Here is a 56,573-nt window from a genome sequence, read left to right as displayed (position 1 = left end):
GGTACCCGCCGTGGGCAGCCCGACCGTGATTGGCGCGGAGGATTGGCGCGGAGGACGACGGAGGAGGACCGCATGGGCACCGACGACAAGATCGACGCCAAGGCCGACGAGCTCAAGGGCAAGGTCAAGGAGACCGCCGGGCGCGCGACCGACGACGAGGACCTGCAGGCCGAGGGCGAAGGCGACCAGGTCAAGGGCAACCTCAAGCAGGCTGGCGAGAAGGTCAAGGACATCTTCAAGTAGTCAGCCCGCGCCTCGGCGCCCGCCCGGTCCACCGGGTGGGCGCCGAGGGCGGCCCGCGCCGTCCCCGACGTGTCGTGGCGGTCAGACCCTGGCTGGTGTGCGCGCCCGGCGCACGGCGGTCCCCAACCGCCGCACCAGTTCGTCGCACTCCCGCTCGGATATGACCAGTGGCGGCATCAGGACGACGGTGTTGTCCGTCGAGGTGATGAGCAGCCCCTCGGCCGCGCACTCCTGGTGCACCCGAGCCATCGCGGAAGCGGACAGCGGCTCGCCCGCGTCGTCGCGCAACTCGACGCCGATCATCAGGCCGACCCCTCTGACGTCGTGCACGGGTAGTTCGGCCAGCCGGTCCTGCAACCGGCTCCCGCGCTCGCGCACGGTCGCGAACAGCGTGCCGTCGGCCAGCACGTCCAGCACCGCCACGCCCGCGGCCATCGCCACCGGGTGCGCGTCGGCGGTCGAGCCGTGGGGGAACGCGAAGTCCGGCCGCGACAAGGCGGTGTCGAAGACCTCGTCCGTGGTCACCAGCGCGGCCAGCGGCACGTAGCCCGCGGTGATCCCCTTGCCCAGCACCAGCATGTCCGGCTCGACACCCTCCCACGCCATCCGGGACAGCGCGCCGGTGCGGCCGAAGCCGGTGGTCACCTCGTCGGCGATCAGGTGGATGCCGTGCCGGTCGCACAGCTGCCGCACCCGCGCCAGCGCACCGGAAGGGGCGGGCACCACACCGGTGCCCAGCACCGGCTCCAGGATGATCGCGCTGACCTTATCCGGGCCCAGTCCGTCCACGGCGGCCCCCAGCGCGTCCAGGTCCCACGCGGGCACGTGGTGGACGCCGGGCGGCAGGGGGCTCTGCAGCGCGTGCAGCTGCCTCTCCCCGCTGAGCGCGCTGGCCATCCCACCGGTGCCGTGGTAGCTCTTGCGGAACCCGATCACGGCCGTGCGGTCGTTCTCCCGCCGCACCTTGCGCAGGAAGCGGGACAGGAGGACCGCCGCGGTGGTCATCTGCGAGCCGGTGCTGCCGAACCGCACGTGCGACAGGCCGCCGGGCAGCGCGGACACCAGTCTCCTGGCGTACTCCAGCGAGATCGCGGGCGGCTGCCGGTAGCGGATCACCTGCCCCACCGGCAGCGCGCGCAGCTGGGTGGTCATCGCGCCCACGACGGACCGCGCGCTGTAGCCGAGCGTGGTGTTCCACAGCGCGGCCCTGGCGTCGAGGAACCGGCTGCCCGAGGCGTCCCACACCCAGCAGCCGTCGCCGCGGGTGAGCGCGCTGCCACCGATGGTGCCGTCGCGCACTTGCTCGGGGGTGATGGAGTTGTACCAGAGAGCGTCGTCGGGGTTTCTGAGCATGGGCGGTCTCCGTCTTCTTCTCCCGAGAACTGCTTGCGGTTCCAGCGAAGTGCACCGAAGCGGGGTGCTCAAGGTGGCGACAGGTTGTGGTCAGGTCCGGTCGCGGGCAACAAGTGCGCGCGCGGCGGTACCGCGGTGGGCGATCCGGACGCCGAGCAGCACCAGCGCGCAACCCGCCCACTGCCACGCCGTCGGGTGCCCGTCCAGCACGACCGCGGCCAGCAGCACCGCCGCCACCGGCTGGAGCAGCAGGGTCAGCGACGTGACCGCAGGCGGCAGGCGGGGCATGGACCGCGAGATCAGCAGCCAGCCCACGACCTGCCCGGTCACCGCGACCGCCGCCAGCCAGCCGTGCGCGGACCAGCGCGGTGCGAAGTCCATCTGGCGCACCAGCACGCCCGTCAACGCCGTGCAGACCGCCGCGGCCCCCGCGGCGACCGCCAACGGGGTCGCCGACAGCGCGGGGTCGCCGCTGACCTCCCCGAGCGCCAGCAGGAAGCCCGCGTAGGCCGCCGCGGCGGCCAGCGCCCACAGCACCCCCGCGACCGAGACCCGACCCCCGCCACCGGACACCAGCGCCACCCCCAGCAGCACCACCAGCACCACCTGGAGGTTGACCAGCACCGTGGAGACATCCGCGCCCAGAGCGGCTATCGCGAAGTGCCAGCACACCAGGTCGACGGCGAAGAGCACACCGGCCAGCACCGCCAGGCGCGTCCGGAGCAGAGGCCACCCGCGGCGCTCGGTCCAGGCCAGCGCCGCCAGGAACGGCAGCGCGTAAGCGCAGCGGAAGACGGCCGCGGTGATCGGACCGGCGCCGCTGAGCTCGACCAGCGCCGTGGAGGAGGCGATGCAGGCCGCGCCCGCCGCCGCGGCCGAGGGCGCGCCGAACCGGGCGTTCGGCTCGCTCACCGGCTGCGGGCCAGCCGCTTGCGGTCCACCTTCCCGTTGCCGTTCAACGGCAGCTCGCTGATCCAGCGGTACTCGCGGGGCACCATGTAGCGCGGCAGCCGAGCGCCGACCAGTTCGGCCAGCTGGCCGGGGGGTACCCGCTGCCCGGTGTAGACCGCGCGCAGGTCGCTGTCGCCGTCGAAGACCACCACCGCGTCCTCGACGACGGGGTGCTCGCGCAGCAGCGCTTCGATCTCGCCCAGCTCCACCCGGTAGCCGTGGATCTTGACCTGGCTGTCCAGCCTGCCCATGTGCAGCAGGCCGTGCTCGTCGTCCGCGCGCACCCGGTCGCCGGTGCGGTACCAGTGCTCGGTGGTCACCGCTCGCCCGCCCTCGTGGACCCTGGCCACCGCACCGGGTTCCCAGGCCAGGAAGCGCCCCGCGTTGTCAGCGGGGTCCAGGTAGCCCGCGAATCGCTGCGGACCGCGCACGCACAGCTCGCCCTCGTTCGCGGGCCTGCCGTCCTCGCCGAGCACCACGTGCTCCAGGTGGGGGTACGCCCACCCGATCGGGACGGTCTGGTTGGCAGTGCTGGGCCAGTGGTCGGCGTTCTCGGGCAGTCGGTAGCCGGTGCACGTGATGGTCAGCTCGGTGGGGCCGTAGATGTTCTCCACCGCGCTGCCGGGCGCGGCGGCCCGCCAGGCCCGCGCCTGCTGGAGGGTCAGCTGCTCGCCTGCGAACAGGCTCAGCCGCAGGCTCGGCATGGCCCCCTCGGGCAGCCTGCGCATCCGCCGGGCCAGCGAGATCACCGACGGCACCGAGAACCAGTGCGTGATCCCGCGCGCGCTGACGAAGCCCACCGGGTCGAACACCTCCTCCCGACTGGGCACCACCAGCGTCGCGCCGGAGCTCCAGGCCAGGAACATGTCGAACACCGACGGGTCGAAGGTGAGGTCGAAGGTCTGCGACAGCAGGCAGCCCGGTCCCAGCCGGTAGCGCGCCAGGTTGTGCTCCAGGTAGGCCGACAGGTTGCGGTTGGTGATGGGTACGCCCTTCGGCGCACCGGTCGAGCCCGAGGTGAACAGCACGTAGGCGGTGTCGTCGGGCAGGCCCGCGTACGGCGGCACCGGTCCCGGCTGGACTGCCTCGCCCTGGCGCAGCACGGTCCACGGGCCCGGCGGCGGTTGGGCGCCGTCCTGGACCACGACCACGTCCAGCCTCGCCAGGCGGGACGTGGTGGCGTTGCGGGAGTCCGGGAAGGCCGGGTTCAACGGCACGACCGTCGCGCCCAGCCGCAGCGCGGCCAGGTAGCCCAAGTAGGCCAGCGGCTGCCGGGCGGCCAGCAGGCCGACGGTGCGCGGCGGGCGGCCGTGCGCGCCGACCAGTTCCGCGGCCGTGCGCTCCACCGCCCGGCGCAGCCGCGCGTAGGTGAAGGCGGTTCCGCCCACGACCAGGGCGGTCCGCTCGGGGTGCCGCCGCGCGGCGGCGTCGACCAGTTCGAATGGCGTCATCTCCGCATCCCTTCTTCCGCTGGTGGTCCGAACGCGCACGACACCGGGGCGGCCCACCGGTCCGGCCAGCTCACCCAGCGCAGCCCGCGCCACCGCCCGCGGTGCTGCCCCGGCGCCACGGGCACCGTCCACGGTCGTCCGGCCAGTCCCAGGCCCAGCGCCTTGACGCAGGCCTCCTGCACCGTCCAGATCCGGGTGAACTCGCGCGCCCGCCGGTCGGCGGGCAGCCGGTCCAGCACCGCCACCGCGTCGGGGGCGCAGCACCGCCGCAGCACCGCGCGGTCGACCGGCGCGGGGCGTTCGACGTCCACACCGACCGGGCACCCCAGTCCGATGGCGGCGGCGACCAGGCCGCTGGAGTGCGAGACGGAGATGCCCACTTCGGGTCGGTCCGGCAGGTGCGGACGCCCGGACGGCTCGACGGCGATGGCGTCGTCGCCCCGACCGGTGTGCCTGCGCAGCAGCCCGCGCAGCAGGGCGCGACCGGCCAGGTGCTCACGCGCCCGCCACGGCGGCATCCCCTCCGCGGAGTCCAGACCGGACGGCGGGAGGTCGTCCAGCCGGCCGACCGCCACCCGCGTCCACCCGGTCACGGCAGCGGCTCCAGGAGTTGACGGGTGTGGGCGGCGATACCGCCGAGCATGGTGTCCGTGGTGCCTCCCGCCACGCCCCACATCGCCGCGGCGGCGCGCAGCTCGTGCAGCCCACCGGTGCCGAACGCCTCGGCCCCCCGCAGGGCGGCGCACTCGGCCAGCACCTCGTCCACCGCCTCGGCCGCCGACGCCTTCACCACCATGGCGTGCGCGGCGTCCTCGGCTGTCCGGCACAGCGCGTCCAGCCTTCGCTGCACCAGCACGCAGCGCGCGAACCGCCGACGGACGACCTCGTCGTCCCACAGCGGCGCTCCGCCTCGCCGCGCCCCGGCCAGGTGGCGGTAGGTCTCGACGAGCACGCGGCGCAGCAGCGCCGCCGCCCACGCCCCGCCCACCAGGCGTTCGGCGATCATGCCGTGCGCGAACCGGGCCAGGCCCTGGCCAGGGCGGCCGACCAGGTGGGCCGCGTCCAACCGGACCTGGTCCAACCGCACGGAACCGATGCCCGAGCCGTCGAACAGCCGAGTGGTCGCGGCCTCGGTGGAGACGCCGGGGGCGTTCGCGGGCACCAGCACCGTGGTGAAGCTGGTGAAGTGCTCGCCCGGCCGGTGCCGGGCGAGCACCAGGAAGTGGTCGGCGCGGGTGGCGTTGGTGATCCACCGCTTGCCCCCGTCCACCACCACCCGGTCGCCGTCGATCCGCACCGAGGTGCCCAGCGCGGTGAGGTCGGACCCCGCGGCGGCGTCGTCGGTGGCGGCCAGCGCGACCACCGCCTCGCCGCGCAGCGCGGATTCGGCAACCGCGCGCGCCACCTCGCCGCTGCCCGCATCCAGCAGGGCGGGCAGCGCGGAGGAGATCTGCACGCACACGCCGAGCGCCACGCCCAGCGAGCACCGCGCGTCGACCTCCAGCATGAGCTCGCGCGCCCGCGTCAGGTCGACCCGCACGCGGCTGCCGCTGTCCCGGTACAGCTCGCGCAGCGCGCCGCGCTCACCGAGGGCGCGCCAGATCCCCTCAGCGCAGGTGCCGGGCAAAGCGCACCTCCTGGTCCATCAGCACCAGGGCGCCGTCGGCCGCGCGCAGCCGGTCGTTGCTGTAGTTCAGCGGTGCGGACCGCAGGTCGCGCAGCGCGCGTTCCAGCGCCAGCGGCGAGTTCCTCAGGTAACCGTGCCGCATGCCCACCAGCTCGACCAGGTCCTCGACCGCGGCGACGCACTGCTCCGACGCGGTCAGCTTGACCGCGTTGAGCAGCAGCTGCACGGGGTGCGACGCCGGGTCGGCGCCGCTCGCCAGCACCGAGACGGCGTGCTGGATCAGCGAGTGCACGCCGTCCAGCCGCTCGCGGACCCGTGAGAGCCGGTGCAGCAGCAGGTCCGAGCCCAGGTCCCGGCGCTTGCGCTCAGCGGGTTCGCGCAGCATCCGCACCGTGCGCGCCAGCGCGCCCGAGGCCGCGCCCAGCCAGCACGCCGCCCACCCCAGGTGCGCGTACGGCGCGAAGCACAGCACCGCCATCTCCGGGAACTTCCCGTGTTCGCCCACCACCTGGTCGGCGGGCACATCACCGGTGATGCGCATCGGCACGCTGTGCGTGGCGCGCATCCCCAGCGGGTTCCAGCCGCCCTCGGCGGTCAGCTCGACCTGGTCGCGATCGGCGTAGACCAGGGAGACCTGGCCGGGGGACACCGCGCCGGGCCGTCGCATGGTGATCAGGAACCCGTCCGCGTGCAGGCCACCGGTCACGACGGGGGCGAACCGGTCGACGTGCAGCACGTCCCGGTCGGCGCTCAGCTCCGCGCCGGAGGACAGCAGGTGCCCGCCCGTGCCCGCCTCGGTGGTCACCGACGCCAGGTAGACCTCGCCGCGGGCGACGCCTGGCAGGACGTTCCGCGCCAGTCCGGGGCCCGCGAACCGGGCCAGCGTCGCCACCTGCTGGCAGTGCATGGTGAAGATCATCCCGACGGACGTGCAGTCGCGGGACAGCGCGGAGCTGACCCGCACCACGTCGGCGGTCGTGCCCCCCGCCCCGCCGTGCTCGACCGGAACCGCGAGGCCCAGCAGTCCGGTCTCCCGCATCGCGGTCAGCGCCTCCACCGGGAAGCGGGCCAGCTCGTCGGTCTCGGCCGCGTGCCGCGCGGCGACTTCCCGCACCACGGCGACCTGGTGGTCCACGTCGTGCGGCGTTGTCAGGGTCATGACAGATCACCCGCCATCGCGAAGGGTTGGGGGAGTGCGGCGGCCAGCCGCTCGCGCCGCACCGCCAAGCGGGTGCTCTCCAGCACCCGGCCGCCGTCCACGACGACCTCGGCGGGCATGGGGTGGCCCAGGAACAGCGCCAGGCTGGCGGACAGGCCGTAGGCGCCCACGTTGGGCACCACGGCGACCTCACCGGGGCGGAAGTCGGGCACCGCTGCCGACCGGGTCCAGCTGTCCAGCGGCGTGCACAGCGGTCCGACGGCCAGCGCGCCGTCCTCGCCCGCCGCCGCCCCGGTGACACCCGGTCGGTTCGGGTCGACCAGGTCCGGTGAGATGACCGGGACCCGGCGCAGGCCCGACATGCCGCCCAGGTGGTTGATGCCGGACTCGAACACGACGATCCGCTTGCCGTGCGACCACTTGACCTCCAGCGCCCTGGTCACCAACCTGCCGCAGGTGGAGGTGAGGTAGCGGCCGGACTCGAAGACCACCTCGGGCGCACCGCCGCGCCAGCCGGGGAAGTCCCGGTCCAGCAGCGCCGCCACCCGCGCGGCCAGGGTGGGGAACCGGGGCAGCTCGCCCGCGTGCGCGTACGGCGCGCCGAACCCGCCGCCGAGGTCGAGTGTGCGGAAGGACGTGCCCAACCGGTCGCGCAGCCGCGCGGCCACCCCGATCGCGATGGTGAACTGCTCAACCAGGTGGTCCTCGTCGGTCATGTTGGTGGCCATGTAGAGGTGCAGCCCCACCAGGTCCAGGTTCGCGCGGCCGGTGAACGCCCGCGGCCTGCCCGCCACCCAGTCGACGTCCGCGCCGAACTGCGAGGGCACCCCCGTCATCGCCAGGCCCACGCCCGGCACCGGCTCGTTGGCGTTGACCCGGAGCAGGTACCGCAACCGCACGCCGTGCTCGCCCGCGATCCCGTCGAGCTGGTCCAGCGAGCGGGGCGAGTCCGCGGAGAACTCGCGCACCCCCAGGGCCACGGCGCGACGCACGTCCTCGTCGCGCTTGGCGGGGCCGGTGTAGAGCACCTCCGCGGCGGGGAAGCCCGCGTCCAGCGCGGCGCGCAGCTCGCCGGGCGAGCTGACCTCGGCCCGGCAGCCCCGGTCTCGCAGGCAGCCCAGCAGCGCGGGGTGCGGGTTGGCCTTGAGCGAGTAGTACAACCCGCTGGGGCGAGGCAGCGCGCGGCGCAGCAGTTCGTGCGACCGGCGCACCTCGGCCAGGTCGTACACGTAGGCGGGGGTGTCGAGCGCGGCCAGGTCGATCTCAGGCATCGGTGCTCTCCCTCAGCAGCGCCAGCAGCGCCTTCTTGTCGGTCTTGCCGTTGGCGTTCACCGGCAGCGCGTCGAGCACCAGGCACCGCGCGGGCACCTTGAAGTCCTCCAGCCGCGCCGCCAGCAGGCGCAGCACCTGACCCGGCTCCACCGTCGCGGCGACGACCAGGACCGCGTGGTCCCGCTCCGGTGCGGGCGGCAGCACGGCCGCGGCGTCCACGCCGTCCAACCCGCGCGCCGCCGCCTCCACCTCCACCGCGCTGACCCGGAAGCCCTGCTGCTTGTAGACGTCGTCGCGCCTGCCCAGGAAGTGCAGGTGGCCGTCCTCGTCCAGCCAGCCGTAGTCACCGCTGCGCAGCTCCGGGAACAGGCCGTCCACCAGCGGAAAGCGCTGCGCGCTCAGCTCAGGCCTGCGCCAGTAGCCCGCCATCACGTGCGGGCCGCGCACGGTGAGCTCGCCCGGCTCACCGTCGGGCAGGCGGTTGCCTCGCTCGTCGACGGTGAAGACCTCGGTGCCCGGCAGCGGTCTGCCGACCGCGTCGGGGCGCGCCAAGTCCTCGTCCGGGTCCATGATGGACACCCGCTTGCACTCGGTGAGGCCGAACATCAACTGCACCCGCAGGCGCGGAAGCAGTGCGCGCAGGCCTCGCAGCACGTCACGCGACACCGCGGCCCCGGTGTTGGTCATCAGCCGCAGCGGGGCGGTCCGCGAGGGATCGCGCCGCAGCAGCCGCAGCAGCGCCGCCGCGACCGGCGGCACCGCGGGCAGCACGGTGGCCCGCACCCGCGCCAGGTTCGAGACCAGGCTGGGACCTGCCTCCGCGGCGTCGCCGACCACCACGTGCGATCCGCCGAGGACGCCGAGGAACAGTTGGTAGAGGCCGTAGTCGAAGGACAGCGGCAGCGGGCAGTAGACCACGTCGTCCGGCTGGTAGCGCAGCCGCGAGTGGATCGCCTCGGCGGCGAACACGACCTGGGCGTGGGTCGACACGACCGCCTTGGGCAGCGCGGTGGTGCCGGAGGTGTAGATCAGCAGCACCGGGTCCACCGCGAGCGGGGGCACGCCACCGGCCCGCTCGCCCGTCTCGACGCCGGACCGATCGGTCAGCTCCTCCAGCGACACGACCGCGATGCCGCGCTCCCGCGCCGTCCTCCCGGCTTCGGGGTCGGCGGTGACCAGCAGACCGGGACCGCAGTCGTCCAGGATGTGCTCGAGCGCGTGGCCGCGCACCTGCTCGTGAATCACCGCCAGGGCCACGCCGACGCGCGAAGCCCCGAAGACCAGGGCGGCCAACCGCGGGTCGTTCGGCGTGCGGACGACCACGCGGTCGCCCCGCCGCAGGCCGCACCTGACCAGCTCGGCCGCCACGCCCAGGCTGAGCGAGCGCACCTGCCGGTAGTCCAGTTCCAGGCCCTTGCCGCTGAACGCGGGCGCCGCACCGCGCCGTTCGACGGCTTCGTCGAGCAGTTCGTGCACCAACCGCGCCACCGCTCACACCCCTTTCGCCGCGGTGCGCACGAACAGCGCGCACAGCGCGTCCAGGCGGTGCAGGTTGTCCGGGGTGAGCTCGGCGGCGTCGACCTCCACGCCGAGCTCCTCCTCGGTCCGCTCCACGATGGTGACCACCCGGAACGAGCTGAAGGTGGGCAGGTCGGACAGGTTGCCGGTGGCGGCCAGCGTGGCGGCGTCGACCGCCAGCACGGATGCCGCCGTGTCCCTCACGAGCTCTTCGACGCGGTGCTGGTCCACTGTGCCTCCCAAAGCGATCCGGTGGTGTCGGTGCGCAGCAGTTCGGCCAGTCGGTCGTGCAGACCCGGTGGGGCCTGCCTGCCGCGCTGGAGCCTGCGCAGCGCGATGTAGGCGCGTTCGGCCAAGTCGGACCAGCGGCGGGCGTGTTCGGCGGCCCGCGCCGCGCCCTCGGGCCGGTGATCGTCCAGCCACCGCGCGTGCAAGGCGTGCGACCTGGCCAGCAGCCACGTCTCCAGGGCCAGCGCGGTCACCGCCGCGAGCTGGTCGGGGTGGTGGCGGTAGGCCAGGGTGTAGCTCTCGACCGCGGCCCTGGTCTCGGCCGAGCGGAAGTGCTCGGCGTTGGCCGCGAGGACCCGGTCGGGCGAGGGACCGGACGGCTCCCGCGGCCACGTGCGGAAGACCCGCACGGCCAAGCCGCGCAGCGCGTCCACGGGCAGGGGCAGCCGGACCGGTCGGGCAGCGCCCCACGGGGTGTCGTTGTGGTAGGCGTCCAGCACTACCGGAACACCGTTGTCGACGTGCACGAGGAAGCTGTGCTCCATGTGCTGGCGCTGGTAGTAGGGAACCCACGGCAGTTCATGCGCGTCGGCCAGGACGTAGAGGACTCCGCGTGGGTCGTCGGTCAGGTCGGTGTCGCCGGGGAGCTCCTCCGCGGCCACGCCGAGGTGGGTGCGCGCCGCGTCGAGCCGGTGGGACGTCGTGGGTTCAACGGTCGGCAGGCCGTCCACGCGGCGCGGCCGGAAGCGCAGCGGACCGCCCAGCGCGCGATGCGCGCCCGGCCCGTGGTGCAGGTCGGCCAGCACGGCCAGGTTGACCAGTACGCAGTCGAACAGCTCGGCGGCAACGCCCGCCATGGCCCTCTCCGGCGTCACGGCGCGTCCACGAGCGCGTCGGACTCCACCCTCGGCAGACAGGCGGTCGCGGCGCGCAGGTCCTCGTCCGCGGGGCTCTCGTCCGCCAGCTCACCCGCCAGGTGCTGCTCGTAGGCCCCCAGGTCCAGGTACCCGTGCCCGCTCAGGCACACCAGCACGCCCGCGCGGGACCCGTCGCGGGCCGCCCGCGCGGCGGCCGCGAGCGCGTGCCCGGACTCCGGTGCGGGCAGGGTGGACTCGGTGGCCGCGAACAGCCGTGCCGCCTCCATCGCCGCGCGCTGGTCCACGGCGACGGCGTCGATCTGGCCGTGGTGCCGCATGGCGCTGATCAGCTTGGCCGCGCCGTGGAAGCGCAGACCCGCCGAGTGCCCGTCGGGAATCGAGTACGAGCTGCCCACGGTGTACATGGCCTCCATCGGGCCGGTGCCGGTGGCGTCGGTGTGGTCGTAGGCGTAGACGCCTCTGCTCAACTTCGGACAGCTGCTGGACTCCGCCGCCAGCAGGCGCGTGGACGCGCGTGCGCCGACTGCCTGCTCGGCGAAGAAGGGCAGCGCGATGCCGCCGAAGTTCGACCCGGCTCCCACGCAGCCCACCACGGTGTCCACTTCGGACCGCAGCTGCGTCATCGCCTCCTGACCGATCACGGTCTGGTGCAGCAGGCTGTAGGTCTCCCCGCTGCCGATGGCGAACGCGCGGCCCTCCGCGCGCCCGGCGTACTCCACAGCCTCGCCGATCGCCAGCGACAGCCCGTTGCCGCGCCGCACGTGCCTGCCCACCTCGGTGAGGTCGCTGGGGCTGCCGTGCACCCGTGCGCCCAGCACTCGCATCAGCGAGCCGCGGTAGGGCTTGCGGCGCAGGCTCTCCCCGACCATGAACACGGTGCAGCGCATGCCGAACACCCGGCAGGCGGCGGCCAGCGCGGTGCCCCACTGGCCCGCACCGGTGCCGGTCACCAGTTCCCGGACTCCCGCCAGCCGGTAGTAGTGGGCCTGCGCCAAGGCGGTGTTGAGCTTGTGGCTGCCGGAGATGTTGCCGCCCTCGTACTTGACGTGGATCGGAGCTCTGGCTCCGACGGCGCGCTCGAACGCGCGGGCACGCCACAGCGGTGTGGGTCGGTAGCGGGCGTACTGCTCGCGGACCCGCTCCGGTATCGGCCAGTGCTCGACGCCGCTGACGCTCTGCCGCACCAGCTCCAGCGGCAGGTTGACCCCGACCCCGGTGTCCGCGCCATGGCCGCGTTCGGGCAGGTGGTCCGCGGGCAGTCGGTAGCCCAGGTGCGGCAGCGCGTTGCGCCACGTGACCGGCATCTCGGTGGTCATCCGGTCGCCTCCTCGGTGCCGGTGGCGCCCGACGCGCACGCCGAGCCGACCAGGTCGACGAGGTCGCCGACGGTTTCGAAGCGGCGGCCCACGAACAGGTCGTCCGGCAGCCGCACGTCCAGCTCGTCCTCCAGGTGCACCAACATCCCGACGAAGCCGAAGGAGTTGATCCGCAGCGTGCCGCCGTTGAGCGGTTCGTCCTCCCCGATGTCCTCGGCGGACAGCGGGGAGCGGGACTCGCGCAGGACCAGTCGCCGCACCACCGCGCTCACCGCCTCCCGCGTGCTCCGCCCCACCTGCCGCGAGATCTTCACCGGCCCGCGCTGCTCGGCATCGACGGCGGCGGGCTTCCCGGCCCGGTGGTCCTCGCGCGTGGCGCCGTTGCCGTGCACCACCCAGCTGTGCGTCAGCAGGGCGTCGAGGGTGACGGGTCCGCGCACGTGGAGGCGGCCGGTGCTGATCGACAGCTCCGGCCCCAGCCCCATGGTGGGACCGTCGTCCAGCCGCAGTGATCCGTTGACCACCAGGCAGGCGGCGTCGACCCGCGCGCAGAACCGCTCCGCCACCGCGGTGTCCGCGGTGATGACCCCCTCGGTGTGCCCGGTGCCGTAGCGCCGGATGTGGCGCACGGCCTGGTCCAAGCCGTCCACCGGGCGCAGGGCCAGCGTGCGGTCCAGGAACTCGCGGCCGTTGTCGCCGTCGTCGGCCACGTCGATGTCCACGCCCGAGGCCACTGGCGCGAACCGCCGGACCTGGTCGGGCGGCAGGCGCAGCGCGAAGCGGGGGGTGCCCGGCTCGGCAGCCCGGCGCAGCAGCGCCGCCACCAGTTCACCGGCCACTTCGCCGTCGACCAGCACCGTCTCCACCGCGGTGCAGCCTGCGGGCTGGGGCAGCTTGCTGTCCAGCACCAGTTCCGCGGCCAGCTCCACATCGGCCGCGCGGTGCACGTAGAGGTGGTTGACCCCACCGCCGCTGGCGATCACCGGGATGCGTGAGTGCTCGGCGCAGTAGTCGATCAGCGTCGGGCTGCCGCGCGGGATCAGCGCGTCGATCCGGTCGTGCCGCTTGAGCAGTTCCCGCAGCAGCGACCGGTCGGGGTCGTCGAGCACGTGGGCCAATCCGGGGGGAAGTCCAGCGTCGCTCAACGCGCTCGCCACCGTCCCGGCCATGACGCCGTTGGTGCGGGCCAACTCCTTGCCGCCGCGCAGCAGGACGGCGTTGCCCGCGCTGATCGCCAGCAGGGCCGCTTCGACGGTCACCGTGGGACGTGCTTCGTAGACGGCCAGCAGCACACCCAGCGGTTTGGGCAGCCTGCGCGTCACCACACCGGATGCGCCGCGCAGCTCAGGGCCGGGGGCCAGCGCCGAGGGCAGGTGGGCCGCCACCTGCCGGGCCAGCTCGCCCAGCCAGCTCAAGTCTTCGGGGTCCAGGCGCATCCGGCCCAGCAGCGCCTCGGGGTGTCCCCGCTGCCGCGCGACGGTCAAGTCGGATTCGTTGGCGCGCAACACCTCGTCCCAGTCCCGGCACAACCGCTCATGCAGCAGCCGGGGTAGCGCGAGGTAAGCGGCATCGCCGGGGGCGGGGGCGTCGGCCAGTGCTCGGTGCGCCGAGTCCAGCATCTGTTCGATCACGGACCGGTCCTCTTCTCTGGCGCCCGCGTCGGCGCCGAAAGTCGTCCCCACGACCAAAGCGCAGCGCCGCTCGTGCGCTCAACGAGGCGGCACGTTGCTGCCACCGGAGGGCACTGGCAGGAACTGCCGGTCCGGTTGGCGCTCGGCGCGACCGAACCGCACGGTGGGGGAGCGCTGCGCCGAGCAGGGCTCGCGACGGGAGGACTGGAGCGCCGATGAACAGCCACCGCGAACAGCTCACCGCACCGCGGATCGACCAGGAGAGGCTGCGCGAAGTGCTCGGCCACTTCGCCACCGGGGTCGCCGTGGTGACCTCCGTGAGCCCCTCGGGCGATCTGGGCATGACGGTCAACTCCTTCACCAGCGTTTCCCTGTCCCCGCCACTGGTGCTGGTCTGCGCGCGCCACGAGTCCCGGACCGGTCGGGGCATCGAGGAATCCGGGGCGTTCGCGGTCAACGTCCTGTGCCGGGACCAGGAGGAGCTGTCCCGTCGGTTCTGCGGCCCCGCGGAGCACCGATTCGACGGCGTGCCGGTGCGCGCCGGGCGCTCCGGCGCGCCCGTCCTGCGCTCCGCGCTGGCCTACTTGGACTGCTGCCTGGAGGAGGCGGTGGAGGCAGGCGACCACCGCATCCTGATCGGACGTGTACTGGAAGCGGGTTCCAGGGGCGACGAGGAACCGCTGGTCTTCTTCCGCGGCGCCTACTGGTGAGCACCGGTGTTTCGACCCTCCAGCGCGAGGTACCCCACCGGACCGGGGAGGTGCGTGATGACGGAGCGGGCCGCCGAGCGTGAACCGCTGGGCCGGGTGGTGCGTCCCGTGGTGCCCCTGGCCGTCGCCGACTTCGCGGACGGGATGGCCTTCGGTGCACTGGCCGTGTCGATCGGCCTCGGGGTGCTGGCCCCGGTGGTCATGTCGCTGCTGGTGTTCTCCGGCAGCGCCCAGTACGGCGCGATCGCGGTGCTCGGCCACGACGGCTCGCTGTGGGCCGTGGTCGGCACCGCCGCCGCGCTCAACGCCCGCTACCTGCTGATGGGCACCACCATCGCGCCCGCGCTGACCGGATCGCCCTGGTCCAGGGTCGGTCGCGCGCTGCTGATCACCGACGGGTCGTGGGCCGTCGCGCACCGAGGTGGTGGTCGCTACGACATGCGGGTGCTCACCGTCGCGGGGCTGCTGTGCCTGTGCGGCTGGACGGCGGGCACCGCGCTGGGGGCCGTGCTGGGTGGCGCGATCGGCGACCCCGCGCGCTTCGGTCTCGACGCGGCGTACCCGGTGTTCTTCCTCGGCCTGCTGCGGTCCCAGCTGACCAGCGGACGGGCGTGGTCGCTGGCCGCGGTGGGAGTGGCGGCCGTGGCCGGACTGGCCCCCTTCACACCACCGGGCATCCCCGTGCTGCTCGCGGGCGCGGCCGGGGCGGTGGCGGGCGCGGTCCTGGGGGCGCGGCGGTGACCGGGGTGTGGTGGGTGGTCGCGGCGCTGGCGCTGACCTCGGTCGCCCTCCGCGTCGTGCTGCCGCTGGTCCTCGGTGGTCGCGAACTGCCGGGATGGCTGGGAGCGGCGCTGTTGAACGCCGGTCCGGCGCTGCTGGCCGGTCTGGTCGTCATGCTGCTGTGGCCCAGCGGTCCGCAGGTAAGCGCGTTCCGCACGCTGACCGCGCTGGCGGGTGTCAGCGTCGGCGTGGTGCTGCTGGCCGCCAAGCGCTCCATCCTCACCGCCATGGCAGGGGCCGCGCTGGTGAGCGCCCTGCTGCGGTTGCTGCTGTCCTGACGTCCCCCGACCCGACGACGCGGTCGAGCTCCGGCGCTGCCCCCGATCGGCTCAGCATGAGTTTTTCGGGCTTTTCCGCCGGGTAAACAGTACTTGATCTCACGTTTGGATAACTTTTCCACGTCTGGGGGAAACGATGTCGCTGGAAAGCGTCGGCCTGACCGAGCTGGACATGCGGGTGTACCGGTGCGTGTCCCACCACCCCGGCTGTTCGCTCGGCGGACTGGTGGTGTCCGCCGGTCTCCCCCGACCCGCCGTCGAGGCCAGCCGTGACCGGCTGGTCGAGATGGGTCTGCTGGTCACCGGCGAGCAGGAGGGCATGCAGGTCAACCCGGTCGGTCCGGAGCTGGTGGTGGAACGGCTGCGCGCCGACATCGACGTCGAGTACAACCAGCGCCGCAAGCAGGCCGCCGGGTTGCACGGCGAGCTGAGCCGGATCGTCGGTGAAGGGCTGTTGTCCGGTGTGGACGGCACGAGTTCCCCGGTGGAGGTGCTCACCAACTCGGGGGCCACCCACGTCCAGCTGCTCGCGCTCATCGGGCACACCCGGCACGAGCTGCTGAGGATGTGCGCGACGTCCGGCGACGCCGACGCGCTGCACTCCGCCGGACGCGAGCTCAAAGGGGTTCGCCCAGGCGTGGACGTCCGGCTGATCTGCCCCTCCTCGTCCCTGCTCACCAGCCAGGCCCGCTCGCTGGACGGCCTGGACAGCAATGCCATGCGCGTGGTGAGCAGCCCACCCGTTGGGTTGCACGTGTTCGACCGCCGCGTGGCGTTAGTGGAGGGCGACTCAGCCGACACGTGGTTCGTGGTGCACGGACACGCGCTGGTGCGAGTGTTCTACGCGCTGTTCGACACGTGGTGGAGCCTGGGCCGCGCGGCACCGGCCGGGAGCGAACCCGGCGGAGTGGACGGGGTGCGCCCCACGGGCGAGGACCTGGTGCTCCTGCAACACCTCAGCGATGGCGCCAAGGACGAGAACGTGGCCAGGCAGCTCGGCTTGTCGGTGCGCACGGTGCGGCGCAAGATCTCCCACCTGCTGGAGCGGCTGGACGCCACCAGCAGGTTCCAGGCCGGTGTGCTGGCCGCCCGGCGCGGCTGGATCTGAGCACCGGCAACGCGCGGCCCACTTCGTGCCGGCTGCCTGCCCTGACCACTACGTGCCGCCGCGTTGAGCGCGGCGCCGCGGTGGACTTGGCTGAGGGGAGCCGACACAGTGAAGGAGGCAGATCCGTGCCGACACCCGCGTTCGACTCGATCCTGTTGCGACACCTGAGGTTCGCCCCGGACGGCCAGCCGCTGGAACCGGACGCCTCGCTGCGCGAGCTGGGGCTGGACTCCATGCGGTCCGTGGAACTGCTGTTCGACCTGGAGGACCACTACCAGGTCACGCTCGACGAGGAAGCGCTCAACGCCGCGACGTTCGCCACGCCGCGCTCGCTGTACGACGCGGTGCTGCGCGCGGGCGGCTCCGAGTCCGGCGCGCTGGCCTCTTGAGCTGTCCGGTGGCCGTCCACGTGGGACGCGGTGGTGGTGGGCCGGTGCTGGCGGTGCTGTGCACGGCGCAGTTCCTGGTCGTCGCCAACATCACCCTGGTCACCATCCTGCTCCCCGCCCTCCAGCGGGACCTGGGTTTCGCGGGCGGCGGTGTGCAGTGGGTGGTCAGCACCTACACCCTGACCTTCGGCTGCAGCCTGGTGATCGCGGGCAGGCTGGCCGACCTGTTCGGTCACCGCCGCGTCCTGGGCGCGGGGCTGTGCTTGTTCGCGCTGGGCTCGCTGGGATGCGGGCTGGCGGGGCATCCCGCGGTGCTGCTGGTTTCGCGTGGTGCGCAGGGCTTGGGCGCCGCGGCGGTCGCCGCCGCCGCGCTGGCTCTGCTGATCCGCCAGTTCACCCGTGATCGCCCGCGAGCGCTGGCCTGGTGGTCGGCTTCCCAGGCGCTCGGCGGCGCCTCGGGCTGGTTGCTGGGTGGCGTGCTCAGCGAGGTCGTGGGGTGGCGGGGGGTGTTCCTGGGCAATGCCGCCCTCGCGCTGCTGTGCGCGGTGCTGAGCCCGCTGCTGATGCCTGTGGGCAGCAGGAGCGCGCGCCGGGTCGACGTGGCGGGCGGCGCGCTGATCACCCTGGCGATGTTCCTGCTGGTGCTGGGCCTGACCGAGGCGGCGGACCCGCGCACCGGTCCCGCGCTGCTGGCCGGGGGCGCGCTGGCACTGGTCGGGTTCGCGCTGGTGGAGCGGCGCGCCACCGACCCGGTGGTGCCGCTGGTCGCGCTGAGGTCCCGCTCGCTGGTGACCGGGACCGCGGTGATCGCGCTGATCAACGCCATCACCACGCCCGTGCTGACGTTGTGCGCGTTGCACTTGCAAGGCGCCAGGGGCGTCGGCGCGGCGTGGTCGGGTGCGCTGTTCGTGCCGTTCAACCTCGCGGTGATCGCCGGTTCGGTGCTGGCCGCCCGGCGCGTCGGCGGGCGGCGCGGCGTCCGCTTGGCGGTGATGGCCGCCGCGGTGGGAGCCATCGCGGCGGGTGCGGGCGTTCTGGTGCTGCTGCCCTCCACCGGAGCGTTCGTGGTGCCCGTCCTGGTCGGGTTCGCCCTGCTGGGCCTGGGTGGTGGGAGCGCGTCGGTGGCGGCCAACGCCGAGGGCACCGCGGGGATCGCACCGGGAACGGCCGACGAGCGCGGGGGAGTGGCAGGCGGATTGCTCAACACCGCGACCGAGTTGGGCGTGGCGTTGGGGATGGCGGTGTTCGTCACGGTCGGCACCGGCCAAGGCGGCTTGCGCGCCGCGCTGACCGCCGCCGCCGGGACGGGGCTGCTGATCGCGCTGGGGCTGCTGGCCCTGGCACGACGCCAGGTTCCCGCCGCGATGGCGGTTGACAGCTAGCGGCCGGGCGGCGGAGCACCCCCGGCCGGTGCGCTTGTGCCGGAGTACCACCCTCATACGGGCTTTGGAGGTTCGATGTGCACGGTCGGGTTGATGTGCGCCGACAGCCGGATGGCGTCGGCTCTCCGCTCCGCGCTGGAGGGGTTGCCGGGGACGCGGGTGCGTCTCCTGCCGCCGGAGCGGTCCGCTCCCCCACCGGAGCGGCTGGACGTGCTGCTCACCGATGACGTCACCGACGTGGCGCCACCCCCGGCCACGCTGGTGCTCGTGGTCTCGACCCGCGACGCGGGTCCGGTGTTCGCGGCGGACATGGTGCTGGCGGCGATCACCGCCATCGCACGGCTGCGCGGGCGTGAGCCGGGGACCTCGTTGTCCCAGCGGGAGCGGCAGGTGCTGCGGTTCATCGCGGACGGCCTGACCCAGGACCAGACCGCGCGCAAGCTGGGGATCAGCCCGCACACGGTGGACACCTACGTCAAGCGGGTGCGCGGCAAGCTGGGCCTGGGCAACAAAGCCGACCTGGTCCGCGCGGCGATGACGCTGCCAAGCGCACCGGAGACGCTGTGCGCCCGGTAGCCGTGCGGCCCGATGGAGCGCTGCTGTCCTGCTACACCGCGGCAGTGGCCGAAGCGCTGTGGCGGCGGGGCGGGGACTGGGCCGCCGCGATCGGGCTCGGATCGGTGCTGGCGATTCGGCCGGAGGGGGAGTTGTTCGCCTTCCGGCACCACAGCACGTCGTTGCGCCCGCTGCTCGCGCCCGACCTGCACCGCACCGGGGCGGACGACGCGAGCGGACTGCTGACCGGGTTGTCGCGCGCCTACGAGCGGCACGGGTGGGTCATCGCTATCGCCGATGTCCACAACCTCCCGTGGAGCACGGGCCGGGGCCGCCGCCACGCGCCGCACTGGTGCGTCGTGGACGGCCGCGACGAAGGCCGCTGGCACATCACCGACCGCTTCACCATGCGCGACGCGGGAGGCGAACAACCCCCCTGGGAGGGCTGGATCTCCGACGAGCACCTGCCCGCGGTGCTGGCGACCGCGCCCGGCAGCCCCGAACAGCGGTTGCGCGACCGCTTCCCCTTCGGGGACGAAGAGCCGGAACCGGTGCGCTCCCGATACCAGTGGTTCGCCACAGGTGGGCACGCGGACCTGCGGCCCCGTGGTGAGTGGCTGTGCGGCGCGGCCGCCCTGCGGCGCTTGGCCGGGCACTACGCCGAGCGCGGGGCCGACCCGGCGGCCTACCGGCAGACCGAGGACCTCTGGGTGACGGCGCGGCACCGGCGGCTGCGACAGGTGGTGCTGCAGCGCGACGGTTCCCCGGAAGCGGGCAAGGCGCGTGAGCTGGCCGACACGTGGGAGCGGGTGCCGATGATGCTGCACTACGCCGAGGAGTCGGCGCGGCGCGGCAGGCCGAAGCTCACCGCGCTGCGCACCGCGCTGGAAGCGGTGACGCGGGAGGAATCACGACTGGAGGGTGATCTCGGTGGACGTTCTGGATGACGCGGGTCGGGCCGTGGTGGCGGTGCTGGTCGCCGAGGCCGCTCACCCGGTGGAGGTGGCGGTCCGGGCGGGCACCCCGCTCGCGGGCGGTGGGCTGGAGCTGACCTCGCTGGAGCTGATGCGGGCGCTGTTCAAGCTGGAGGAGGCGCTCGACGTCGAGCTGGACGAGGCCATCTCGGACTCCGAGCTGCGCACCGTCGGCGACGTCGTGGAAGCCGTCCGGCGCAGCCAGGGCGGTTGAGCCGGAGCCCGGTCCGGTGCCCCTGGCACGCCACCTCCAGGGGCACCGGCAGCCGGACGCCTACCCGCGGTGGCCCGCGAGATCCCCGAGCGGGCGGTCCACGTGCTCCGCTGCTTCACCCAGCAACCACAGCACGTCATCGGTCAGCGCGACCGCCGCCGGGAACCCCGCACGAGGGCCGCCGAAGAACGTCCGCACCAGCGTCCGGTCGTCGCCGAAGTCGAACCGGACCGTGGTGCACGTCAGGTCGACGCCGGGACGGAACGTCCCCAGTTCGCGGGTCCGGTGGGTCACCTCGTCGCCCGCCGACCCCGCCACCGTGCCGGGCAACCGCCCGTCGCCCCTGGTCACGTGCAGTTGCAGGTAGTCCACCCGGTCCTGGCACAGCGAGTCACCGAACGCGGGCACGTCCCCGGCCAGTTCCGGCACGCCGAGGTGGGAGTGCCGGAAAGCCCGGACGCAGGACTGCCACACCTGCCTGCCGTAAGAGCGCAGCGTCCGGGCCGGGTCGACACGGCACACCAGGGGCCGCTCGTTGATCAGGTATCCCACGACGTCCTCGGCGCCCGCGTCGCGCCGGGTGGACACCGGTGTCTGGATGGCGAACCGCTCCTGCCCGGTGCGCCGCCAGACCGCCAAGGACACCAGCGCGGCCACGGCGCTGAACGCGGAGACGTTGAGCAGACCGGACAGCTCGCGCACCGCCGCGGCCAAGGCCGGACCGGGGTGGGTCGAATCCCGCTGCGCGCGGACCTGCTCCTCGCCGTCGCCGTGCGGCATCAAGCCCCGCAACGGAGGCACGTCGGCGAAAGCCCTGGCCCAGATCGACTTCTCGCGCTCCGCGCGGGCCTGCCCGTCACGGGCGCGTGACCGGCAGAACTCCGGATAGCCGACCACCTCCGGTGCGGGACGTCCGGACCAGGCGCCCGTCAGCTCGCGGGTGATGACGCCCATCGAGTGGTGGTCGGTCACCAGGTGGTCGGCCAGCACCAGCAGCGACTGCCCGCGGCCGTCGCGGAAGAGCTCGAAGCGGGCGCGCCGGGACTCGTGCGGGCCGGACAGCTCGGCGTGGTACAGCTCGGTGAGCCGCCGCTCCAGCGCTGGTGCGACTTCCGGCACGTCCGACACCACGAGCTCCTGCGCGGCGTCGCCCAGCCACTGCGCGCGCGGTGGACGGCCGACCAGGCCCGCGCGCAGCGCCGAACGCCGGGCCAGCAGGTCTTCCACGGTCGAGCGCACCCGGTCGGGACCCACCTGCGCGGGCACTTGCACATCGGTGGCCAGGTTGTGCGCCACACCGGGGCCGAGCAGGTGCTGGAAGAAGAACAAGCTGTGCTGCTCGGGGAGCAGGGGGAAGGGTTGCACCGCGAACCTCCTCGACGGGTGTCATCGGTTCCCCGGTGCGTACACCGCCGCGTTGTGGCGGAAACCCGTTGCGAGGTCCCGTGATTGCGCTACTGGCGCGCGGAGGTGGGAGGGGATCACGGTTGGTCCACACAACCCAACGCTGATCGGAGGGGCCGTGACGGCAGAGAGAGTGCTGGTCACCGGGGGGCGGGGTTACCTCGGCTCGGTGCTGACCCGTGAGCTGGTGCGGCGCGGCAGGCAGGTGGTCGTCCTGGACAACGGCGCCGTCGCCGGCCCGGCGTCCGAAGTGGACGGCGTGTCCCGCGTCGACGCCGACGTGCGGGTACCCGCCGACTGGGAGCACGTGCTGGCGGGAGTCGACGCGGTGGTGCACCTGGCCGCCATCGTCGGCGACCCCGCCTGCGGCGTGGATCCGGACGACGCGTGGGACGTCAACTACGTCGGCACCGTGCGCGTCGCCGAAGCCTGCCGTCGCAACGGGGTGCACCGCTTGGTGTTCGCCTCCACGTGCAGCAACTACGGGGCCTGCCGCGAGGAGGCCGACGTCTGGTCGCCGTTGAACCCGCAGTCGGTCTACGCGCGGTCGAAGATCCTGGCCGAGCACCACCTGCTGTCGGCCTGCTGCGATGGCTTCTCCCCGCAGGTGCTGCGCTTGGCCACGCTGCACGGGCTGTCCCCGCGCATGAGGTTCGACCTGGCGGTGAACGCGATGACGGCGGACGCGGTGGCCCTCGGCGAGGTCGTGGTGCACGGTGGTGATCAGTGGCGACCGTTCCTGCACGTGCGGGATGCGGCGCGGGTCGTGTTGCGGGCGCTGGATCGGCGGCCCGGACCGGGCGCGCACGTCTACAACTGCGGGTCCAACGACGAGAACTACCGGATGGACCAGGTGGGCGCGCTGATCGCCCGCGAGGTGCCCGGCGCGGCGCTGCGCGTCGAGCGGGACGTGGTGGACCCGCGCAACTACCGGGTCAACTTCGACCGCGCCCGGCGGGACCTGCGCTTCGACACGCGCAACCGGGTCGTGGACACGGTGCGCGAAGTGCGCGAGGCCATGGCGCACGGGCGGTTCCTGGACTTCACCTCACCCCGCTACAGCAACTACCTCACGGTGCGCGCCCAATCCGGCGTCGCAGCCTGAAGGAGCAGGCGATGACCCACTGCGAACCCGTCCCGATGGCTCGCCCGGTGTTCGAGGTCGACCAGGAAGTGCTGCGCGAACTCGGCGCGGTGCTGGAATCGGGCATGGTGACCAATGGCAGGCTGGTGCGCGCCTTCGAGCAGGAGGTGGCCGAGCACCTCGGCGTCGCGTGCGTCGTGGCGGTCAGCAGCTGCACCACCGGCCTGATGCTCGTGCTGCGCTGTCTGGGCCTGCGGGGCGACGTCGTCATCCCCAGCTTCACGTTCATGGCCACCGGTCACGCCGTGATCTGGAACGGGCTGACGCCCCGCTTCGCCGACGTCGATCCCGCGACGTGCACCCTCGACCCGGCTTCGGTGGACGCGGTGGTCGACGGCGCGTCGGCCGTGCTGGCCGTGCACACCTTCGGCGCGCCCTGCGACACCGTGGCGTTGCAGGAGGTCGCGGACCGGCGTGGTGTTCCCCTGGTGGTCGACGCCGCCCACGGCTTCGGCAGCCGCTACCCGGACGGCACAGCGGTGGGCACCAAGGGGGTGGCCGAGGTCTTCAGCCTCAGCCCCACCAAACCGCTGTCCACCGGCGAGGGCGGCTTGATCGCCACGACCGACGAGGACTTCGCCAGTGAGCTGCGCGTGGCCAGGGAGTACGGCAACCCCGGTGACTACGACAGCAGGATGCCCGGCCTCAGCGGCCGGATGACCGAGTTGGCCGCGGTGCTGGGGCGGGCCAACCTGCGCACGTTCCCGAGGTGGGCTCAGCGGCGGCGCGCCCTCGTCGACCGGTACCGGCGCGGCCTGGCGGAAGTGGTGGGCGTCGAGCCACAGCGGGTTCCGGCGGGCGCGCTCAGCTCCTACAAGGACTTCGTGGTCCGGGTCGACGCCGAGGCGTTCGGCGGCGACCGGGACGATCTCGCCGACCGCCTGCGCCGACAGGGGATCAGCACGCGGTCCTACTTCGACCCGCCGCTGCACCGCCAGTCCGCCTACCGCCACCTGACGCCGGGGACGCCGCTGCCGCACACCGAGGCGTTGTGCGCCGAGATGCTGACGCTGCCCCTGTACCCGAAGATGGAGGACCCGGTGGTCGACCGGATCTGCCGGGCGATCGGCGAGGGGGGAGCGAGCGCGTGAGGGACTACGTCGCCGAGTTGCGGGCACTGGTGGGCAGTCGGCCGCTGATCCTGCCCGGCACGTCGGTGGTGGCGGTCGACGAGCGGGATCGGCTGCTCCTGCTGCGTCGGCGCGACACCGGCGGTTGGGGCCTGCCCGGAGGGCTGATGGAGCCGGGGGAGTCGTTCGAGGACACCGGTCGCCGCGAGCTGTGGGAGGAGACCGGCCTGCGCGCGGGTGAACTGGTCCTGCTCGACGTGTTCGCGGGGCCCGAGTACTTCTACCGGTACCCCAACGGCGACCAGGTGCACAACGTCACCGCCGCCTACCTGGCGCGCGTCTCGGCGTCGGACCGACTGGTGCTGCAGGAGACCGAGGCTTGCGGCGCGGCGTTCTTCGCCGCGCGTGAGGTCCCCGCAGGCGTCATCGCCCCGGAGCGCCCCATCGTCGCGCGGTACCGGAGGATCGCGGAGGGGGAACGGCCATGGCCCACCTGGAGTTCATCGACGACTGCCTGCGCCGCGCGGCCGCGCTAGCGCGCCGCTCGGCGGACCGGTCCGCCGTCGCGGTCAAGCCGGACGACCCCAACCAGGTGGTCACCCCGGCGGATCTGGCGATCAGCGCCGAGCTGGTCGGCCGCATCACCGCGCGCTTCCCCGACGACTCGGTGCTGGACGAGGAGACCGGCCCGCGGCGCGGCCCCTCGGGCACCACGTGGGTGCTCGACCCGCTCGACGGGTCGAGCAACTACGCGGCGGGAACGGCGCTGTACGGCACCATGCTGGCCGTCGTGGAGCACGGTCGGGTGGTGGCCGCGGGCATCGCGCTGCCGGAGTTCGACGAGGTCCTGCTCGCCGAGCACGGTGGGGGAACCCACCTCAACGGAGTGCGGGTGCGCACGCCCGCGCGCACCGAGCTGGCCGACTGCCTGGTGGCCCACGGGCTGGACACCGGGCCGCCCGCCGAGCTGAGCGAGGACTTCCGACGGCTGTCCTGGCTGGCATCGCGCTGCTTGGGCATCCGGATGAGCAACAGCGTCTTCGACGCGGTGCAGGTCGTCAAGGGCGCGTACGGCGCCTTCCTCCACCGGCGCACCAGGATCTGGGACGTGGCGGCCATCGACTGCGTGGCGCGGGAGGCGGGAGGGTGCTGCACCGCTCCGGACGGCGAGCCGCTGGACTTCACCGACCCGATCGCCCGCGCCGCGGACTGGTACCCGGTGCGGGTGTGCGCCGACGGGCTGCAACCGGCGTTGACCGGGGACGGTGCCGCTGGGGCGGGTGTCGCTGATTGACTTGGCAGCATGACCACACCCGTCCCCGCACGGCCTTCCATCCTGACCGTGGACGACGACCCCGGCGTGTCCAGGGCCATCGCGCGTGATCTGCGCAGGCAGTACGGCGAGAGCTACCGGATCGTGAGGGCCGAGTCGGGCCCCCACGCGCTGGAGGCGCTGCGCGAGATCAAGATGCGCGGCGAGGAGGTGGCCGCGCTGCTGGCTGACCACCGGATGCCGCAGATGACCGGCGTCGAGTTCCTGGAAGCCGCCATGGACCTGTTCCCGGTGGCCCGGCGCGTGCTGCTGACCGCCTACGCGGACACCGACGCGGCGATCCGGGCGATCAACGTCGTCGACCTGGACCACTACCTGCTCAAGCCGTGGGACCCGCCGCAGGAGAAGCTCTACCCGGTGCTGGACCGGCTGCTGGCCGACTGGTGCGCGACCGACCGCAGACCGCCCCGGCAGGTCCGGGTGGTCGGCCACCGCTGGTCGCCGCGCTCCTACGAGGTGCGCGACTTCCTGGCCCGCAACTCGGTGCCGTTCCGCTGGCACGCCTTGGACGGCACCGATCCCGAGGCCGTCCGGCTGCTGACCGCCGCGGGCCAGGACGGCACCCGGCTGCCGGTGGTGGTGACCGCGGAGGGCGAGGCGCTGGTCGGGCCGTCGGACGCCGAGCTGGCCGCGAAGGTCGGCCTGAGCACGCGGCCCTCCACCGACTTCTACGACCTGATCGTGGTCGGCGGCGGCCCCGCCGGGTTGGGCGCGGCGGTCTACGGCGGCTCGGAGGGCCTGCGCACGGTGCTGGTCGAGCGCCGGGCCACCGGTGGTCAGGCGGGCACCAGCAGCCGCATCGAGAACTACCTGGGGTTCCCCGAGGGCGTCTCGGGCGAGCAGCTGACCGAGCGCGCCCGCAGGCAGGCGTTGAAGTTCGACGTCGAACTGCTGACCACCCGCGACGTGGTGGGGCTCGAGCCGCGCGGCGCGGCGCGCGTGGTGCGCTTCGACGACGGCACCGAGTTGGCCGCGCACACCGTCATCCTGGCCACCGGCGTGTCCTACCGGATGCTGGACGCGCCGGGGCTGGGCGGGCTGACCGGCCGAGGCGTGTACTACGGCGCGGCCACCACCGAGGGGCCCCACTGCGCGGGCCAGGACGTCTACCTGGTCGGCGGTGCCAACTCCGCGGGCCAGGCCGCCCTGTACTTCGCCGCCCACGCGCGCCGCGTGGTGCTGCTCGTGCGCGGCGACTCGCTGGAGCGGACCATGTCGCACTACCTGGTCCAACAGCTGGCCGACGTGCCCAACATCGAGGTGCTGACCTGCACCGAGGTCGTCGGCGGCAGCGGCGGCGACCACCTGGAGTCGCTGGTCCTGCGGGACAACCGGACCGGCGAGAAGACCTCGGTGCGCGCCTCGTGGTTGTTCGCCTTCATCGGCGCCGCGCCGCGCACCGACTGGCTGGAGGGCACGCTGGCGCGCGACGAGCGCGGGTTCGTGCTGGCCGGACCGGACCTGGTCGCCGACGGCCGCGCCCCGGCAGGGTGGGACCTGGACCGCCTGCCCTACCACCTGGAGACCAGCTTGCCCGGCGTGTTCGTCGCGGGCGACGTGCGCGCCGCCTCGGTCAAGCGGGTGGCCTCCGCGGTCGGCGAAGGCGCGATGGCGGTATCGCTGGTGCACCGCTACCTGGAGAGGTCCTGATGTCCCCCCGGAACGAGCCGCAGAACGAGCCGCTGAAGCTGACCGCCGACGACCTGCGCGGCCTGTTCCTGTTCCAGCACCTGGACGAGGACCAGCTGGCCTGGCTGGTCGAGCACGGACAGGTCGAGATCCGCGCCGCGGGCAGCGCCGTGCACACCGAGGGTGAACCCGCGACGTGCTTCTTCGTGCTGCTCGACGGCACGATCGCGCTCAGCCGCGACATCGGCGGCCAGCGCGTCGAGATCAACCGCACCGACCACCGCGGGGCCTACTTCGGCGCCACCCAGGCGTACCTGGAGACCGACGCGGCGTCCGGGACCGCCTACCAGATGACCGCCGAGGCGATCACCGACGTGCGCCTGTACCAGTTGCCCGCGCGGGACTTCGGGCCGATCGTGCGCGAGTGGTTCCCGATGGCCATGCACCTGCTGGAGGGGCTGCTCATCGGGATGCGGAACACCCAGCGCATCGTCGGCCAGCGCGAGCGGCTGCTGGCGCTGGGCTCGCTGTCGGCGGGCCTGACCCACGAGCTGAACAACCCGGCCGCCGCGGCGGTCCGCGCGACCGCCGCGCTGCGCGAGCGGGTCGCCGGGATGCGTCACAAGCTGGCCATGCTCGCGGGCGGCTCGATCGACCCGGCCACCCTGCCGGTGCTGGTGGAGTTGCAGGCGGAGGCCGTCGAGCGGGTCGCCAAGGCCCCCGAGCTGGGACCGATGGAGGCCGCCGACCGCGAGGACGAGGTCGGCGAGTGGCTGGCCGCGCACGGCGTCGAGGGCGGCTGGGAGCTCGCGCCGACCCTCGTGGCCGGTGGCCTGGACGTGGCGTGGCTGGAGCACGCGGTGAACCGCTGTCCCCAGACCGCCACCGAGGCGGCCGTGCGGTGGCTGGGCTACACGGTGGAGACCGAGACCCTGATGAACGAGATCGAGGACGCGACCACCAGGGTCTCCAGCCTGGTCGGCGCGGCCAAGCAGTACTCGCAGCTGGACCGGGCGCCCTTCCAGGTGGTCGACGTGCACGAGCTGCTCGACTCGACCCTGGTGATGATGGGGCGCAAGATCGGTGACCGGGTGCGGGTGGTCAAGGACTACGACCGGTCGCTGCCCGCGCTGCCCGCGTACGCGGCGGAGCTGAACCAGGTGTGGACCAACCTGGTGGACAACGCGCTGGCGGCGATGGGCGGCGAGGGGACGCTGACCGTGCGCACGTCCCGACGGGAGGACCGCGCGGTGGTGGAGATCGGGGACACCGGCGTGGGGATCGCGCCGGAGCTGCTGGGGCGGATCTTCGAGCCGTTCTTCACCACCAAGCCGGTGGGGGAGGGGACCGGGCTGGGGTTGGACATCTCGTGGCGGATCGTGGTCAACAAGCACCGCGGCGACATCCAGGTCGAGTCGGCGCCGGGCGACACCCGGTTCCGGGTCCTGCTGCCCCTGGTCGCGCCCCCACTCCCGGAAAGCACGACCACCGCCTGATCCCAGGCGCCTGCAAGTACCACCCGACCCCTCCACCGGGGCCGGTAACCGCTACCCGGCCCCGGTTGCCCCCGCGCTAGCGCGCCAGCCCGTCCAGCCGCACCTGGACGTCCTCAGCCTCGGCATCGCGGTCCTGCGACCGGTAGGCCGCCACCTCGCCCAGCAGGTCTGACCCGTCCACCGCCCGCTACCTCCCGGGACTGACCCGACCAGCGGATTCCAACGATCGGCAAGGGGGTTGCACGACCGGCCGGGCAGGGTGCGCCAGAAGGCGGCCCCGGGTGACCTGGGGGCCGGGGCCGCCCCACCTCACCCGCAAGTGGCCAGCGCCCGGTCCAGCGCCGAGCGCTCGGGGTCGGTGGTGGGCAGGTCGTAGATCGCCTTCACACCGACGTAGACGCGCGCGTAGGCGCAGGCGTAGGCGGGGTTGGGCGGCATCCACTCGTCCGGTGTCCGGTCGCCCTTGGCCTGGTTGACCTTCCCCTGCACGGCCACCAGGTTGCGCAGGTCGTTGGCGGCGGCGGTGCGCCGCTCCGCTGGCCAGGAGCCCGCGCCGCCGCGCCACATCTCGGCCAGCGGCACCACGTGGTCGATCTGGATCTTCGAGACGCCGGTGACCGTCTCCCCGGTGTAGGGGTCGAGCAAGGTGCCCGAGTTGACCGCGCACCGGCCCTCCTTGCGGGTGACCCCGGTCAGGTCGCGGGCCAGCACCTGGCTGCGCTGGTCGCACCCGTCGCCGTCCACGTCGACCCAGGGCCTGCCGAACACGCACGCCGCGCCGTCGTCGCAGTCGCGGACGTAGCCGTCGAGCCCGCCCGGCGCGGCCACCCGCAGCTGGGCCAGCCGGGTCCGCGCGGTCGCGGCGTCCGGTGTGCCGTCGGGGACGCGCTGGGCGGCTTGCGCCGCCGATGGGCCGGCACTGGTGGCGGGTGAACCGCCGGGCAGGGCGGCGCAGCCGGTCAGCAGGACGGTCAGCGCTGTGGTCAGCGCTGTGGTCAGCGCTGTGGTGGCACGCCGGGTCATCGGGCTCCTCCCAGGTCTTCCGCTGCCCCGGTGGTACCCGGCCAGGTGGCACTGCGTAACTCGATCGTGTTAAGCCGCCCGAGTGGTTGAGGTCTTCCTGATCACGTCGGGTGGTTAGCTTGATCCGGTGAAGCGCCTGGGGTGGCTCATCGTCGTCGCTCTTCTCGCGGGTCTGCCCGCGCCCGGCACGGCTTCGGCGGCTGCCCGGAGTCCCGCGGACTGCGCCGCGGCGCTCGACTGCACGGCGGCCGAGATCGACCGCATGGCCATGGACGAGCGGCTGGAACTGCTCCGCGCCCTGCAACGCGGTCCGGCGGCGGTGTTCGGCGCGACCGACCGGTGGCGCAACGTCGAAGGCGTCATCGCCTTCTTCCGCGATCGCGGGTTGGGCGCCCCCGGCACCTGGGTCTCGCACGTCGACGCGGGCATCCTGGAGGGGATCGAGCGCGGCGTCGCCATCGCGCTGGGCCGTTCGACCGACGGGTTCGGCAACCCCGGCTCGGCGGAGTGGGCGGACTACCTGATCGCTCTGCGGCGCGGCGAACTGGCCGAGCGCGCCGCGCACGACCGGGCGTGGAGCGAGGCCGAGCAGGCCGCCACTGATCACGGCGTGGTGCTCGCCGAGCGGGTGCGCGGACTGCGCCCCACCGCCGTGGAGCGCCGCTTCTTCCTGTTCTCCGAGTTCTACCGGTGGACCCTGCGCAACCGCCCGGCCGTGCTGGACCTGCTGCTGGTGCACGGGGTGCTGGTGCACCCCGTGCTGCCCCTGCGGCGGGTGCCGTTCGTGGACTGGTTCACCGACGTCGGCAATCCCGTGCCGTCCTACGAGGGCTGCCAGGTCGCTTACGCCCACGCCGAGCTCGACCCGGTCTCGGGCTCGTTCGGCACGCTGGAACTGCTGCTGGCCTACCTGCCCGAGCTGTTCGAGGAGTTCCGCGGCGACCGCGCGGGCGGGTGATCCGGCGGCCGGTCACCGGGGGCGCAGGCGGCGGGCCAGCAGCTCGCGCAGCGCCCCGGTCCGCTCGGCCAGCCCGCCCAGCGACGTCAGGAACTCACCGGCCGTCGGGCCGAGCGCGCCCAGCAGTTCGGCGGTGACCTCGGCGCGGGCGGCGCGGCCCGCCTCGACCGCAGCCAGCCCGCGCGGGGTCAGCTCGACCAAGCGGGCACGGCTGTCCCTCGGGTCGGGGCGGCGCGCGGCGTAGCCGACCCGCTCCATCTCGGCGACCACCTTCGACGCCCCCTGCGCGGTCATGCCCAGCCGCTCGGCCAGGTCGGTCACCCGCACCGGGCCGGTGAGCAGGTGCTGGAAGACGTAGCCGTGGACGGTGCGGGCCTCGCCGTGCCCGGCTTCGGCCATCCGGGCGCGCACGCGCGCGTCGCACTCCGCGGCCAGCGCGGTCAGCAGCAGGGGCAGGTCGCGGTCGGGGGTTGACGCCACGGCGGGAGGCTGACATGTTCAACCATGGTTGTGCAACCTAGGTTGAGCATTTTGTCCGAGGAGGTGGCGCGGATGCTGTGCGACCCGGCGTTCCGACCGGTGGTCGAGGCGTTCCGCGAAGGCATCGGTGCGGGCGGGGCGGCACTGGCGATCACCGCGGGCGGACGGATCGTGGTGGACGTGTGGCACGGCACCCGCGACGAAGCGGGCACCCTGCCGTGGGAACGCGACACCGTGGTCAACGTCTTCTCGGTGTCCAAGAGCTTGGTCACGACCCTCGCCCACGTGCTGGTGCGCCGCGGACTGCTGGATTTGGACGCGCCGGTGTCGGCCTACTGGCCCGCGTTCCGCACCCGCACCACGGTCGCCGACCTGCTGGCGCACCGGGCGGGGCTGCCCGCCCTGCGCGACCCGATGCCCGAGGGCAGCGCCTACGACTGGGACGCGATGACCGCCGCGCTGGCGGCCGAGCCGCCGTGGTGGGAGCCGGGCACCCGGCACGGCTACCACGCGGTGACCTTCGGCTGGCTGGTCGGCGAAGTGCTGCGACGGGCGACCGGCACCTCCGTGCGCGACCTGGTCACCGCCGAACTGGGCCCCGACCTGCACATCGGGCTGCCCGCGCACGCCGAGCGCCGCGCCGCGTCCGTGCTGCCGCCCGAGGGGAGCGCGGGCGTCGCACCGGCCCCCGGCCCGGTGGCGCTGCGCGCCTTCACCAACCCGGCGGACCTGCTCGTCCCCGGCGCCATCAACACGCCCGCCGCGCGGCGGGCGCAGATCCCGGCCGTCAACGGCCACGCCACCGCCCGCGCGCTGGCCGCGCTGCACGGCGGACTGGCGGACCTGCTCGGCTCCGACGTGCTGGCGCGGGCCACCGCCCCGCGCAGCGACGGCCCCGACGAGGTGCTGGGCGGGCGCACCCGGTTCGGGCTGGGCTACATGCTGCCCAACGAGGTCCGGCCGTTCGCGCCCAACCCGCGCGCCTTCGGCCACACCGGCGCGGGCGGCTCGCTCGCCTTCGCCGACCCGGACCTGGGCATCGGCCTGGGTTACGTGACCAACCGCGTGCTGATCAGCCCGGCGGGACCGGACCCGCGGTGGACGCCGCTCCTGGAAGCCCTGTACCGCTGAGCCCGCTCCCGGCCAGTTGCGCCACGAGGTCGGTCAGCGCCCGTCCCAGCGGCAGGTCCACGCGCACGGTCGCGCAGGCGTCGCCACGGGTCTGGCCGCGGTTGACGATCAGCACCGGCTTGCCCGCCTTGGCCGCGTGGCGGACGAACCGCAGCCCCGACATGACCGTCAGCGAGGAGCCGAGCACCAGCAGCGCCCGTGACTGGTCGACGAGCCGGTAGCACCGCCGCACCCGCTCCGGCGGCACGTTCTCGCCGAAGAACACGACGTCCGGCTTGAGCACGCCGGAGCCGCAGTCCGCGCACCCGACCACCCGGAAGCCGCGCACCTGCCCCTCGTCGAGGTCGACGTCGCCATCGGGGTTGATCCGGGTGGCCTCGCCCTCGAACGACGGGTTGGCCGCGCGCAGCCTGCGGTCCAGCTCCTCGCGCGGGCTGGTCCGCCCGCAGTCCAGGCAGACCACGCGGTCCAGGCTGCCGTGCAGCTCCACCGCGTCGGACGTGCCCGCGGCCTGGTGCAGGCCGTCCACGTTCTGCGTGATGACGCCGGAGAGGTGGCCCGCCGCGCGCAGCGCCGCCACCGCCCGGTGGCCGTCGTTGGGCCGGGCTCTGGCGATGGTCCGCCAGCCCAGGTGGCTGCGCGCCCAGTACCGGCGGCGGGCGTCCGGGCTGTCGACGAACTCCTGGTAGGTCATCGGGGTGTGCTTGCGCAGACTGCCCGCGGCGCCGCGGTAGTCGGGGATGCCGGACTCGGTGGACAGCCCCGCCCCGCTGAGCACCAGCACCCGTCCCCGCGCGACCACCGGGACGACCTCGTCCAGGCTGGTCGTCCGCGGCAGCGGCGCGCCCGTGGCCGTCCAGCTCAACGTGGGTCGTGTTCGCATGGTTCGAGACTACGTGCGGCCGCGGGTTCATCGGAGTGTCACCTGGTGGCGGAGGTCCCCGGCCGGGCGGTCCCCCGGCCGGGGACGGGGCCGCGCCGCAGGCGGCGAAACCTCCCGATCGAGGGGTTTTCCTTGTCGGTCAAGCATCTCACTCAATGGGGGCTTCCCCTCGCGCGGGCCTGTCGGACCTGGTTGCCCGCTGCCACGATGAGTTCCGGGTCCGACATCGTCCGCAGTGGAGGGAAGGGGAGTCGGATGACCGTTGTCTCGTCGGGGGAAGGCGTCCGGGAATCGGTCCGCGGGATGCTGCCCGAGCTGTGGGGGACGCTGAGCGAGCTGGTCCGGTTGCGGTCGGTCAGCGCGGGCCCGGCCGAACCGCTGGCCGCCACCGCGCGCCGGGTCGCCGAGCTGTTCCGCGCAGCGGGCTTGGGCAGCGCGGACGTCATCACCATCGAGCACGGCGGCAGCACCTCCGCCCCGCTGGTGTACGCCGACGAGCGCAAGCACGCGGGCGCGCCGACGGTGCTGCTCTACGCCCACTACGACGTGCAGCCCGCCGACGCCGCGCAGTGGCAGGTGACCGAGCCCTTCACCCCGAAGGAGGTGCCCGACGGGGACGACACCCGGCTCTACGGGCGGGGAGCGGCGGACGACAAGTCCGGCGTGGTGATGCACCTCGGCGCGGTCAGGGCACTGCTGGAGCAGGCGGCGGACGCGCCGGTGAACCTCAAGCTGGTGGTGGAGGGCGAGGAGGAGACCGGCGAGAGCACGCTGGACCAGTACCTGGCCGAGCACCCGGAGGACCCGCGGTTCCAGGCCGACGTGGTGGTCGTGGCCGACACCGGCAACCTGCGGCTGGGCGCGCCCACCCTGACCTCGACCCTGCGCGGCATCGCGGTGGTCGACGTGGAGCTGCGCACGCTGCGGCGCGCGGTGCACAGCGGGATGTACGGCGGGCCCGCGCCGGACGCCTTCATGGCGCTGGTGCAGGTGCTGTCCACGCTGCTGGACCGGGAGACCGGCGCGGTGGCGGTGCCCGGTCTGGCCGACCAGGACTACCCATGGTCGGCGGTGTCGGAGGAGTCCTTCCGCGCCGACGCGGGCGTGCTGCCCGGCGTGGCGCTGATCGGCGCGCCCGAGGACAGCCTGGCCAAGCGGCTCTACGGCAGGGCGTCGATCAACGTGGTGGGCCTGAGCGGGGTGCCCGGCATGGACGCGGCCACGAACGTGCTCTGCCCGGCGGCCCGCGCGCGCGTGAGCATGAGGCTGGCCCCCGACCAGGACACGGGAGCGGCTCTGGAAGCGCTGCGCGCCCACCTGGTCGGCGCCGCGCCGTGGGGGCTGGAGGTGGAGGTCACCGCGGTGGGCCGGGGGACCGGGTTCGTCGCGCAGCGCGGCGCCCACCACGACGCGATCGAGCAGGCGCTGCGCGAGGCCTACGGAACCGCCACCGTGGAGCACGCCGGGCAGGGCGGTTCCATTCCGCTGGTCGCCGCGTTCCGGGCGGCCAATCCCGACGCCGACATCGTCCTGTGGGGCTGCGAGGAGCCCAGGGCGAACATCCACGGCAACGACGAGAGCGTGAGCCGGTCCGAGCTGGAGCGCATGACGCTCGCCGAGGCGCTGCTGCTCCAGGCGCTCACCCGTCCCTGAACCCCGCCGCCCCGCACCCCCGCGTGCGAGCGGGGGCGCTGCGGGCTGCCCGCCTGCGAGCAGGCGACCACGACAGAAAGGCGACCATGACCACCACCAAGGGGCCCAAGACCGCGGTCGACCGGTCGAGCGCGGTCAGCGCCGACCAGCCCACCGACGACGAGTTCCGGCTCCCTCCCGACGGCCTGCCCGAGGCGGACCGCAAGAAGGCGCTGGACAAGCTGGAGGCCTACTTCGCCCAGCAGCGCGCCGAGTTCCTCGGCTACCAGACCAACGAGGGCTTCAGCTACCACGCGGACATGGCCAGGTTCCTCGACTACCACTTCAACAACGTGGGCGACCCGTTCGAAGCGTCGCACTTCACCCTGCACACCCGCTGGGCCGAGCGCGCCGTGCTGGACTACTACGCCAGGATCTGGCACGCCAAGCCCAGGACCAAGAACTCCAGGGGCGAGATGCCCCCCGACGCCTACTGGGGCTACGTGCTCACCATGGGCTCGTCGGAGGGCAACAACTACGCGCTGTGGAACGCCAGGGACTACCTGTCGGGCAAGACGCTGATGCGCGAGCCGGACCCGAACGGCCTGGCGCAGTACATGTGGGTGCAGGACACCGTCCCCGCCGACAACGAGAACGCCTACTCGCCGGTGGGCTTCTACTCCCACGACACCCACTACTCGGTGGCGAAGGCCATGCGGGTGCTGGGCATCCCGAGCTTCTACGAGCTCGGCACGAAGAAGTACCCGCACGCCAACCCGCTCAACCCCGGACAGCCGTGGGACCACGAGGTGCCCTCGGAGGGCGGCGACGACGGGCCGGGCAGCATCGACATCGCGGCGCTGACCAAGCTCGTGGAGTTCTTCGCCAGCATGGGCCACCCCATCCTGATCAACCTCAACTACGGCAGCACGTTCAAGGGCGCCTACGACGACGTGGCCGCCGTCTGCGACGCCCTGCGCCCGATCTTCGCCAAGTACGGCCTGGACAAGCGCAAGGTCCGCTACGGTCGCGACGAGCAGGGCAACGAGCTGGTCGACGAGCGCGCGGGCCACTGGATCCACGTCGACGGCGCCCTCGGCGCGACCTACGCGCCGTTCCTGGAGAAGGCGATCGACGCGGGCCGGATCGACGAGGACGCCGCGCTGCCGCTGTTCGACTTCCGCGTCCCCGAGGTGTTCTCGATCGTCACCAGCGGCCACAAGTACCCCGGTGCGCCGTGGCCGTGCGGCATCTTCATGACCAAGGCCAACCTGCAGATGCTGCCGCCGGACCAGCCCGCGGTCATCGGCTCGCCGGACACCACCTTCGGCGGCTCGCGCAACGCCTTCTCCCCGCTGATCATGTGGGACTTCCTGGCCAGGCACTCCGAGCAGACCCAGGTCGACATGATCGTCGAGGCCGAGGAGGTCGCCGCCTACGCGGTGGCCAGGATCGGGGAACTGGGCGAGAGGTGGGCGGCGGCGCGTACCCCGCTGTCGCTGTCCGTGCGGTTCATGAAGCCACCGGACGAGATCGTGCACCGGTACTCGCTGGCCACCGTGCCGCTGAAGACCTCGTCGGGGACCGTGGTGGACTACGCCCACCTGTACGTGATGCCGCACGTGACCAGGGAACTGGTCGACAGCCTGGTCGAGGACCTGCGGACCGCCCCGGAGATCCCGGTGCAACGCGCCCGGCGCGGCGGTGTCGACCTGATCACCTACGTCGACGGCTCCGCGGAGACCCCCGACGTGTCCCGCCTGGCCCTGGTCCGCACCTGGGGCAACGGTTTCTAGCCCGGAGAGGGGACGAGTATGTCCACGCAGCGCGAGCCACAGCCCGACCAGCACGGCTTCGTCCTGATGGGCCGCACCGACGTGCACGGTGCGCACCTGGCCATGTTCAACATGCCCGAGCACACCTACCAGGTCATCCTCAGGCTGGTGCTGGGCTTGGACGGCAACGGGCAGGACGCGCGTGAGAAGTACTTGGACGCACTGGCCGAAGACCCGTCGTCACCGGTCATCGTGGTCAACCCCGAGTCGCACAAGATGCTGCTGCCGGACCTGATCGACCAGGGTTCCTTCCCCGCGGAGATCTGGCAGCTGCCGGGCAACGACTTCGGCAAGCGCAGGGTCGTCGCCACGGGGTTGGACGTCTGGATCGAGGCCGTGCTGCAGAACCGCAAGTTCGACCCCACCGAGACGCCGCCCGCCCGGCCCCGCTACCAGCTCTTCGGCACGTCGCAGGAGAGCCACATGGCGCACTACATGACCTGGCAGCCGGACTACCAGCTGGTGCTGGACGTCACGGGGGTGCAGGGGCTGTCCGACTACGAGCTGCGGTGGGGCACCTGGGTGGAGTTGACCAGGATCGCCGAGAACCACAGCCCGACGAGCGACCCGATGGCCCCGCACCGGTACCGGTCGATCGACGCCGTCACCGTCGAAGGTGGCAGGCCGGTGTCGATCACCGTGGAAGCGACCCGCTGGTTCGACACCAAGTACCTCAACATGCCCGCGCACAGCGCCCAGAGCTTCACCGAGCTGGCCGCCCCCGCGGCTGCGGTCTGAGAACGCGGCCACCGGCCCCGCGCCCCCGTCTGGGGCGCGGGGCCGGTGCGCGCTACCGGTCAGGCCGCGCGAGCCAGCTCCAGGAAAGCCGTCCACCGCCGGGCGTCGACGGTGATCAGCGGGCCGCGGTGCTTGGCGTCCCGGATGCTGACCCGACCGTCGGGGTGGTCGTCGAAGCGGACTTCGACGCAGGCCTGGGAGGCGGAGCTGAAGCTGCTCTTGAACCAGCCGCGCGAGCCGGGGGACCAGGCGTGGGGCATCAGGGCCGCTCCATCTCGTCGTGGACCTCGGCGACGAGGGCGCGGGAGGCGCTCTCGTCCAGGGCCCGGTTGAAGGTCTCGTCGAAACCGGCGGCGGATTCGAGTATCACCTGCCGCTTGTCGACCACGACACCGCTGATCGCCGTCTCCTGCCACACCAGGTCGGGCAACCTGGGGGAGGGGAAGGACAGGATCATCAGCGGCGCCCCCAGCAGCGGGTGCGCCCCGGCGGTGAACGGCACCACGCGGACGCGCACGTGCCCGCTCCTGCCGTCGATGACCTCCAGCAGGTGGGCCAACTGGTGGCGCATGGTCGTCCGGCCGCCGATCCACTGCCGCAGCGCGGCCTCGCCGAGCACCACGTCGAGCCCGAGCGGTTGGTCGCCCTCCAGCCGGGCCTGCCGCGCCAGCCTGGTCCGCAGCCGGGGCTCGACGTCGACCGGTCGGATGTAGGGGGTGCCCGCGCTCATCACGGCCCGCGCGTAGTCGGGGGTCTGGAGCAGGCCGGGCACCAGGTCCGGGGCGTACTCGCGGACCCGGTGGGCGCCCGCTTCGAGCCCGAGCAGGCGCAGGAACTCCTCGGTGTGCAGCCTGCCCTGGTCGTGCCACCACCCGCGCCGGTCGGTCTGCTCCCGCAGCGCCTCCAGTTCGGCCCGCTCGTCCGGGGGCGGGTCGTAGACGGCGACGAGGTCGCGCAGCTTGGCGGCGGTCAACCTGCGCTTGCCCGCCTCGATGGCGGACAGGTTGGTCCCGCCGATGCCGGTGGTGCGGCCCACGTGCGCCGCGGTCAGCCCCAACCGCTCCCGGTGCTCGCGCAACCGCAGTCCCAGCTCCCACGCCTGGACCGTGCTGGAGAGCGGACCGGGATGCGGGCTGTCGACCATGGGGGGTGCTGCTCCCTGCGGGTGAGGGGACTGGGCCGGACGGAGGGGAAGCGGCACACAGCGTAGTGCGGTTCTCTACTCGATCGAACGATACCGCCGCGATAACTATCGGCGATAAGTTGCTCTCGCTGGCTTCGGTGCGGGAGTTCCGCGCGTACCGGGAAGGGGTGGTCCCATGGGCATCCGCGAATTCCGGTGGCTGCCCCACGAAGGGCTCCGCCACGCCATTCCCGACGCGCTGACGGCGGACCAGCGGGGGCGGACGCTGTGCGGCGTGCCGGTGACCGTACCCCGCGTCACCCCGCCCGCCTTCCCCGACGGCTGCTGGCCCACCTGCCGCTCCTGCGACGCCGAGTGGCGCAAGCGCGAGGGCATTCCCTCCTTCCCCCGGCAGCGTCCCGGCTCCCCGGTGCTGGCGGGCCGGTGAGCGGGTCAGGGCAGGCGGACCTCTCCGGGGTCGCGGTCGGCCCGCAGACCCCGCCACCAGGGGCGCCGCAGCCGCCCCTCAGCGCTCCACCGGTCGAACTCCACCTCGCCCACCAGCACCGGCCGGACCCAGCGCGCGCCGTGGCCGAGCCCGTCCGGCAGCGGCTCGGTGAACGGGCTGGTGCGCCGCTCCAGCCGCGCCAGGCACCGGTCCAGATCACCCAGCAGCCGGTCGGCGAACCCGGTGCCCACCTGCCCGACGTAGACCAGCCCCGTCTCGCCGTGCGCGCCCAGCAGCAACGACCCCACGGTGTCCGGGTGCGCTCCCCGGTCCGGCCGCCAGCCGCCCACCACGACGTCCCGCGTCCGCCGCAACGTGGTCTGCACCCACGCCGCCGAGCGGCGGCCGGGTTCGTAGCGCGACGAGGACAGCTTGGCCACCACGCCCGCCAGCCCGTGCTGCCCGGCGACCCGCAGCAAGGTCGCCGGGTCGGCGTCGGGGAAGCTGGGCGGCACCTGCACGGCGTGCTCACCGGGCAGCTCCAGCCCGGTGAGCACGGCCCGCCGGGTGGTGTAGGGCAGCTCCAGCAGCGACCGCCCGTCCAGGCGCAGCAGGTCGAAGGCGTAGAACGCGGCCGGTGCGGGGCGCAGCGCGCGGATGCCCGCCTCGGAGCGGGTGCGCTGCTGCAGCAGGCGGAAGTCCGGCCGCCGGTCCGGCCCCAGCGCGACGATCTCGCCGTCGAGCACCGCGGTGCGCCCGCACAGCAGTTCGGGCAGCACACCCAGCTCCGGGAACCGGCCCAGCAGGTCCAGCCCGTTGCGGCCGAGCACGCGCACTCGCGCGCCCGCGCAGTGGGCCACCGCGCGGTAGCCGTCCCACGCGAACTCCACCGACCAGCCGCGCCCGGCGGGCGGCTCGCCCGGCACGGCGAGCATCGGCGGGACGGGATCAGGCAGGCGGTCCACCGCCTTCGCCGCACGCGCCACCGGTCACCTCCCGCACGTCCCGAGAGTCATCCTCATCGACAATCCCGGAGGCGGCGACCCGAGCGTCCCCGCGGCACCGGAACCGGCTTCACCCGAAGGGCGCACGCCCGTTGCGCCGCCGGAACCCCTGGGGCTACCCGCAGTTCGCGGAGCCGGCAGTGTGATGGGTGTCGCGCCGCACCCGGCAGCGTGGAAGGGTGACGCATGGCTTTCACGTCCCGCAGGCTCAACTTACGGCAGACACCGTCCGCCCACCCGGCCGCGGAAGGTGTCCTGGTGGTCATCGGCGAGATCGACGCCGAGGCCAGCACGTCGTTCCGGACCGAGCTCACCGCCTTCGTCGGGACCCAGGGCGGCGACGTCATCCTCGACCTGAGCGAAGTCGGCCTCATCACCGCGGCGGGCGTGCGCGTCCTGCTGGAGATCGCCGACCGCCTCTCCGGCACCGCCCGCAGGCTGCGCCTGGTGGCCAGCGCCGAAGTGCGGCGGGTGCTGCGCGCGGTCAGGGTCGCCGACGTCCTGGAGACCTACGACGAGCTCGACGACGCGGTCGGCGCGCAGGCCGCCGCCCTGCGCCGGACCTTCTACCGCGCGGCCGACTCGGGCGTGGTCGACGTGACCCCCGACGAACTGCACCGGCTGCGCCGCGAGATCGGCGACCTGCGCGCCAAGCTGCGCACCCGACCGCTGCTGGCCCGCGCGCTGGGCGTGCTCCAGGAGCGCTACCGGCTGCCCGACGAGGACACCGCCCGCCGCCTGCTGCGCGAAGCGTCCCAGCGGTACAACCTGAAGATGCGCATGGTGGCCGCCGCCGTGCTCAACGCGCCGCCCCCGGCCACGGGAGGGGCCGCGCTGTGGTTCCCCCACCGGGTGCGCTTCCCCGCGCCCGCGACGATGTTCCCCGCCTCGGGGCGTCGCCGCACGCACACCCTGCCCTCGCTGCTGGACGCCGTGCTGGACACCGCGCTGACGTGCACCGCGACCGCCATCGGCTACCTGCAGCTGGTCGACACCGGTATCGGCGGGCTGCGGCTGGAGCGGTACCGGGGTTTCACCGCGGAGCTGGCCGACCTGCTCGCCCACGTCGACGGCGGGAGCACCTCGTGCGCGTTGGCGCTGGAGCGCCGGACCCGCGTGGTGTTCCACGACATCGCGGACAGCACGGTGCTGACGAGCAAGCGCGTGCAGGAGGTCATGCTCGGTGCGGGCATCAGGGCCGTGCAGAGCACGCCGCTGCTCGCGCCCTCCCGGCGTTGCCTCGGCGTGGTGTCCACCTGCCACACCCGCGCCGAGCACGTGCCCTCGGCCGTCGAGCGGGGTCAGCTCGACGACATCGCCTGCCAGGCGGGGCAGTGGCTGGAGTGGCACGAGCAGACCACGGTCCTGGACGCGCTGGAGGACCTGCACGGCCGCGCGAGGGCGGCCACCCACCGAAACGGGCAGCGCTGATCGCCGTCCCGAAGGGACACCCGGTGGAGTGAGAACAGCGCCCGTATGGGCGATGCACCACGCCACCAGCACCGGCAACGTGGTCCCAATGCGGGATTACGGCTGCGTCGGGGGGAGTGGTTCGCTTGTCACCACAGGACTTCTCACGCCGGGACTTCCTCGTGCGCGGCGGTCAGGCCGCAGCGGGGCTCGGGGTGGCCGGAGCGGGTTCGCGGGTGGCCGCAGCGGCGCAGGCCGATCCCGGTGGCCGGGGCGGTGTGGTGCTGCGGGAGGGCACCAACACCTCCGCGGCGCTGTCCCCGGACGGGACGCGCTTGGCGATCGACCTGGTGACCGCGATCTGGGTGCTGCCCGCGACGGGCGGCCGGGCGCGCAGGCTGACCGGGGACCTGCAGGACGCGACGCTGCCCTCCTGGTCGCCCGACGGTCGCGGCCTGGTGTTCCAGTCGTACCGGGACGGCAACTTCCACCTGTGGGTCGTGGACGCGGACGGCGGTGAACCGCGGCAGCTGACCACGGGCGAGCACGACCACCGGGAACCGGTGTTCTCGCCCGACGGCGGCACGGTGGCGTTCACCAGCGACCGGGGCGGCAGCTACGGGCTCTGGTTGCTCGACCTCGCCTCCGGCGGGATCACCCCGGTGGCCACCGACCCGGCGGACGAGGTGGCCGCGCCGCGCTGGTCCCCCGATGGAACGAAGATCGTCTTCGCGGTCAACGAAACCGCGATCGACGTCGTGGTCGTCGGCAGAGGGCAGCGCACGCGACTGGTCACCGCCCCCGAGGGCGGACGGGTGCACGGACCCGCCTTCGGGCCGGGCGGCGTGCCCAGCTACACCCTGGTCCGCGGCCCCAGGGCGGACCTGGTGCTGGGGGAGCGGCAGCTCACCGACGGCGAGGACGTGTTCGGGTTCGCCGCCACCTGGACCGGCGACTCCGCCCTCTACACCGCCGACGGCCGCATCCGCCGCCGCGACCTGTCCGGGGCGGTGCGCGACATCCCGTTCGAAGCCGAGGTGCCGGTGGCGCGGCGCGAGTACCACCGCCGGGTGCGCGACCTGGACTCCCGCGTCCCGCAGCGGGTCCGCGGCATCGCGAGCCCGGTCGTCTCACCGGACGGAACGCGGATCGCGTTCCGCGCGCTCAACGCCCTGTACGTGGTGTCCCGCCTCGGCGGCAGGCCGCGCAAGCTGACCTCCGGCGGCTACTTCGACTCCGACCCGGACTTCACCCCGGACGGTCGCGCGCTGGTCTACTCCAGCGACCGCACCGGCACGCCCGCGCTGTGGTCGCGGGACCTGACCACCGGGCGGGAGACCCGGCTCGGCGCCTCGCCGGGCGCGCAGACCACGCCGCGGGTGTCCCCGGACGGCCGCTCCGTCGCCTACGTCGACCACGACGGCGCGGTGTGGGTGCTCGACATCGCCTCCGGGGCCCGCAGGCAGGTCACCCCCGCCCTGTTCATGCCGGGCAGGCCGAGCTGGTCCGCCGACGGCGCGGTGCTCGCGCTCGCCGCGGTCAAGCCGTTCTCCCGGCGGTTCCGCGAGGGCACCAGCCAGGTCCTCACCGTCGACCTGGCGGGCGGCGAGCTGCGCTACGCCGAGCCCATGCCGTTCCGCTCCCTGTCCACCAGGGGCGATGACGGACCGGTGTTCTCGCCCGACGGCAGACAGCTGGCGTTCGTGGTGGAGAGCGTGGCGTGGGTGGTCGCGGTGGACGCCGCCGGGCGGTTCACCGGCGAGCCGAGGCAGGTCACCCACGAGGTGACCGACTCGCCGGCGTGGTCGGGCTCGGACGCGCTGGTGTACCTGTGCAACGGCGTGCTGCGCCGGGTCGGCCTGCGTGGCGGGCCCCCGCGCACCATCCGGCTGGACTTCACCTGGCGCAGGCAGGCGCCGCCGCACCGCACCGTCATCCACGCGGGTGCGGTGTGGGACGGCGAGTCCGAGCGGCTGCGCCGGGACGTGGACGTGGTGCTGGAGGACGGCCGGGTGGCCGAGGTCCGCGCCCACCGCGCAGCGCCGGGGGAGCGCGTGGTCGACGCGCGCGACTCGGTGGCCATGCCGGGGCTGGTCGACGCGCACAACCACTGGCACCTGCGCGGGCGGCAGTGGGGCGACCGGCAGGGCAGGCTGTGGCTGGCCTACGGCATCACCACCACCCGCTCGCCCGGCGACCCGGTCTACCAGATGCTGGAAACCCGCGAGGCGCTGGAAGCGGGCACCCGCGTCGGGCCGCGATTCCTGGGCACCGGCGAGGCGGTGGACGGCTCGCGGGTCTACTACAACTTCATGCGCCCCACGCGGTCGAAGGCGCAGCTGGGCCTGGAGCTCAAACGCGCGCTGGAACTCGACTACGACATGGTCAAGACCTACGTGCGGTTGCCCGTGGAACTCCAGCGGACCACCGCTGAGGCGGCGCACCGGGCGGGGGTGCCGCTGTCGTCGCACTACCTGTACCCGGCCGCGAACCTCGGCATGGACGGCATGGAGCACGTCGGCGCCACCAACCGGCTGGGCTACTCGCACACCGTCAGCCGCACCGGCCGGTCCTACCAGGACGCGGTGGAGCTGTTCGTGCGCTCCGGCATGTCGATCACGCCGACGCTGTTCCAGTCGCGGGCGCTGCTGGACCGGGACAAGTCGTTGGTGGAGGACGAGCGCACCAGGGTGTTGTTCCCGCCGTGGGAGTACGAGCGGTACGTGGCCGACGCCGCCGCCGCGGGCACGCCCGCGTCACCGTGGTCGCGCGAGATCCTCGCGGGCTGGGTGGACATGGTGCTGCGCATCCACCGCGGCGGCGGGCTGGTGATCTGCGGAACCGACTCGCCGCTGGACGCCGTCGCCACGTCGCTGCACCAGAACCTGCGGGCCATGGTCGAGTACGGCTTCACCCCGTACGAGGCGCTGACCACCGCCACCCGCAACCCGGCGCGGTGGCTGGGCCTGTCCGGGCGCGTCGGCGTGCTGCGCCCCGGCGCGTACGCCGACGTGGCGCTGGTGGCGGGCGACCCGCTGACCGACATCCGGGCCGCGGCGGCGGTGCGGCGGGTGGTCGTCGGTGGCGTGGTGCACCAGGTGGCGGACCTGCTGGAGCCGTTCCGGCGGACGGGCGCGGCACAGGCCGGACCGGTGCTGCCCGCCGCGCCGTCGGCGGCAGGCGCGTCCGAGCAGTGGTGGCACGAGCCGGAGTGGTCGGTGCACGCGTGCTGCGGCGAATGACCGGAGAGCGACCACCGCCCCGCGCGGCACGGGTGGCGGGCCGCACGTCCCGTGTACCGCGAGGACGCACGACCCGCCACCCCACCAGTGATCAGCCCGGCGGCCGTACGCCGTGGCTGCCGGTGGACCGCGCGCTGGTCCGACGGCGCGTCAACGCGACCGTCGAACCACTGGTGCCGCGCGATCAGGCATTCCGTTCAGGTTGATTCAACGCTTCGCGGTCGCCTGCCCCTGACCCTCGTGGTGGCTGCCGTGCCCGTGCTGACCCTCGTGGGCCTCCTCCTCGGTAGCGGCTTCCTCCTCGGTGGTGGCGGCCTGCTCCTCGGTGGTGGCGGTCTGCTCGGCGGCGGTCTGCTCCTCCTCAGTGGTGGCTTCCTCGGCGGGCTTCTGCTCTTCGGTGGTGGCGGTCTGCTCGGTGGCGGCCTCCTCCGCGGTGGCCTCCTCGGTGGCGGTGGCCTCCTCGGTGGCGGTGGCCTGCTCGGTGGCAGTGGTCTGCTCCGCGGCGGTGGTCTGCTCGGTGGCGGTCTGCTCCTCCTCGGTGGTGGCTTCCTCGGCGGGCTTCTGCTCTTCGGTGGTGGCGGCTTCCTCGGCGGTGGCGGCCTGCTCCTCGGTGGCGGTGGTCTGCTCGGTGGCGGCCTCCTCCGTGGTGGCCTCCTCGGCGGTAGCGGTCTGCTCGGCGGCAGCCTCCTCCGCGGTGGCCTCCTCCACGGTGGCCTCCTCGGTGGTGGCGGTCTGCTCGGCGGCAGCCTCCTCCGCAGTGGCCTCCTCCGCAGTGGTGGCTTCCTCGGCGGTGGCGGTCTCGCCCTCGACAGCGGTGGCTTCCTCCGCGGTACCTGCCTCTTCCTCGGCGGGCTTCTGCTCCTCAGCGGCAGCCTCGCCCGCAGCCGCTCCTGAGCTACCGTGGTGCGGGTTGCCGATCACCGCACCGCTGTGAGTCCCACCCGCCACCGCACCGTGTTCGCCCGCGTAGGCGAAGTCCTCCCAGTAGTGCGCCTCGTCCGCGTCGGCGTAGGCACCGACCTCGTACGTGCCCGCGCCGTGCGGGCCCGCCCACACGTGGCCTGCCCAGTAGTAGGCCTCCCCCTCCGCGCCGATGCCCGAGTAGACGCCGGCGCCATAGGCACCCTCCGGCCCCGCCGCGGCGAAGGTGTCCTCGTAGTAGACCTCCTCGGTACCCGCCGCAGCGATTCCCGCTGCGCCGATCAGCATCGGTAGGGACACCGCGCCTGTGGCGAAGAGTCGAATGATGCTGCGCATGGGGCAACCTCCTTGTGTAGTAGTCACCATGCGGATTCATCGTCACCGTTGATCAGCGTCACCGCTGGTGGCGTGAACGCATCGTGTGACCGGGGTTTGGACGGTCACAACCGGTCTGAAGAGCGGTTATCACGGCACGTGCGCGAAACGCACCGCTTGTGAGTGACCAAGAAGAGTTGCCGCCCAAAAGGATGAGGTGGCGATCTTCACCCGCTCGAATCCGCAGTTCAGCCCATGTGAATCGGATAAGGGGCCGCTGACGGTGCGCATGCGGGGTGACTTCCACCGATCGTGTCGCCATGACTCGTTGCGGTGGAAAGACTTCTCCGTGTCGTCTCAACAGGACGGACGCCACCCTGGCAGGGAGCGGTGTCGGGCGGGGGCGGGGTGGCGCGTTCGGTGCGCGCGCCAGCGCGCGGATCTGCCAGCCGAGCACTGGAGGAATAATCAGTAATATTGATTACTTCAGTGTTGACTGAAACTAATCCGAACGGGGCGCCGGAACGAAAAACGCCACGGAGGAAGAGTCATCTTCAGCGCTCAACGGATGACCGGTGTGCCAGGGAAGATCAGGCCCCAGAGGTGCACGAGGAAGTGCCCGCGACGGCGCCGAGGGGCACGGCACCGTCGTCGCAACCCTGAGGTCAGTCCAAGGACTCGCGCCGCTCGAAGACGGTGTCGGGCGCGGATTCGGGCACCTCGGTGCGCAGGTCGGAATCGCGCAGCACCTCGCGTGCCTGGGCCTGCGGGTCCGCGCTGCCCGACTCGGCCTCTTCGGGCAGGAGGGCGGCCCTGGTCCGGGCGCGCTCCTCGACGCCGTTGCGCCGGTCGAAGACCTCCGGACGGTCGAGGTCGTGCTCGCGCCGCAGGCGTGCTTCCTCCTCCGCCGGGAGTTCGGTCGCGCCGAGGTCCAGGGGCTCCTGATTCGTCATGTCCTCTGCGTTACCCGCGCCGTGTCCGTTCCATGCCGTGTCCGTTCCACGCCGCGCCCGTTCCGCGCGGGCCGCTTCGGCGTGCCGCGCGAGGGGTAAAGGCGAGCATGGCGATCTCCCTCAACCGGGCCGCGAGCACGCCCCTGCTGTACTTGTTCATCCTCGGCGACATCCTCGGTGCCGGGGTGTACGTCCTGGTGGGTTCGGTCGCGGCGGAGTCCGGGGGCGCGGTGTGGCTGCCGCTGCTCACCGCGCTCGGCTTGGCGGCTCTCACCGCCGCCTCCTACGCCGAGCTGGCCACCAAGCACCCGAGGGCGGGTGGGTCGGCCCACTACGCCACTCTGGCCTTCGGGCAGGCGGTGGGGTCGCTGGTGGGGTTCTGCATGCTGGCCGCCGGGCTGGTCTCGGTGGGAGCGCTGGCGCGGGCCTTCGGCGGGGACTACCTGCAGGAGCTGGTCGCGGTGCCCACCGGGGTCGTGGCGGTGGTGTTCCTGACCGCCTTGGCGTTGCTCAACATCCGCGGTGTCCGGGAGTCGCTGGGGGCCAACGCGGTGGCCACCGCGGTCGAGGTCGGTGGTTTGCTGCTGGTCATCGGTCTGGGTGCGTGGGTGGTCCTGCGCGGCGACGCGGACCTGGGCAGGTTGACCGAGGTGGGCGCGGGTGGGCGCGGCGCGGTCGGAGCCGTGCTGGCGGGCGCCGTGCTGGCCTACTACTCGTTCGTGGGGTTCGAGACCTCGGTCAACCTGGCCGAGGAGGTCCAGGACCCCCGGCGGTCCTATCCCAGGGCGTTGTTCGGCGCGCTGCTCACCGCGGGCGCGGTCTACCTGCTCGTCGGCTTGGTGGCCAGCGCCTCGGTGCCCACCGACCGGCTCGCGGCTTCCAGCGGCCCGCTGCTGGAGGTGGTGCGCCTGGCCGGTGGTGTGCCGGAGTGGCTGTTCAGCCTGGTGGCCCTGGTCGCGGTCGCCAACGGTGCGCTGCTGACCGGGATCATGTCCTCCCGCTTGGCCTACGGCATGGCTCGTGATGGGCTGCTGCCCTCGGTGCTGGCCCGTGTCCTCCCCGGTAGGCGCACGCCGTGGGTGGCGGTGCTGGCCACTTCGGCGCTGTCGCTGGCGCTGGCGTTGACCGGGGAGGTCGACGCGTTGGCCGAGACGCTGGTGCTGTTGCTGCTGGTGGTCTTCGTCGCGGTCAACGCCGCCGTGCTGGTGCTGCGGCGTCGACCGGGCGAGGCGGGGCACTTCCGGGTGCCGGTGGTGGTGCCGTGGTTGGGTTTGGCGTCCTGCCTGCTGCTGTTCACCCGCGTCGACGGCGCGGTGTGGTTGCGCGGGCTGGTACTGGTCGGGTTGGGGGCGGTGCTGGCCGTGGTCAACGCCCTGCGCGCCCGGCGGTCCCGGTCCGCCGGGTGATGCGGGGCGTTCGGAGCGGTCACGGTGGTTCGGGCAGCACGTGGTTGTTGCGCAGGTGCTCGTAGACCACGGAGGTGCGCACGTCGGCGATCTCGGCCCGCTCGGTCAGGCGGTCGATCACCAGGGCGTAGAGGCTCTGGTTGTCGGCCACGGCGACGTGCAGCAGGAAGTCCTCGGCGCCGGAGGTGACGAACACGCCGAGGGTTTCGGGCAGGGTGCGGGCCCAGTTGCGGAACGCCTCGATGTTGCGCCGGGACGGTGGGCGGATGCGCACGGCGATGAGCGCTTGGACCGGGCGGCCGATCGCGGCCAGGTCCAGGTCCAGGGTGGCGCCCCGGATCACGCCGCGCTCGCGCAGGGCGCGGGTGCGGTCCAGCGCGGTGGTGGGGGAGACGCCGACCTCGGCCGCCACGTCGCGGTTGGTGCGCCGTGCATCCGACTGCAGTGCTCGGATGATCGCCTTATCAAGTTCGTCCAGGTGTGCCATCAACGCTCCTCTGCCGTATTAAGTACGGATCAGTTGCCATCTGTTCCGGATGTTCATAGCTTATACCGCTGTTGGAGTGCAGATCGTCAGGGCAGGGCGGGACAGTGGTTGAACAAGAGCAGGCGCGGGTCGGTTTCGAGCCGGAAGAGGTCGACCCGACCATCGCGACCCGCGAGGCGCGGCTGAAGTGGGTCATCCTGGTGGACGAGGCGCTGCCGGCAGGACGCGCGGTGAACGCGGCCGTGTGCGCGGCCTCCGCCACAGCGGTCGGGGTGCGAGGGCTGCTCGGGCCCGATGCCAAGGACGCTTCCGGTCAGCTGCACCCAGGGCTGCCGTGGGCGGGCTGCTCGATCCTGGCCGCCAGCGCTGAGCGGATCGCGGAGATCCGCGCCAAGGCCGTGGAGTCGCTGGGCGTGTTCGTCGCCGACACCCCGGTGCAGGCGCAGGCCACTCGCGTTTACGACGAGTACCTGCGGCAGGTGGGGGAGGAGACCTCGCTCGACTACTGCGCGGTGAGCATCGTCGGTCCGCGCAACCGCGTCGACAAGCTGGTCAAGAAGCTGCCGCTGCTGTCGTGAGGACCGGGGGACCGGTGTGCGCCGATCGTGTGGCACGGGCGGTGCGGTGGTGGTCGACCGCCTGCGGCGGGTAGACGACGGGGGAGCCGAGCACCGGGAGGCAGCATGAGCACGCCGAGCACCACGCCCCCGACCGGCGCGAGCAACGAGGCCGAGCCGGACCAGCTCGGCCTCGCCCGTGCCGAGGGGGACGCCTACCTGCGGTCGTTGGAGGCCATGCGGGAGGAGTCCGGCGCGGTGGTCAAGCGCGCCGGGGACTTCCTGGTCGCGCTGGTCCAGGAGGACGCCGAGGGGATGTACGAGCTGCGGGGCGGGCGGCTGGTGTGGCACGAGGCGCCAGAGGAGGCCAACGGGCACTTGGAGATCGCCGTCGCCGATGCCGCCGACGGGCGGTTCGTGCCCGGTCTGGACGTCACCGTGACGGTCAGCCGGGGCGGAGCGGACGTGCTCGACACCCGTCTGCCGTTCCTGTGGCACCCGTTCCTCCACCACTACGGGACCAACTTCACGATGCCCGGCGCGGGAGCCTACGACGTCCAGGTCCACATCGACCCGCCGACGTTCATGCGTCACGACCCGGTCAACGGCAGGCGCTACGAGCAGCCGGTGGAGGTGGCGTTCCTCAACGTCGCGTTCGAGCCCGGTCGCAAGCCCAGCCCGGATGCCCGGCCACGCGCGTGACCGGGCCCGCGCCTCCGCGTGGCGGGCCGGTCGTGCGTCGGCCCACGTCCCCTGAGCCGTTCGGGTGTACCGGCGCGCCAGTCGGGTAGGCCCTCCGGTGGAATGGGAGGAGAACACTATGCCCAACCCCGGCAGCCACGGCTATGACGTCCGCCGCACCCGCCTGCGCGCCGAGTACGACGACACCGGCACTCCCGACCAGCACGCAGATCAGGCCGCCAACGAGGAGTTGCAGCGCGAGCACCCGCCGGTCCCGCTCGGCGACCGGGCCGCCGGGCCGCCCGGCACCGGCGGTGAAGCCGACCAGGGCGGTCTGAGCCTGCGCAGCTCCGCTTTCAGCGGGCACACCCTCATCCCGGACCGGTACTCCCGCGACGGTGGCAACACCTCCCCGCCGCTGGAGTGGGCCAGTGTGCCCGACGGCGCGCGGGAGCTGGTGCTGCTCTGCGAGGACCCCGACACCGGTGGTGAGCCCTTCGTCCACTGGGTGGTGACCGGCATCCCGGCCAACGCCAGCGGCATCCCGGAGGGCTCGCTGCTCGACGGCGCGGTGGTCGGCCGCAACGGCTACGGCGAGCCGGGGTGGGGCGGGCCGCGTCCGCCGGTGGGGGAGGAGCACCGGTACTTCTTCCGGCTCTACGCGGTGGACCGGCCGCTGGAGGTCGGTGAGGGCGCCACCGCCGAGGAGGTGCGAGCGGCGCTGGAGGGGCGGGTGCTCGCGCACGGCACCCTGGTCGGCGTGTTCGGGCGCTGACCGCCCGTTCGTTTCACAGCGGCCGGGCCGGGAACTCGACGAGCGCCGCGCACGCTGTGACGAGGAGGTGGCCCGATGGCCCGCACGGTCGCCGACGCCCTGGTGGCCAGGCTGCGCGACTGGGAGGTGGCCAGGGTCTTCGGCTACGCCGGGGACGGCATCGACCCGCTGCTGGCCGCGTTGCACCGCGCGGGCGGGGACCCGGAGTTCGTGCAGCCCCGGCACGAGGAGATGGCCGCGTTCATGGCCAGCGGCCACGCCAAGTACACCGGTGCGCCGGGGGTCTGCCTGGCCACCCAGGGGCCGGGTGCGATCCACCTGCTCAACGGTCTCTACGACGCCAAGCTGGACCGGCGGCCGGTGGTGGCGGTGGTCGGCCAGGTGGTGTCCACCGCGCTGGGCACGGGCTACCTGCAGGAGGTGGACCTGCACGCGCTGTTCAAGGACGTCTGCGGGCAGTACCTGCAGACCGTGTTCGCGCCCGAGCAGTTGCCGGTGCTGCTGGACAACGCGATGCGCACCGCCATCGCCGAGCGGGTGCCCACGTGCCTGATCGTGCCGCACGACGTGCAGCGCGCCGACGCCGTCGACGAGTTGCCGCACAGCCACGGCGTCGTCCCCTCCTCCGCGGTCACCGCGCGACCGCGCGTGGTGCCCGCGCAGGAGGACCTGCGCCGCGCCGCCGAGGTGCTGGGGCGGGGACGCCGGGTCGCCCTGCTGGTCGGCCGGGGGGCGGCCGGGGCCGAGCGGGAGATCGCCGAGGTGGTGGAGAAGCTGGGCGCCGGCGTGACCGCCTCGCTGGTCGGCAAACCGGTGCTGCCCGAGGACCCGCCTTGGCACACCGGCGTCATGGGGCACCTGGGGACCACCGCCAGCGCCGAGCTGATGGCCGGGTGCGACACCCTGCTCGTCGTCGGCTGCAACGACCCGTGGACCGAGTTCTACCCCCGGCCGGATCAGGCCCGCGCCGTGCAGATCGACATCGAGGCTCGGGTGGTCGGCAGCAAGTACCCCGTCGAGGTGCCGCTAGTGGGTGATGCCGGGGAAGCCCTGCGGGCGCTGTTGCCCCTGCTGCCCCGCAACGAGGACCGGAGTTGGCAGGAGGAGGTGTTCGCCTCCGTGGCGCGCTGGCGCGAGCTCAGCGGCAGGCGGGTGCGCGATCCCGCCGAGCCGCTGAACCCGGAGCTGGTCGTGCACCTGCTGTCCGGCCACATCCCGCTCGACGCGCAGGTCGCCGTGGACGTCGGCTCCGTCACCTACTGGTACGCCCGCCACCTGGCGCTGCCGGTGGGCGTGCCCGCGCACACCTCCAGCTACCTGGCGTCGATGGGCTGCGCGCTGCCCTACGCGCTGGCGGCCAAGCTGCACGCCCCGGACCGGCCCGCGCTGGCGCTGGCGGGCGACGGTGCCATGCAGATGAACGGCCTGCTGGAGCTGATCACCGTCGCCGACCGGTGGCGGTCGTGGGCCGATCCGCGCTTCGTCGTGCTGGTGCTGCACAACCGCGACCTCAACGAGGTCACCTGGGAGCAGCGGGAGATGGAGGGCGACCCGCGCTTCCCGGCCTCCCAGCGGGTGCCGGAGTTCCCCTACGCCCGCTACGCCGAGCTGCTGGGACTGCGCGGCCTGCGGGTCGACTCGCCCGACGAGGTGGACCGGGCCTGGCACGAGGCGTTCACCGCGGACCGGCCGGTGGTGGTGGAGGCCGTGGTGGACCCGGCGGTGCCGCTGCTGGCCCCGCACCTGCCCGAGGGCAAGGCGGAGATGATCTACCGCGGTCTGGACCAGGAACCCGGCGGTGAGCGGGCGCGGGAGCAGGTGCTGCGGCAGCGGGCCGAGGAGGGCCACGACGACCGGTAGGGATCAGCCCGTGGCGACGCGCACGGCGGCCGAGAGCACCAGGTGGGCCTCTTCCGCCGCGCGGACCGGGTCCGCCTCCACCCGCGCGGTGATCCCGTCGACCGCGTCCAGCCCGGCGCGGCTGAGCAGGGTCTTCTCGTTGGTGACCCACTCGCCGCGGGCCGCCAGGACGGCGTGGGCGGCCAGGGTGGGGGCGGCAGCGGTTGGTCCGGCCGGGGCCGCCGCCCCAGCCGCCGATCTGCGAGACCTCGCCGGGGCAGCCCACGTCGCGCAGCGCGCGCGGGTCGAACCCGCCGCGGTAGCAGACCGCCAGGTCCCAGTCGCTGTCCTCGCGGTGCGTGCCCTGGGCGCGCGATCCGCCCAGAGCCACCGCCCGCACACCCGGCAGCGCGGCGAGCCGGTCGGCCACGCGATCGGTGAAGTCGTCCACGCCCCATTCCAGCACATCCGATATTCCATTGACGGCGGTCGACGGGATTGGTGATGATCTGGCCACGCGATCCGAACGGGGAGAGGTCATGGCGGAAGTGCGGGAAAGGCGTGGGCGACGCGCCGCCCGTCCGCTCGCCTGGCCGGTACGGGCAGCTCAGCGTCCCGTTCTCCAGCTTCCGAGGTAATCCCGCGTCGGGAGATGGAGCCGCGCTGGGAATTCCGGTGCGGCTTTTCTCGTGAAATGCCCCGATAGCTCAGCAGGACAGAGCGCGCCGCTACGAACGGCGAGGTCCCAGGTTCGAATCCTGGTCGGGGCGCCGCTGGAACCCGCGCCGGCGGGAGTCGCCGAGGCCACGACTCGCGGCTCGCGGTGGCGGTTCCAGACCAACTCCCGCGCCGGTAGGAGTCGTCCCGCGGCACCGACGGCACGGCGGGACGACGACCGGGGTCCCCGTGGTCGACACCCGCTCAAAACTGGGCAGCAGCGGTCCGCTCGCTCCGGCGTACTGGGCGGCGTACCGACTGCGTGGGAGAACCAGGTGGAACCAACGGGGATCGTCGAGGCGGTTGACCGGTTGCTGACCGAAGTCCGCCCGGACGGAGCCGAGGCGCGCCCGCCGGGGGCGCTGCGCGAGTGGGGGCTGTCGTCGCTGGCACTGGCCCGGCTGTGGCTGGGGATCAAGGACGAGTTCTCCGTCGACCTGCCCATCCCGTGGCTGGGCGCCGCGACCGCGGCGGACCTGGTCGAGCGCCTGCGCGGCGCGACCGCGGAACCGGCCCAGCGGCTCCCGCTGACCCCGCTGCAGCGCGCCTACCTGGTGGCCAAGCAGGCGGGTGCCGGGGTGGAAGCGGCGGGCTGCCACCTCTACCGCGAGTTCACCGTGCCCGACGTCGACCCCGCCCGGTTGCGCCGGGCCTGGCAGGACCTCGTCGAGCACCACGAGGCGCTCCGGCTGGTGGTCGACGAGGACGGCTCCCAGCGCGTGCTGCCGCCGTCCGCGGACTGCGCGCTGCCGGTGCACGACCTGACCGGCGCGGAACCGCCCGGCGTCGCGGCGCACCTGCGGTCGGTGCGGGAACGCCTGTCGCACCACTGCTTCCCCGCCGGGAGCAGCCCCCTGTTCGCGGTCGAGCTGAGCAGGCTGCCCGGTGGCGGGGGCGTGGTCCACCTCGGCCTGGACACCCTCGTCACCGACGGCCACGGCTACGCGCTGCTGCTCCAGCAGTGGCACGACCGCTACCAGCACCCCGACGCGCCCCTTCCGCGGCAGGGGCCGCCCCTGGCCGAGTGCCTGTCCGCGCTGGAGGCCAGGAAGCGGCCGCACCGCGAGGCGGACCTGGCGTGGTGGCGGCAGGAGTTGGCCGACCTGCCCTCCGGCCCCGACCTCGTGCTGGACCCGCCGCCCGCCCAGGCGGGCGGGTGCAGGCCGCGCCGCCCCCTGGACGCGCACCTGCCCGCCGAGCCCTGGCGCGCCCTCAAGGACGCTGCGGCCCGCCAGGGGGTGTCCCCGACCGCGCTGGTGCTGCACCTGTTCACCGGGGCCCTGGCCCGCGCCGGAGCCCGCTACCCCTTCTCCCTGGTCGTCACCACCAGTGACCGGCCGTGGCTGCCCAGGAGCGCGGACGCGGTCGTGGGGCCGTTCACCTCCACGGCCCTGCACGTCGTGCGGGAGCCCGCATCGCCCGCCGAGGGCGCGCGGGCGGCCCATGAGCAGCTGCTCGACCACCTGCGGCACGGCGCGGTGTCGGGCATCGAGGTCCTCCAGGACCTGCGTGCCGCGGGCCGCGACCACGTGCCGCCTGCCGTGGTGTTCACCAGCCTGCTGGACGTCGGACCCGCGCCGGGCGTGGCGGGCGGGTTCGGCGCCGCGATCGGGCACGGCGTCAGCCAGACCAGCGACGTGGCGCTGGACCACCAGATGTGGGAGCAGGACGGCGGGCTGCGGTTCCGCTGGGACGTCGACGCCTCCCGGTTCGCCGCGGGCGACGTCGAGACCGTCTTCGCCGCCTTCCGCAACGCGCTGCTCGCCGCGGCCGCCGACCCTGGCGGGGGCGACCCGGCGCCGCTGCCCGAGCTGACCCAGGCCTACGCCGTGGCCCGGCTGTCCGCCGAGGAGCGGCCCGAGGGCTGCCAGTGCTACCGCGGCTACGAGGCGCACGACCTGGACCTGGCACGGCTGGAACGCGCGCTGGGCACCGTAGTGGACCGCCACGCCGCCCTGCGCGCCCGGTTCACCCCCGAGGGCGTGCGGGTCGTGCCGCGCGGACCGGACCGGTGGCACGTCGCGCTGGTCGAGGTGCCCTCCGAGGCGGAGCACCGGGCGGTGGGCGAACGCCTCCGCGCCCGGATGGCGAACCTGCCCGCGCCGTTCGGGCACTGGCCGCTGATCGACGTCCGGGTGACCCGCGACCCCTCGGGGCGCTGCGTGGCGCACGTCGCCGTGGACCTCCTGGTAGGCGACGCGCCGAGCGTGCACGCGCTGTTCCGGGAGCTGTGGCGCTGCTACGCCGACGGCGGCACGGTGTTCCGCGCGTCCGACGCGCCCCCGACCGCGCGGGAGGGGCACGACGCGGAGCACTGGCGGCGGCTGCTGGCCGACCTGCCGCCCGCCCCGCGACTGCCCGTCCGCGTCCCCGAGCGCAGCCGCGAGCGGTTCTCCGGAAGGCTGCCCGGCTACCGCGACTTCGCCCGCCGGGCGGCCGGGCTGGGCCTGAGCCCGGACAGCGTGCTGCTCGCCGCCTTCGCCAGGGTGCTGTCCCGGCACTTCACCGAGCCGTTCTCGCTGCCCGCGGTGCGCTGGGCCGACGCACCCCGACCGGGCGAGTTCTCGGTCATGACCCAGGTCCGGGCCGTCGCGGCGGGGGAGCCTCTGCTCGCCGCGGCCCGCCGCTACCAGGAGCGGTTCGACCGGGACGACCGTGCCGGGGCCGCGGGCGGGCTGCGCGAAATGCGCAGGCTCGCCTCCAAGCGCGGGGACGGCGCGGGCCAGCCCGTGGTCTACACCGGGGTGGTGGACCTGACCGACCACCCGCTGCCCGCCGGGGTGCGGCAGGGGCCCTGGCTGACCAGCACCCCCGGTTGCGCGCTGGACTGCGTGTCCGTGGCCGAGGGCGACGAACTCGACTACGCCTGGGACGTGGTGCCCGGCGACCTCGCGGGAGTGCCGGTCGACGAGCTGTTCCAGGGCTTCGCCCGCGAGCTGGAGCTGTTCCGCGACGGGTTCGAGCCCAGCGCCGAGCAGCGCCTGGACGTGCTGCGCCGGTGGAACGGCCCGGTGGTGCCGATCCCCGACGACGGGCCGGTGCACCGGCTGTTCGAGCGGTGGGCGCGCAGCGGTCCGGACGCGGTCGCGCTGCGGTGGCGCACCGGGAGCATGACCCGCGTCGAGCTGAACCGGCGGGCGAACCGGATCGCCTGGCGGCTGCGGGAGCTGGGCGTCGGCCCCGAGCGGGTGGTCGGCATCCGGATCCGCCGCGGCCCCGCGATGGTGGCCGCCGTGCACGGCGTGCTCAAGGCGGGCGGGGCCTACCTGCCGGTGGACCCCGCCCTTCCGCCCGCCAGGGTGGCGCGGGTGCTGGCCACCGCGGGCGCCGAGGTGCTGCTGACCGCGGCGGGCACGGCCGGGTCCGCTCCCGAGGGGGTGATCGAGGTCGAGGTCGACCGGGACCCCGCGGTGGTGGGCCACCCGCGCGCGGATGAGGACCCCGAGCCCGTGGCGGACCAGCGGAGCACCGCCTACGTCATCCCCACCTCCGGGAGCACCGGCGAGCCCAAGGGCGTGGCGGTGGCGCACCGGTCGGTGCGCAATCTGATCGCCTTCTGCGCCGAGGAGTTCGCCCTGGTCCCCGACGACCTGGCGCTGGCCGTCACCTCACTGGGGTTCGACCTGTCGGTGTTCGACGTGCTGGGGGTCCTGGGGGCGGGCGCGGCGCTGTACGTGGCCGACGAGGAGGAGCAGAAGGACCCGCAGCTGCTGCTGGACGTGCTGCGCTCGCGGCCGGTCACGCTGTGGAACTCCGCGCCGACCGCGCTCCACCAGCTCACGCCGCTGCTGCGCCCGCACGGCGGCGACCCGTCGGCGGCGCGACTGCGGCTGGTCCTGCTCAGCGGCGACTTCATCCCCGTGACGCTGCCGGACCGGATCACCGAGGCGTTCCCACGCGCCCGCACCACCGCGCTGGGCGG

Annotated in this window: 52 protein-coding genes, 1 tRNA gene and 1 pseudogene (1 of these 54 running past the window's edge); 31 read left to right on the top strand and 23 right to left on the bottom strand. The window is 73.4% G+C overall.

Translation table 11 applies throughout. The features are described 5' to 3' along the window. Positions 1-72: 72 nt before the first annotated feature. Entirely contained in the window at positions 73-243 is a 171-nt protein-coding gene (locus JOF41_RS14270; protein ID WP_189226739.1) for a CsbD family protein, read from the top strand. Between the two features lie 81 nt (positions 244-324). On the opposite strand, the gene JOF41_RS14265 is transcribed toward JOF41_RS14270, so the two are convergent. The 12 genes from JOF41_RS14265 to JOF41_RS14210 all read right to left on the bottom strand — a co-directional run bounded on the left by JOF41_RS14265 (position 325) and on the right by JOF41_RS14210 (position 13,627). Beyond that, entirely contained in the window at positions 325-1,596 is a 1,272-nt protein-coding gene (locus JOF41_RS14265; protein WP_189226740.1) for an aminotransferase family protein, read from the bottom strand. 90 nt (positions 1,597-1,686) lie between these two features. Continuing rightward, a complete protein-coding gene (locus JOF41_RS38255; protein WP_209619434.1) occupies positions 1,687-2,508 on the bottom strand; it encodes an EamA family transporter in 822 nt (273 codons plus the stop codon). Then, a complete protein-coding gene (locus tag JOF41_RS14255; RefSeq protein ID WP_189226742.1) occupies positions 2,505-3,998 on the bottom strand; it encodes an AMP-binding protein in 1,494 nt (497 codons plus the stop codon). Before JOF41_RS14255 ends, JOF41_RS38255 begins: the two co-directional genes overlap by 4 nt. Further along, entirely contained in the window at positions 3,995-4,591 is a 597-nt protein-coding gene (locus tag JOF41_RS14250; RefSeq protein ID WP_209619431.1) for a 4'-phosphopantetheinyl transferase family protein, read from the bottom strand. The genes JOF41_RS14255 and JOF41_RS14250 overlap by 4 nt, the downstream gene beginning before the upstream one ends. After that, the gene (locus JOF41_RS14245; RefSeq protein WP_229796229.1) at positions 4,588-5,625 is read right to left on the bottom strand and encodes an acyl-CoA dehydrogenase family protein; all 1,038 of its coding nucleotides are present in this window, start codon (positions 5,623-5,625) and stop codon (positions 4,588-4,590) included. The genes JOF41_RS14250 and JOF41_RS14245 overlap by 4 nt, the downstream gene beginning before the upstream one ends. Further along, entirely contained in the window at positions 5,606-6,784 is a 1,179-nt protein-coding gene (locus JOF41_RS14240) for an acyl-CoA dehydrogenase family protein (protein ID WP_209619428.1), read from the bottom strand. The genes JOF41_RS14245 and JOF41_RS14240 overlap by 20 nt, the downstream gene beginning before the upstream one ends. Then, on the bottom strand, positions 6,781-8,055 hold the full coding sequence (locus JOF41_RS14235) for a type III PLP-dependent enzyme domain-containing protein (RefSeq protein ID WP_189226744.1): 1,275 nt from the start codon (positions 8,053-8,055) through the stop codon (positions 6,781-6,783). Before JOF41_RS14235 ends, JOF41_RS14240 begins: the two co-directional genes overlap by 4 nt. Continuing rightward, entirely contained in the window at positions 8,048-9,544 is a 1,497-nt protein-coding gene (locus JOF41_RS14230; protein WP_189226745.1) for a class I adenylate-forming enzyme family protein, read from the bottom strand. Before JOF41_RS14230 ends, JOF41_RS14235 begins: the two co-directional genes overlap by 8 nt. Before the next feature lie 3 nt (positions 9,545-9,547). Beyond that, complete coding sequence (locus JOF41_RS14225) at positions 9,548-9,778, bottom strand: phosphopantetheine-binding protein (RefSeq protein ID WP_189226746.1); 231 nt, start codon at positions 9,776-9,778, stop codon at positions 9,548-9,550. After that, the gene (locus JOF41_RS14220; RefSeq protein WP_209619426.1) at positions 9,775-10,677 is read right to left on the bottom strand and encodes a hypothetical protein; all 903 of its coding nucleotides are present in this window, start codon (positions 10,675-10,677) and stop codon (positions 9,775-9,777) included. The genes JOF41_RS14225 and JOF41_RS14220 overlap by 4 nt, the downstream gene beginning before the upstream one ends. Next, the gene (locus JOF41_RS14215; protein WP_209619423.1) at positions 10,674-11,996 is read right to left on the bottom strand and encodes a TrpB-like pyridoxal phosphate-dependent enzyme; all 1,323 of its coding nucleotides are present in this window, start codon (positions 11,994-11,996) and stop codon (positions 10,674-10,676) included. The genes JOF41_RS14220 and JOF41_RS14215 overlap by 4 nt, the downstream gene beginning before the upstream one ends. Then, on the bottom strand, positions 11,993-13,627 hold the full coding sequence (locus JOF41_RS14210; protein ID WP_209619420.1) for a glutamate-5-semialdehyde dehydrogenase: 1,635 nt from the start codon (positions 13,625-13,627) through the stop codon (positions 11,993-11,995). Before JOF41_RS14210 ends, JOF41_RS14215 begins: the two co-directional genes overlap by 4 nt. A gap of 215 nt (positions 13,628-13,842) precedes the next feature. Between JOF41_RS14210 and JOF41_RS14205 the strand changes: the two genes are divergently transcribed. From JOF41_RS14205 to JOF41_RS14165, 9 genes are all read left to right on the top strand, one after another. Then, positions 13,843-14,337 (top strand): flavin reductase family protein, encoded by a 495-nt coding sequence (locus JOF41_RS14205; RefSeq protein WP_189226749.1) that lies wholly within the window; start codon positions 13,843-13,845, stop codon positions 14,335-14,337. A gap of 57 nt (positions 14,338-14,394) precedes the next feature. Then, on the top strand, positions 14,395-15,078 hold the full coding sequence (locus tag JOF41_RS14200) for an AzlC family ABC transporter permease (RefSeq protein ID WP_189226750.1): 684 nt from the start codon (positions 14,395-14,397) through the stop codon (positions 15,076-15,078). Continuing rightward, the gene (locus JOF41_RS14195) at positions 15,075-15,395 is read left to right on the top strand and encodes an AzlD domain-containing protein (RefSeq protein ID WP_189226751.1); all 321 of its coding nucleotides are present in this window, start codon (positions 15,075-15,077) and stop codon (positions 15,393-15,395) included. The genes JOF41_RS14200 and JOF41_RS14195 overlap by 4 nt, the downstream gene beginning before the upstream one ends. 136 nt (positions 15,396-15,531) lie before the next feature. Next, entirely contained in the window at positions 15,532-16,503 is a 972-nt protein-coding gene (locus tag JOF41_RS14190) for a helix-turn-helix transcriptional regulator (RefSeq protein ID WP_189226752.1), read from the top strand. Positions 16,504-16,628: 125 nt separating this feature from the next. Further along, positions 16,629-16,892, top strand: coding sequence for an acyl carrier protein (locus JOF41_RS14185; protein WP_189226753.1), 264 nt, complete (start codon positions 16,629-16,631; stop codon positions 16,890-16,892). A gap of 8 nt (positions 16,893-16,900) precedes the next feature. Then, entirely contained in the window at positions 16,901-18,274 is a 1,374-nt protein-coding gene (locus tag JOF41_RS14180; protein ID WP_209619417.1) for an MFS transporter, read from the top strand. Positions 18,275-18,367: 93 nt separating this feature from the next. Continuing rightward, positions 18,368-18,850: a helix-turn-helix transcriptional regulator gene (locus JOF41_RS37020; RefSeq protein ID WP_244989592.1), complete on the top strand. Its 483-nt coding sequence runs from the start codon at positions 18,368-18,370 to the stop codon at positions 18,848-18,850. Further along, positions 18,838-19,776: a hypothetical protein gene (locus JOF41_RS14170; RefSeq protein ID WP_189226756.1), complete on the top strand. Its 939-nt coding sequence runs from the start codon at positions 18,838-18,840 to the stop codon at positions 19,774-19,776. Before JOF41_RS37020 ends, JOF41_RS14170 begins: the two co-directional genes overlap by 13 nt. Continuing rightward, a complete protein-coding gene (locus JOF41_RS14165; protein WP_209619414.1) occupies positions 19,760-20,017 on the top strand; it encodes a hypothetical protein in 258 nt (85 codons plus the stop codon). Before JOF41_RS14170 ends, JOF41_RS14165 begins: the two co-directional genes overlap by 17 nt. 60 nt (positions 20,018-20,077) lie before the next feature. Here the strand turns inward: JOF41_RS14165 and JOF41_RS14160 are convergent, their stop codons facing one another. Then, positions 20,078-21,382 (bottom strand): condensation domain-containing protein, encoded by a 1,305-nt coding sequence (locus tag JOF41_RS14160; protein ID WP_209619411.1) that lies wholly within the window; start codon positions 21,380-21,382, stop codon positions 20,078-20,080. 157 nt (positions 21,383-21,539) lie between these two features. On the opposite strand from JOF41_RS14160, the gene JOF41_RS14155 reads away from it, so the two are divergent. From JOF41_RS14155 to JOF41_RS14130, 6 genes are read left to right on the top strand one after another with little or no spacing between them, the layout of a single operon-like run. Then, positions 21,540-22,526, top strand: a complete 987-nt coding sequence (locus JOF41_RS14155) for an NAD-dependent epimerase/dehydratase family protein (RefSeq protein WP_209619408.1) — start codon at positions 21,540-21,542, stop codon at positions 22,524-22,526. An 11-nt stretch (positions 22,527-22,537) separates the two neighbouring features. Continuing rightward, entirely contained in the window at positions 22,538-23,656 is a 1,119-nt protein-coding gene (locus JOF41_RS14150) for a DegT/DnrJ/EryC1/StrS family aminotransferase (protein ID WP_189226760.1), read from the top strand. Further along, positions 23,653-24,171 (top strand): NUDIX hydrolase, encoded by a 519-nt coding sequence (locus tag JOF41_RS14145; RefSeq protein ID WP_189226761.1) that lies wholly within the window; start codon positions 23,653-23,655, stop codon positions 24,169-24,171. The genes JOF41_RS14150 and JOF41_RS14145 overlap by 4 nt, the downstream gene beginning before the upstream one ends. Continuing rightward, the gene (locus JOF41_RS14140; RefSeq protein ID WP_209619405.1) at positions 24,120-24,929 is read left to right on the top strand and encodes an inositol monophosphatase family protein; all 810 of its coding nucleotides are present in this window, start codon (positions 24,120-24,122) and stop codon (positions 24,927-24,929) included. Before JOF41_RS14145 ends, JOF41_RS14140 begins: the two co-directional genes overlap by 52 nt. Positions 24,930-24,938: 9 nt before the next feature. After that, a complete protein-coding gene (locus JOF41_RS14135; RefSeq protein ID WP_209619403.1) occupies positions 24,939-26,618 on the top strand; it encodes an FAD-dependent oxidoreductase in 1,680 nt (559 codons plus the stop codon). Beyond that, entirely contained in the window at positions 26,618-28,093 is a 1,476-nt protein-coding gene (locus JOF41_RS14130) for an ATP-binding protein (RefSeq protein ID WP_209619400.1), read from the top strand. Before JOF41_RS14135 ends, JOF41_RS14130 begins: the two co-directional genes overlap by 1 nt. A 309-nt stretch (positions 28,094-28,402) precedes the next feature. On the opposite strand, the gene JOF41_RS14125 is transcribed toward JOF41_RS14130, so the two are convergent. Beyond that, entirely contained in the window at positions 28,403-29,116 is a 714-nt protein-coding gene (locus tag JOF41_RS14125; protein ID WP_209619395.1) for an HNH endonuclease family protein, read from the bottom strand. Between the two features lie 127 nt (positions 29,117-29,243). On the opposite strand from JOF41_RS14125, the gene JOF41_RS14120 reads away from it, so the two are divergent. Then, positions 29,244-30,074, top strand: coding sequence for a hypothetical protein (locus JOF41_RS14120; protein WP_189226766.1), 831 nt, complete (start codon positions 29,244-29,246; stop codon positions 30,072-30,074). Positions 30,075-30,086: 12 nt separating this feature from the next. Here JOF41_RS14120 and JOF41_RS37015 read toward each other — a convergent pair whose 3' ends face one another. After that, positions 30,087-30,554, bottom strand: a complete 468-nt coding sequence (locus JOF41_RS37015) for a MarR family winged helix-turn-helix transcriptional regulator (protein ID WP_209619392.1) — start codon at positions 30,552-30,554, stop codon at positions 30,087-30,089. Between the two features lie 51 nt (positions 30,555-30,605). Between JOF41_RS37015 and JOF41_RS14110 the strand changes: the two genes are divergently transcribed. Beyond that, positions 30,606-31,685 (top strand): serine hydrolase domain-containing protein, encoded by a 1,080-nt coding sequence (locus JOF41_RS14110; RefSeq protein WP_209619389.1) that lies wholly within the window; start codon positions 30,606-30,608, stop codon positions 31,683-31,685. On the opposite strand, the gene JOF41_RS14105 is transcribed toward JOF41_RS14110, so the two are convergent. Next, positions 31,627-32,568, bottom strand: a complete 942-nt coding sequence (locus JOF41_RS14105) for an NAD-dependent protein deacetylase (RefSeq protein ID WP_189226768.1) — start codon at positions 32,566-32,568, stop codon at positions 31,627-31,629. The two genes, JOF41_RS14110 and JOF41_RS14105, sit on opposite strands and share 59 nt — an antisense overlap. Before the next feature lie 255 nt (positions 32,569-32,823). Between JOF41_RS14105 and JOF41_RS14100 the strand changes: the two genes are divergently transcribed. The 3 genes from JOF41_RS14100 to JOF41_RS14090 all read left to right on the top strand — a co-directional run bounded on the left by JOF41_RS14100 (position 32,824) and on the right by JOF41_RS14090 (position 36,773). After that, complete coding sequence (locus JOF41_RS14100; RefSeq protein ID WP_189226769.1) at positions 32,824-34,221, top strand: M20/M25/M40 family metallo-hydrolase; 1,398 nt, start codon at positions 32,824-32,826, stop codon at positions 34,219-34,221. A gap of 86 nt (positions 34,222-34,307) precedes the next feature. Further along, positions 34,308-35,996 (top strand): PLP-dependent aminotransferase family protein, encoded by a 1,689-nt coding sequence (locus tag JOF41_RS14095; RefSeq protein ID WP_189226770.1) that lies wholly within the window; start codon positions 34,308-34,310, stop codon positions 35,994-35,996. Positions 35,997-36,014: 18 nt separating this feature from the next. After that, on the top strand, positions 36,015-36,773 hold the full coding sequence (locus JOF41_RS14090) for a hypothetical protein (protein ID WP_189226771.1): 759 nt from the start codon (positions 36,015-36,017) through the stop codon (positions 36,771-36,773). Between the two features lie 59 nt (positions 36,774-36,832). Here JOF41_RS14090 and JOF41_RS14085 read toward each other — a convergent pair whose 3' ends face one another. Further along, positions 36,833-37,033, bottom strand: coding sequence for a DUF397 domain-containing protein (locus JOF41_RS14085; protein WP_189226772.1), 201 nt, complete (start codon positions 37,031-37,033; stop codon positions 36,833-36,835). Then, positions 37,033-37,917, bottom strand: coding sequence for a helix-turn-helix domain-containing protein (locus tag JOF41_RS14080; protein ID WP_209619386.1), 885 nt, complete (start codon positions 37,915-37,917; stop codon positions 37,033-37,035). Before JOF41_RS14080 ends, JOF41_RS14085 begins: the two co-directional genes overlap by 1 nt. A gap of 175 nt (positions 37,918-38,092) precedes the next feature. Here JOF41_RS14080 and JOF41_RS14075 point away from each other — a divergent pair, with 175 nt between their 5' ends. Further along, positions 38,093-38,344: an HC3 family zinc finger protein gene (locus JOF41_RS14075; protein WP_189226773.1), complete on the top strand. Its 252-nt coding sequence runs from the start codon at positions 38,093-38,095 to the stop codon at positions 38,342-38,344. Positions 38,345-38,349: 5 nt separating this feature from the next. On the opposite strand, the gene ligD is transcribed toward JOF41_RS14075, so the two are convergent. Further along, on the bottom strand, positions 38,350-39,330 hold the full coding sequence (gene ligD, locus JOF41_RS14070; RefSeq protein ID WP_307867408.1) for a non-homologous end-joining DNA ligase: 981 nt from the start codon (positions 39,328-39,330) through the stop codon (positions 38,350-38,352). A 204-nt stretch (positions 39,331-39,534) separates the two neighbouring features. Between ligD and JOF41_RS14065 the strand changes: the two genes are divergently transcribed. Further along, positions 39,535-40,779 (top strand): ANTAR domain-containing protein, encoded by a 1,245-nt coding sequence (locus JOF41_RS14065; RefSeq protein ID WP_189226774.1) that lies wholly within the window; start codon positions 39,535-39,537, stop codon positions 40,777-40,779. A 116-nt stretch (positions 40,780-40,895) separates the two neighbouring features. Then, positions 40,896-44,000 carry an amidohydrolase family protein gene (locus JOF41_RS14060; protein WP_307867407.1) on the top strand — a complete coding sequence of 1,035 codons (3,105 nt, stop codon included), beginning with the start codon at positions 40,896-40,898 and terminating at the stop codon, positions 43,998-44,000. A 207-nt stretch (positions 44,001-44,207) separates the two neighbouring features. Here the strand turns inward: JOF41_RS14060 and JOF41_RS14055 are convergent, their stop codons facing one another. Beyond that, positions 44,208-45,257, bottom strand: coding sequence for a hypothetical protein (locus JOF41_RS14055; RefSeq protein WP_209619383.1), 1,050 nt, complete (start codon positions 45,255-45,257; stop codon positions 44,208-44,210). A 644-nt stretch (positions 45,258-45,901) separates the two neighbouring features. Continuing rightward, a complete protein-coding gene (locus JOF41_RS14050; RefSeq protein ID WP_209619380.1) occupies positions 45,902-46,189 on the bottom strand; it encodes a hypothetical protein in 288 nt (95 codons plus the stop codon). A gap of 107 nt (positions 46,190-46,296) precedes the next feature. On the opposite strand from JOF41_RS14050, the gene JOF41_RS14045 reads away from it, so the two are divergent. Next, entirely contained in the window at positions 46,297-47,595 is a 1,299-nt protein-coding gene (locus JOF41_RS14045; protein ID WP_209619377.1) for an APC family permease, read from the top strand. A 19-nt stretch (positions 47,596-47,614) separates the two neighbouring features. Here the strand turns inward: JOF41_RS14045 and JOF41_RS14040 are convergent, their stop codons facing one another. Next, a complete protein-coding gene (locus tag JOF41_RS14040) occupies positions 47,615-48,082 on the bottom strand; it encodes an Lrp/AsnC family transcriptional regulator (RefSeq protein WP_189226777.1) in 468 nt (155 codons plus the stop codon). Positions 48,083-48,186: 104 nt separating this feature from the next. Here JOF41_RS14040 and JOF41_RS14035 point away from each other — a divergent pair, with 104 nt between their 5' ends. The 4 genes from JOF41_RS14035 to JOF41_RS14020 all read left to right on the top strand — a co-directional run bounded on the left by JOF41_RS14035 (position 48,187) and on the right by JOF41_RS14020 (position 51,955). Continuing rightward, positions 48,187-48,660 (top strand): DUF2000 domain-containing protein, encoded by a 474-nt coding sequence (locus tag JOF41_RS14035; protein ID WP_209619374.1) that lies wholly within the window; start codon positions 48,187-48,189, stop codon positions 48,658-48,660. A 105-nt stretch (positions 48,661-48,765) separates the two neighbouring features. Beyond that, a complete protein-coding gene (locus JOF41_RS14030) occupies positions 48,766-49,341 on the top strand; it encodes an iron transporter (protein WP_189226779.1) in 576 nt (191 codons plus the stop codon). 229 nt (positions 49,342-49,570) lie between these two features. Next, entirely contained in the window at positions 49,571-50,095 is a 525-nt protein-coding gene (locus JOF41_RS14025) for a YbhB/YbcL family Raf kinase inhibitor-like protein (protein WP_372448524.1), read from the top strand. Positions 50,096-50,170: 75 nt separating this feature from the next. Then, positions 50,171-51,955 carry a thiamine pyrophosphate-requiring protein gene (locus JOF41_RS14020; protein ID WP_209619368.1) on the top strand — a complete coding sequence of 595 codons (1,785 nt, stop codon included), beginning with the start codon at positions 50,171-50,173 and terminating at the stop codon, positions 51,953-51,955. A 292-nt stretch (positions 51,956-52,247) separates the two neighbouring features. Here the strand turns inward: JOF41_RS14020 and JOF41_RS38600 are convergent. Next, positions 52,248-52,475, bottom strand: a pseudogene (locus tag JOF41_RS38600) (nucleotidyltransferase domain-containing protein); the annotation flags it as partial. Positions 52,476-52,630: 155 nt separating this feature from the next. On the opposite strand from JOF41_RS38600, the gene JOF41_RS14010 reads away from it, so the two are divergent. Both JOF41_RS14010 and JOF41_RS14005 read left to right on the top strand, forming a co-directional pair. Continuing rightward, positions 52,631-52,704: transfer RNA gene (locus JOF41_RS14010), tRNA-Arg, on the top strand. A 222-nt stretch (positions 52,705-52,926) separates the two neighbouring features. After that, positions 52,927-56,573, top strand: the 5' portion of a protein-coding gene (locus tag JOF41_RS14005; protein WP_209619365.1) for a non-ribosomal peptide synthetase. It continues 2,983 nt past the right edge of the window; the window shows 3,647 of its 6,630 coding nt (coding positions 1-3,647); its start codon is at positions 52,927-52,929; the stop codon falls past the right edge of the window.

Source organism: Saccharothrix coeruleofusca, assembly GCF_017876325.1.
Classification (GTDB): domain Bacteria; phylum Actinomycetota; class Actinomycetes; order Mycobacteriales; family Pseudonocardiaceae; genus Actinosynnema; species Actinosynnema coeruleofuscum.
Note: the sequence above shows the minus strand (reverse complement) of the source record. Positions and strands in the feature narration are given on the sequence as shown.

Excerpts from the sequence above, each read along its gene's own strand:
- JOF41_RS37020 (WP_244989592.1), top strand. The coding sequence starts at position 18,368 with ATGTGCGCCGACAGCCGGATGGCGTCGGCTCTCCGCTCCGCGCTGGAG.
- JOF41_RS14065 (WP_189226774.1), top strand. The coding sequence starts at position 39,535 with ATGGCTTTCACGTCCCGCAGGCTCAACTTACGGCAGACACCGTCCGCC.
- JOF41_RS14150 (WP_189226760.1), top strand. The coding sequence starts at position 22,538 with ATGACCCACTGCGAACCCGTCCCGATGGCTCGCCCGGTGTTCGAGGTC.
- JOF41_RS14045 (WP_209619377.1), top strand. The coding sequence starts at position 46,297 with ATGGCGATCTCCCTCAACCGGGCCGCGAGCACGCCCCTGCTGTACTTG.
- JOF41_RS14040 (WP_189226777.1), bottom strand. The coding sequence starts at position 48,082 with ATGGCACACCTGGACGAACTTGATAAGGCGATCATCCGAGCACTGCAG.
- JOF41_RS14190 (WP_189226752.1), top strand. The coding sequence starts at position 15,532 with ATGTCGCTGGAAAGCGTCGGCCTGACCGAGCTGGACATGCGGGTGTAC.
- JOF41_RS14050 (WP_209619380.1), bottom strand. The coding sequence starts at position 46,189 with ATGACGAATCAGGAGCCCCTGGACCTCGGCGCGACCGAACTCCCGGCG.
- JOF41_RS14085 (WP_189226772.1), bottom strand. The coding sequence starts at position 37,033 with ATGCCCCACGCCTGGTCCCCCGGCTCGCGCGGCTGGTTCAAGAGCAGC.
- JOF41_RS14140 (WP_209619405.1), top strand. The coding sequence starts at position 24,120 with ATGGCCCACCTGGAGTTCATCGACGACTGCCTGCGCCGCGCGGCCGCG.
- JOF41_RS14125 (WP_209619395.1), bottom strand. The coding sequence starts at position 29,116 with ATGACCCGGCGTGCCACCACAGCGCTGACCACAGCGCTGACCACAGCG.
- JOF41_RS14020 (WP_209619368.1), top strand. The coding sequence starts at position 50,171 with ATGGCCCGCACGGTCGCCGACGCCCTGGTGGCCAGGCTGCGCGACTGG.
- JOF41_RS14135 (WP_209619403.1), top strand. The coding sequence starts at position 24,939 with ATGACCACACCCGTCCCCGCACGGCCTTCCATCCTGACCGTGGACGAC.
- JOF41_RS14205 (WP_189226749.1), top strand. The coding sequence starts at position 13,843 with ATGAACAGCCACCGCGAACAGCTCACCGCACCGCGGATCGACCAGGAG.
- JOF41_RS14200 (WP_189226750.1), top strand. The coding sequence starts at position 14,395 with ATGACGGAGCGGGCCGCCGAGCGTGAACCGCTGGGCCGGGTGGTGCGT.
- JOF41_RS14130 (WP_209619400.1), top strand. The coding sequence starts at position 26,618 with ATGTCCCCCCGGAACGAGCCGCAGAACGAGCCGCTGAAGCTGACCGCC.
- JOF41_RS14265 (WP_189226740.1), bottom strand. The coding sequence starts at position 1,596 with ATGCTCAGAAACCCCGACGACGCTCTCTGGTACAACTCCATCACCCCC.
- JOF41_RS14215 (WP_209619423.1), bottom strand. The coding sequence starts at position 11,996 with ATGACCACCGAGATGCCGGTCACGTGGCGCAACGCGCTGCCGCACCTG.
- JOF41_RS14075 (WP_189226773.1), top strand. The coding sequence starts at position 38,093 with ATGGGCATCCGCGAATTCCGGTGGCTGCCCCACGAAGGGCTCCGCCAC.
- JOF41_RS14235 (WP_189226744.1), bottom strand. The coding sequence starts at position 8,055 with ATGCCTGAGATCGACCTGGCCGCGCTCGACACCCCCGCCTACGTGTAC.
- JOF41_RS14100 (WP_189226769.1), top strand. The coding sequence starts at position 32,824 with ATGACCGTTGTCTCGTCGGGGGAAGGCGTCCGGGAATCGGTCCGCGGG.
- JOF41_RS14105 (WP_189226768.1), bottom strand. The coding sequence starts at position 32,568 with ATGCGAACACGACCCACGTTGAGCTGGACGGCCACGGGCGCGCCGCTG.
- JOF41_RS14095 (WP_189226770.1), top strand. The coding sequence starts at position 34,308 with ATGACCACCACCAAGGGGCCCAAGACCGCGGTCGACCGGTCGAGCGCG.
- JOF41_RS14090 (WP_189226771.1), top strand. The coding sequence starts at position 36,015 with ATGTCCACGCAGCGCGAGCCACAGCCCGACCAGCACGGCTTCGTCCTG.
- JOF41_RS14240 (WP_209619428.1), bottom strand. The coding sequence starts at position 6,784 with ATGACCCTGACAACGCCGCACGACGTGGACCACCAGGTCGCCGTGGTG.
- JOF41_RS14030 (WP_189226779.1), top strand. The coding sequence starts at position 48,766 with ATGAGCACGCCGAGCACCACGCCCCCGACCGGCGCGAGCAACGAGGCC.
- JOF41_RS14080 (WP_209619386.1), bottom strand. The coding sequence starts at position 37,917 with ATGGTCGACAGCCCGCATCCCGGTCCGCTCTCCAGCACGGTCCAGGCG.
- JOF41_RS14055 (WP_209619383.1), bottom strand. The coding sequence starts at position 45,257 with ATGCGCAGCATCATTCGACTCTTCGCCACAGGCGCGGTGTCCCTACCG.
- JOF41_RS14255 (WP_189226742.1), bottom strand. The coding sequence starts at position 3,998 with ATGACGCCATTCGAACTGGTCGACGCCGCCGCGCGGCGGCACCCCGAG.
- JOF41_RS14270 (WP_189226739.1), top strand. The coding sequence starts at position 73 with ATGGGCACCGACGACAAGATCGACGCCAAGGCCGACGAGCTCAAGGGC.